This window comes from Klebsiella sp. EMBS2024, assembly GCF_036233805.1.
Taxonomy (GTDB): Bacteria; Pseudomonadota; Gammaproteobacteria; order Enterobacterales; family Enterobacteriaceae; genus Klebsiella; species Klebsiella pneumoniae.
Genome location: NZ_JAZARW010000001.1, coordinates 4,581,522 through 4,637,879 on the forward strand (window position 1 = coordinate 4,581,522; position 56,358 = coordinate 4,637,879).

At 57.8% G+C, this 56,358-nt stretch carries 57 protein-coding genes (1 of these 57 cut by a window edge); 29 read left to right on the plus strand and 28 right to left on the minus strand.

Annotated features, from left to right (window positions below; translation table 11 throughout):
* Positions 1-130 precede the first annotated feature (130 nt).
* Genes yihX through fabY form a run of 4 tightly spaced genes read left to right on the plus strand, consistent with a single transcriptional unit; the run spans position 131 to position 3,004 of the window.
* The gene (gene yihX, locus VZP09_RS20970) at positions 131-730 is read left to right on the plus strand and encodes a glucose-1-phosphatase (protein ID WP_004151865.1); all 600 of its coding nucleotides are present in this window, start codon (positions 131-133) and stop codon (positions 728-730) included.
* Positions 724-1,584 (plus strand): virulence factor BrkB family protein, encoded by an 861-nt coding sequence (locus VZP09_RS20975; RefSeq protein ID WP_328795390.1) that lies wholly within the window; start codon positions 724-726, stop codon positions 1,582-1,584. The genes yihX and VZP09_RS20975 overlap by 7 nt, the downstream gene beginning before the upstream one ends.
* A complete protein-coding gene (gene dtd / locus VZP09_RS20980) occupies positions 1,581-2,018 on the plus strand; it encodes a D-aminoacyl-tRNA deacylase (RefSeq protein WP_032104081.1) in 438 nt (145 codons plus the stop codon). Before VZP09_RS20975 ends, dtd begins: the two co-directional genes overlap by 4 nt.
* 44 nt (positions 2,019-2,062) lie before the next feature.
* Positions 2,063-3,004, plus strand: a complete 942-nt coding sequence (gene fabY, locus VZP09_RS20985) for a fatty acid biosynthesis protein FabY (protein ID WP_153932582.1) — start codon at positions 2,063-2,065, stop codon at positions 3,002-3,004.
* A gap of 13 nt (positions 3,005-3,017) precedes the next feature.
* Here the strand turns inward: fabY and VZP09_RS20990 are convergent, their stop codons facing one another.
* Entirely contained in the window at positions 3,018-3,935 is a 918-nt protein-coding gene (locus VZP09_RS20990) for an alpha/beta hydrolase (protein WP_328795392.1), read from the minus strand.
* Positions 3,936-4,139: 204 nt separating this feature from the next.
* Here VZP09_RS20990 and VZP09_RS20995 point away from each other — a divergent pair, with 204 nt between their 5' ends.
* Together VZP09_RS20995 and VZP09_RS21000 are read left to right on the plus strand one after the other, a co-directional pair.
* Positions 4,140-4,382, plus strand: coding sequence for a CopG family transcriptional regulator (locus VZP09_RS20995; protein ID WP_171992795.1), 243 nt, complete (start codon positions 4,140-4,142; stop codon positions 4,380-4,382).
* On the plus strand, positions 4,382-4,765 hold the full coding sequence (locus VZP09_RS21000; RefSeq protein ID WP_002882817.1) for a type II toxin-antitoxin system VapC family toxin: 384 nt from the start codon (positions 4,382-4,384) through the stop codon (positions 4,763-4,765). The genes VZP09_RS20995 and VZP09_RS21000 overlap by 1 nt, the downstream gene beginning before the upstream one ends.
* A 173-nt stretch (positions 4,766-4,938) precedes the next feature.
* Here VZP09_RS21000 and fdhE read toward each other — a convergent pair whose 3' ends face one another.
* From fdhE to fdnG, 4 genes are read right to left on the minus strand one after another with little or no spacing between them, the layout of a single operon-like run.
* Positions 4,939-5,868, minus strand: coding sequence for a formate dehydrogenase accessory protein FdhE (gene fdhE, locus VZP09_RS21005; RefSeq protein ID WP_004150358.1), 930 nt, complete (start codon positions 5,866-5,868; stop codon positions 4,939-4,941).
* Positions 5,865-6,500 (minus strand): formate dehydrogenase cytochrome b556 subunit, encoded by a 636-nt coding sequence (fdoI, locus tag VZP09_RS21010; protein WP_002882818.1) that lies wholly within the window; start codon positions 6,498-6,500, stop codon positions 5,865-5,867. Before fdoI ends, fdhE begins: the two co-directional genes overlap by 4 nt.
* Complete coding sequence (fdxH, locus tag VZP09_RS21015; protein WP_002882822.1) at positions 6,497-7,399, minus strand: formate dehydrogenase subunit beta; 903 nt, start codon at positions 7,397-7,399, stop codon at positions 6,497-6,499. The genes fdoI and fdxH overlap by 4 nt, the downstream gene beginning before the upstream one ends.
* 12 nt (positions 7,400-7,411) lie before the next feature.
* Positions 7,412-10,462 carry a formate dehydrogenase-N subunit alpha gene (gene fdnG, locus VZP09_RS21020; protein WP_085921749.1) on the minus strand — a complete coding sequence of 1,017 codons (3,051 nt, stop codon included), beginning with the start codon at positions 10,460-10,462 and terminating at the stop codon, positions 7,412-7,414.
* Between the two features lie 156 nt (positions 10,463-10,618).
* On the opposite strand from fdnG, the gene fdhD reads away from it, so the two are divergent.
* The 9 genes from fdhD (at position 10,619) to VZP09_RS21065 (ending at position 17,059) form a co-directional block, all read left to right on the plus strand.
* A complete protein-coding gene (gene fdhD / locus VZP09_RS21025) occupies positions 10,619-11,455 on the plus strand; it encodes a formate dehydrogenase accessory sulfurtransferase FdhD (RefSeq protein ID WP_002882828.1) in 837 nt (278 codons plus the stop codon).
* A gap of 128 nt (positions 11,456-11,583) precedes the next feature.
* Positions 11,584-11,796 carry a YdgH/BhsA/McbA-like domain containing protein gene (locus VZP09_RS21030; protein ID WP_002882830.1) on the plus strand — a complete coding sequence of 71 codons (213 nt, stop codon included), beginning with the start codon at positions 11,584-11,586 and terminating at the stop codon, positions 11,794-11,796.
* Positions 11,797-12,198: 402 nt separating this feature from the next.
* A complete protein-coding gene (locus tag VZP09_RS21035; protein ID WP_002882831.1) occupies positions 12,199-13,179 on the plus strand; it encodes a 6-phosphofructokinase in 981 nt (326 codons plus the stop codon).
* A gap of 11 nt (positions 13,180-13,190) precedes the next feature.
* A complete protein-coding gene (locus VZP09_RS21040; RefSeq protein WP_004151864.1) occupies positions 13,191-13,505 on the plus strand; it encodes a PTS sugar transporter subunit IIB in 315 nt (104 codons plus the stop codon).
* On the plus strand, positions 13,498-14,865 hold the full coding sequence (locus VZP09_RS21045; protein WP_328795393.1) for a PTS sugar transporter subunit IIC: 1,368 nt from the start codon (positions 13,498-13,500) through the stop codon (positions 14,863-14,865). The genes VZP09_RS21040 and VZP09_RS21045 overlap by 8 nt, the downstream gene beginning before the upstream one ends.
* Positions 14,852-15,694, plus strand: coding sequence for a class II fructose-bisphosphate aldolase (locus tag VZP09_RS21050; RefSeq protein ID WP_032415943.1), 843 nt, complete (start codon positions 14,852-14,854; stop codon positions 15,692-15,694). The genes VZP09_RS21045 and VZP09_RS21050 overlap by 14 nt, the downstream gene beginning before the upstream one ends.
* A gap of 58 nt (positions 15,695-15,752) precedes the next feature.
* Complete coding sequence (locus tag VZP09_RS21055) at positions 15,753-16,022, plus strand: hypothetical protein (protein WP_002882858.1); 270 nt, start codon at positions 15,753-15,755, stop codon at positions 16,020-16,022.
* 9 nt (positions 16,023-16,031) lie between these two features.
* A complete protein-coding gene (locus VZP09_RS21060) occupies positions 16,032-16,469 on the plus strand; it encodes a PTS sugar transporter subunit IIA (RefSeq protein WP_002882861.1) in 438 nt (145 codons plus the stop codon).
* On the plus strand, positions 16,466-17,059 hold the full coding sequence (locus VZP09_RS21065) for an AAA family ATPase (RefSeq protein WP_019725423.1): 594 nt from the start codon (positions 16,466-16,468) through the stop codon (positions 17,057-17,059). Before VZP09_RS21060 ends, VZP09_RS21065 begins: the two co-directional genes overlap by 4 nt.
* On the opposite strand, the gene VZP09_RS21070 is transcribed toward VZP09_RS21065, so the two are convergent.
* A complete protein-coding gene (locus VZP09_RS21070) occupies positions 17,056-17,379 on the minus strand; it encodes an AzlD domain-containing protein (RefSeq protein WP_064164632.1) in 324 nt (107 codons plus the stop codon). The genes VZP09_RS21065 and VZP09_RS21070 overlap by 4 nt on opposite strands.
* Positions 17,379-18,038 carry an AzlC family ABC transporter permease gene (locus tag VZP09_RS21075; protein ID WP_004195589.1) on the minus strand — a complete coding sequence of 220 codons (660 nt, stop codon included), beginning with the start codon at positions 18,036-18,038 and terminating at the stop codon, positions 17,379-17,381. Before VZP09_RS21075 ends, VZP09_RS21070 begins: the two co-directional genes overlap by 1 nt.
* 99 nt (positions 18,039-18,137) lie before the next feature.
* Here VZP09_RS21075 and VZP09_RS21080 point away from each other — a divergent pair, with 99 nt between their 5' ends.
* The 4 genes from VZP09_RS21080 to VZP09_RS21095 all read left to right on the plus strand — a co-directional run bounded on the left by VZP09_RS21080 (position 18,138) and on the right by VZP09_RS21095 (position 23,315).
* On the plus strand, positions 18,138-18,686 hold the full coding sequence (locus VZP09_RS21080; RefSeq protein WP_002882865.1) for a helix-turn-helix domain-containing protein: 549 nt from the start codon (positions 18,138-18,140) through the stop codon (positions 18,684-18,686).
* An 87-nt stretch (positions 18,687-18,773) separates the two neighbouring features.
* A complete protein-coding gene (locus VZP09_RS21085) occupies positions 18,774-19,769 on the plus strand; it encodes a substrate-binding domain-containing protein (protein WP_002882866.1) in 996 nt (331 codons plus the stop codon).
* 115 nt (positions 19,770-19,884) lie between these two features.
* Entirely contained in the window at positions 19,885-22,008 is a 2,124-nt protein-coding gene (locus VZP09_RS21090; RefSeq protein ID WP_114265502.1) for an alpha-galactosidase, read from the plus strand.
* Positions 22,009-22,049: 41 nt separating this feature from the next.
* Positions 22,050-23,315: an MFS transporter gene (locus VZP09_RS21095; RefSeq protein ID WP_015959203.1), complete on the plus strand. Its 1,266-nt coding sequence runs from the start codon at positions 22,050-22,052 to the stop codon at positions 23,313-23,315.
* Positions 23,316-23,352: 37 nt separating this feature from the next.
* Here VZP09_RS21095 and rhaM read toward each other — a convergent pair whose 3' ends face one another.
* The 9 genes from rhaM to rhaB all read right to left on the minus strand — a co-directional run bounded on the left by rhaM (position 23,353) and on the right by rhaB (position 33,333).
* Complete coding sequence (gene rhaM, locus VZP09_RS21100; RefSeq protein WP_004181618.1) at positions 23,353-23,667, minus strand: L-rhamnose mutarotase; 315 nt, start codon at positions 23,665-23,667, stop codon at positions 23,353-23,355.
* Entirely contained in the window at positions 23,664-24,812 is a 1,149-nt protein-coding gene (fucO, locus tag VZP09_RS21105) for a lactaldehyde reductase (RefSeq protein WP_032433726.1), read from the minus strand. Before fucO ends, rhaM begins: the two co-directional genes overlap by 4 nt.
* 88 nt (positions 24,813-24,900) lie before the next feature.
* A complete protein-coding gene (locus VZP09_RS21110) occupies positions 24,901-25,905 on the minus strand; it encodes an ABC transporter permease (protein WP_002882873.1) in 1,005 nt (334 codons plus the stop codon).
* Positions 25,902-26,909 carry an ABC transporter permease gene (locus VZP09_RS21115; protein WP_004220853.1) on the minus strand — a complete coding sequence of 336 codons (1,008 nt, stop codon included), beginning with the start codon at positions 26,907-26,909 and terminating at the stop codon, positions 25,902-25,904. Before VZP09_RS21115 ends, VZP09_RS21110 begins: the two co-directional genes overlap by 4 nt.
* Positions 26,906-28,417 (minus strand): sugar ABC transporter ATP-binding protein, encoded by a 1,512-nt coding sequence (locus tag VZP09_RS21120; RefSeq protein ID WP_021440966.1) that lies wholly within the window; start codon positions 28,415-28,417, stop codon positions 26,906-26,908. Before VZP09_RS21120 ends, VZP09_RS21115 begins: the two co-directional genes overlap by 4 nt.
* A 145-nt stretch (positions 28,418-28,562) precedes the next feature.
* Positions 28,563-29,549, minus strand: a complete 987-nt coding sequence (gene rhaS / locus VZP09_RS21125; protein ID WP_328795394.1) for a rhamnose ABC transporter substrate-binding protein — start codon at positions 29,547-29,549, stop codon at positions 28,563-28,565.
* Between the two features lie 81 nt (positions 29,550-29,630).
* Positions 29,631-30,461: a rhamnulose-1-phosphate aldolase gene (gene rhaD / locus VZP09_RS21130; protein ID WP_002882882.1), complete on the minus strand. Its 831-nt coding sequence runs from the start codon at positions 30,459-30,461 to the stop codon at positions 29,631-29,633.
* A 149-nt stretch (positions 30,462-30,610) separates the two neighbouring features.
* Positions 30,611-31,870: an L-rhamnose isomerase gene (rhaA, locus tag VZP09_RS21135; RefSeq protein WP_004150375.1), complete on the minus strand. Its 1,260-nt coding sequence runs from the start codon at positions 31,868-31,870 to the stop codon at positions 30,611-30,613.
* Positions 31,867-33,333 (minus strand): rhamnulokinase, encoded by a 1,467-nt coding sequence (rhaB, locus tag VZP09_RS21140; protein WP_021440968.1) that lies wholly within the window; start codon positions 33,331-33,333, stop codon positions 31,867-31,869. Before rhaB ends, rhaA begins: the two co-directional genes overlap by 4 nt.
* A gap of 310 nt (positions 33,334-33,643) precedes the next feature.
* On the opposite strand from rhaB, the gene rhaS (VZP09_RS21145) reads away from it, so the two are divergent.
* The gene (rhaS, locus tag VZP09_RS21145) at positions 33,644-34,480 is read left to right on the plus strand and encodes an HTH-type transcriptional activator RhaS (RefSeq protein WP_004146257.1); all 837 of its coding nucleotides are present in this window, start codon (positions 33,644-33,646) and stop codon (positions 34,478-34,480) included.
* Positions 34,481-34,553: 73 nt separating this feature from the next.
* On the plus strand, positions 34,554-35,399 hold the full coding sequence (gene rhaR, locus VZP09_RS21150) for an HTH-type transcriptional activator RhaR (protein ID WP_328795395.1): 846 nt from the start codon (positions 34,554-34,556) through the stop codon (positions 35,397-35,399).
* 32 nt (positions 35,400-35,431) lie between these two features.
* Here rhaR and rhaT read toward each other — a convergent pair whose 3' ends face one another.
* Complete coding sequence (gene rhaT, locus VZP09_RS21155) at positions 35,432-36,466, minus strand: L-rhamnose/proton symporter RhaT (RefSeq protein WP_002882892.1); 1,035 nt, start codon at positions 36,464-36,466, stop codon at positions 35,432-35,434.
* 289 nt (positions 36,467-36,755) lie between these two features.
* Between rhaT and sodA the strand changes: the two genes are divergently transcribed.
* Both sodA and yiiM read left to right on the plus strand, forming a co-directional pair.
* Positions 36,756-37,376 carry a superoxide dismutase [Mn] gene (sodA, locus tag VZP09_RS21160; protein ID WP_002882894.1) on the plus strand — a complete coding sequence of 207 codons (621 nt, stop codon included), beginning with the start codon at positions 36,756-36,758 and terminating at the stop codon, positions 37,374-37,376.
* Between the two features lie 72 nt (positions 37,377-37,448).
* Entirely contained in the window at positions 37,449-38,123 is a 675-nt protein-coding gene (gene yiiM, locus VZP09_RS21165; RefSeq protein WP_002882896.1) for a 6-hydroxyaminopurine reductase, read from the plus strand.
* A gap of 67 nt (positions 38,124-38,190) precedes the next feature.
* On the opposite strand, the gene cpxA is transcribed toward yiiM, so the two are convergent.
* Together cpxA and cpxR are read right to left on the minus strand one after the other, a co-directional pair.
* On the minus strand, positions 38,191-39,564 hold the full coding sequence (cpxA, locus tag VZP09_RS21170; protein ID WP_002882898.1) for an envelope stress sensor histidine kinase CpxA: 1,374 nt from the start codon (positions 39,562-39,564) through the stop codon (positions 38,191-38,193).
* On the minus strand, positions 39,561-40,259 hold the full coding sequence (gene cpxR, locus VZP09_RS21175; RefSeq protein WP_002882901.1) for an envelope stress response regulator transcription factor CpxR: 699 nt from the start codon (positions 40,257-40,259) through the stop codon (positions 39,561-39,563). Before cpxR ends, cpxA begins: the two co-directional genes overlap by 4 nt.
* A 149-nt stretch (positions 40,260-40,408) precedes the next feature.
* Between cpxR and cpxP the strand changes: the two genes are divergently transcribed.
* The 3 genes from cpxP (at position 40,409) to pfkA (ending at position 43,132) form a co-directional block, all read left to right on the plus strand.
* Positions 40,409-40,912 carry a cell-envelope stress modulator CpxP gene (gene cpxP, locus VZP09_RS21180; protein WP_004178004.1) on the plus strand — a complete coding sequence of 168 codons (504 nt, stop codon included), beginning with the start codon at positions 40,409-40,411 and terminating at the stop codon, positions 40,910-40,912.
* 158 nt (positions 40,913-41,070) lie between these two features.
* Positions 41,071-41,973 carry a CDF family cation-efflux transporter FieF gene (fieF, locus tag VZP09_RS21185; RefSeq protein ID WP_328795396.1) on the plus strand — a complete coding sequence of 301 codons (903 nt, stop codon included), beginning with the start codon at positions 41,071-41,073 and terminating at the stop codon, positions 41,971-41,973.
* A 196-nt stretch (positions 41,974-42,169) separates the two neighbouring features.
* Entirely contained in the window at positions 42,170-43,132 is a 963-nt protein-coding gene (gene pfkA, locus VZP09_RS21190) for a 6-phosphofructokinase (protein ID WP_002882911.1), read from the plus strand.
* Between the two features lie 61 nt (positions 43,133-43,193).
* Here pfkA and rraA read toward each other — a convergent pair whose 3' ends face one another.
* The 7 genes from rraA to priA form a co-directional block, all read right to left on the minus strand.
* Complete coding sequence (gene rraA, locus VZP09_RS21195) at positions 43,194-43,679, minus strand: ribonuclease E activity regulator RraA (RefSeq protein WP_002882913.1); 486 nt, start codon at positions 43,677-43,679, stop codon at positions 43,194-43,196.
* Between the two features lie 92 nt (positions 43,680-43,771).
* Positions 43,772-44,692 carry a 1,4-dihydroxy-2-naphthoate polyprenyltransferase gene (gene menA / locus VZP09_RS21200; protein WP_002882914.1) on the minus strand — a complete coding sequence of 307 codons (921 nt, stop codon included), beginning with the start codon at positions 44,690-44,692 and terminating at the stop codon, positions 43,772-43,774.
* Between the two features lie 69 nt (positions 44,693-44,761).
* Positions 44,762-46,096, minus strand: a complete 1,335-nt coding sequence (gene hslU / locus VZP09_RS21205; protein ID WP_002882917.1) for an HslU--HslV peptidase ATPase subunit — start codon at positions 46,094-46,096, stop codon at positions 44,762-44,764.
* A gap of 9 nt (positions 46,097-46,105) precedes the next feature.
* Complete coding sequence (gene hslV, locus VZP09_RS21210) at positions 46,106-46,636, minus strand: ATP-dependent protease subunit HslV (RefSeq protein WP_002882918.1); 531 nt, start codon at positions 46,634-46,636, stop codon at positions 46,106-46,108.
* A gap of 91 nt (positions 46,637-46,727) precedes the next feature.
* On the minus strand, positions 46,728-47,696 hold the full coding sequence (ftsN, locus tag VZP09_RS21215; protein WP_328795397.1) for a cell division protein FtsN: 969 nt from the start codon (positions 47,694-47,696) through the stop codon (positions 46,728-46,730).
* A gap of 93 nt (positions 47,697-47,789) precedes the next feature.
* On the minus strand, positions 47,790-48,818 hold the full coding sequence (gene cytR, locus VZP09_RS21220; RefSeq protein WP_002882921.1) for a DNA-binding transcriptional regulator CytR: 1,029 nt from the start codon (positions 48,816-48,818) through the stop codon (positions 47,790-47,792).
* A 150-nt stretch (positions 48,819-48,968) separates the two neighbouring features.
* Positions 48,969-51,164: a primosomal protein N' gene (gene priA / locus VZP09_RS21225; protein ID WP_080845384.1), complete on the minus strand. Its 2,196-nt coding sequence runs from the start codon at positions 51,162-51,164 to the stop codon at positions 48,969-48,971.
* Positions 51,165-51,416: 252 nt separating this feature from the next.
* Between priA and rpmE the strand changes: the two genes are divergently transcribed.
* Positions 51,417-51,629: a 50S ribosomal protein L31 gene (gene rpmE / locus VZP09_RS21230; RefSeq protein ID WP_002882922.1), complete on the plus strand. Its 213-nt coding sequence runs from the start codon at positions 51,417-51,419 to the stop codon at positions 51,627-51,629.
* A 101-nt stretch (positions 51,630-51,730) separates the two neighbouring features.
* Here the strand turns inward: rpmE and metJ are convergent, their stop codons facing one another.
* The gene (gene metJ / locus VZP09_RS21235; RefSeq protein ID WP_002882924.1) at positions 51,731-52,048 is read right to left on the minus strand and encodes a met regulon transcriptional regulator MetJ; all 318 of its coding nucleotides are present in this window, start codon (positions 52,046-52,048) and stop codon (positions 51,731-51,733) included.
* Between the two features lie 267 nt (positions 52,049-52,315).
* Between metJ and metB the strand changes: the two genes are divergently transcribed.
* Positions 52,316-53,476, plus strand: coding sequence for a cystathionine gamma-synthase (gene metB / locus VZP09_RS21240; protein WP_004150388.1), 1,161 nt, complete (start codon positions 52,316-52,318; stop codon positions 53,474-53,476).
* A gap of 2 nt (positions 53,477-53,478) precedes the next feature.
* Positions 53,479-55,911: a bifunctional aspartate kinase/homoserine dehydrogenase II gene (locus VZP09_RS21245; protein ID WP_002882944.1), complete on the plus strand. Its 2,433-nt coding sequence runs from the start codon at positions 53,479-53,481 to the stop codon at positions 55,909-55,911.
* On the opposite strand, the gene VZP09_RS21250 is transcribed toward VZP09_RS21245, so the two are convergent.
* Positions 55,886-56,358, minus strand: partial view of an IS1/IS1595 family N-terminal zinc-binding domain-containing protein gene (locus VZP09_RS21250; protein ID WP_021440975.1) — the 3' portion only. 664 nt of this gene lie beyond the right edge of the window; only the last 473 of its 1,137 coding nucleotides appear in the window; the start codon falls outside the window, past its right edge — the gene reads right to left on this strand; the stop codon is at positions 55,886-55,888. The genes VZP09_RS21245 and VZP09_RS21250 overlap by 26 nt on opposite strands.

Genomic DNA, 56,358 nt, shown 5'->3' on the forward strand with positions numbered 1-56,358 from the left:
TCTTCTTGTTGTTCGCTAAACCCCGCCTCACCGGCGGGGTTTCTTTTTTTCATTCCTGCATCACACGCCAATAGTCAAATCCAGCCTTTCCCGCTAAAGTTAATTTTCCACGGCGCGGAAGGAGACAAAAATGCTCTATATCTTTGATTTAGGTAATGTGATTGTCGACATTGACTTCAACCGGGTATTGGGAGCCTGGAGCGATTTAACCCGCATCCCGCTGGCGACGCTGAAGCAGCATTTCACCATGGGTGAGGCTTTCCATCAGCATGAGCGCGGCGAGCTCAGCGATGAAGACTTTGCCGCCGCCATGTGCCATGAAATGAATATGCCCCTCAGCTATGAACAGTTTGCTCACGGCTGGCAGGCGGTGTTTGTCGCGCTGCGCCCGGAGGTGATTACCATCATGCATAAACTTCGTGCCCAGGGGCATCGAGTGGTGGTGCTCTCCAATACCAATCGTCTGCACACCACGTTCTGGCCCGATGAATACCCGGAAGTGCGCGCGGCCGCCGATCGCATTTATCTGTCGCAGGAGATGGGATTGCGTAAGCCTGAAGCGCAAATTTATCTGCGAGTACTGGAAGAAGAGGGGTTTTCCGCCGCAGATACGGTCTTTTTTGATGATAACGTCGATAATATAGCAGGGGCCAACCGGTTGGGGATCACCAGTATCCTGGTGACTGGTAAGGAGACCATCCCTGACTATTTCGCGAAACAGCTATGCTAAAAACCGTTCATCAAAAATTACTCCACCATACCCGGCCGCTGCTGGCGTGGCTAAAGCTGCTGTGGCGGCGCATTGATGAAGACCATATGACCACCCTGGCGGGGAACCTCGCCTATGTGTCATTACTGTCCCTGGTGCCGCTGATTGCCGTCGTGTTCGCGCTGTTTGCGGCCTTTCCTATGTTCTCCGAAGTCAGCGTGCAGATCCGTCATTTTATCTTCGCCAATTTTATTCCGGCGACCGGGGATGTAATCCAGGGATATATCGAGCAGTTCGTGGCCAACTCCAGCCGCATGACCGCCGTAGGCGCCTTTGGCCTGATCGTCACCTCGCTGCTGCTGATGTACTCGATCGACAGCGCGCTAAACACCATCTGGCGCAGCACGCGCAGCCGCCCCAAAGTTTATTCCTTTGCCGTTTACTGGATGATCCTGACCCTCGGCCCGCTGCTGGCGGGCGCCAGCCTGGCGATCAGTTCCTATCTGCTGTCGCTGCGCTGGGCAAGCGACCTGGACGGCGTAATTGATAATCTGCTCCGCCTATTTCCGCTGATCCTCTCCTGGGCAGCGTTCTGGCTGCTCTATAGTATTGTACCGACTACCCAGGTACGTGACCGCGACGCGGTGATCGGGGCGCTGGTGGCGGCGCTGCTGTTTGAGGCAGGTAAAAAGGCGTTTGCCCTCTATATCACCACCTTTCCGTCCTATCAGCTAATTTATGGCGTGATTTCGGTGGTGCCGATTTTGTTCGTCTGGGTGTACTGGACCTGGTGTATCGTCTTGCTTGGCGCTGAAATTACTGTCACTCTCGGTGAATACCGCAAACTTAAAACAGAAGAAACAGAACAACCATGATTGCATTAATTCAACGCGTATCCCGTGCAAGCGTTACCGTGGCGGACGAGGTGACGGGCGAAATTGGCCCGGGGCTTCTGGTGCTGCTGGGCGTCGAGAAAGACGATGATGAACAAAAGGCGAATCGCCTTTGTGAACGCGTGCTGGGCTACCGCATCTTCAGTGATGCGGAAGGGAAAATGAACCTGAATGTCCAGCAGGCGGGCGGCAGCGTGCTGGTGGTTTCGCAATTTACGCTGGCGGCCGATACCGAGCGGGGGATGCGACCGAGCTTCTCGAAAGGCGCTGCCCCTGACCGCGCTGAGGCGCTGTATGAGTATTTCGTCGCCCGCTGTCGCCAGCAGGAAACGCACACCCAGACCGGAAGATTCGCTGCGGATATGCAGGTTTCTTTGGTCAATGATGGTCCCGTGACCTTTTGGTTGCAGGTATGACCCAGCTTCCGGGCAGGCTGCGGGTAACAAAAGAGAGTACGACTATGTATCACCTTCGTGTACCGCAAACAGCAGAAGAGTTAGAGAGCTACTACCAGTTCCGCTGGGAGATGCTGCGTAAGCCGCTGCATCAGCCTAAGGGAGCGGAACGTGACGCCTGGGATGCGATGGCGCATCATCAGATGGTAGTGGATGAAGAGGGCAACCTGGTTGCCGTCGGCCGGCTATATATCAATGCGGAGAATGAAGCCTCCATCCGCTTTATGGCTGTGCATCCCTCGGTGCAGGATAAAGGGCTGGGTACGCTGATGGCGATGACCCTGGAGTCCGTCGCGCGTCAGGAAGGGGTTAAGCGGGTTACCTGCAGCGCGCGCGAAGATGCGGTGGAATTTTTCGCCAAGCTCGGATTTGTCAATCAGGGGGAGATCACCACCCCGACCACCACGCCGATCCGTCATTTTCTGATGATCAAACCGGTTGCGTCGCTGGACGATATTTTGCACCGCGGCGACTGGTGCGCACAGCTCCAGCAGGCGTGGTATCAGCATATTCCACTGAGTGAAAAAATGGGCGTACGTATTCAGCAGTACACCGGGCAGAAATTTATTACCACCATGCCGGAGGCGGGGAACCAGAATCCGCACCATACGCTGTTCGCCGGCAGCCTGTTTTCGCTCGCTACCTTAACCGGATGGGGGCTTATCTGGCTGATGCTGCGCGAGCGGCACCTGGGAGGCACCATTATTCTGGCGGATGCGCATATCCGCTACAGCCAGCCTATTAGCGGCCGCCCCAGCGCCATCGCCGACCTCGGTTCTCTGAGCGGCGATCTCGACCGACTGGCGCGCGGGCGTAAAGCCCGCGTGCAAATGCAGGTGGAGCTTTTTGGCGACGATAAACAGGGCGCCGTTTTCGAGGGGATCTACATCGTGCTGCCGGCGAAGCCCTTTGGCTCGTACGAAGAGGGCGGCAACGAGGAAGAGTAAGCGCCTGCGGCAGTTATCGTCCTGGCGATGCCACACGCCAGGCGATATCCCGCATGGCATCACGCGCGGCGTTGCTGACGCCTCCCAGCTGAAAGAAGCCGTGGATCACCCCCAGATAGCGCTGACAGGAACTCTCCACCCCTTGCTCCGTCAGCCTTCGGTACAGCACTTCGCCCTCATCACGTAAAGGATCGAACTCCGCCGTCAGGATGTGGACCGGTGGCAGACCGTGAAAATCTTCGCGCCACAGCGGACTGGCATCCGGATGGGTAGCGGGTGTGGCCGCTAAATACATTTTGTAGCCGCTAAGCAGCGTGTCCCGGGTAATGATGTAATCCTCGCCGTTGCTGGCGTAGCTTGCCATGCTGGCGGTAGCGTCGAGCATCGGGTAAATCAGGATAAGCTGTGCAGGCTGCCATGTTCCCGCCGCTTTCAGGCGCAGAGCCGTGACCAGGGCGAGATGCCCGCCGGCGCTGTCGCCAGCCAGGGTGATACGTGATGCGTCAACGCCAAGCTGTTTTGCGTTCTGGTGAATAATCGTGGCACCTCGTTCTGCATCATCGTGCGCCGCCGGAAAGGTANNCTCCGGGGCCAGACGATACTGCACGGCGATCACCCGGCAACCGCTGAACATGGCTAACTGACGGAGTTGGTTATCGTGGGTGGTAAAGCCGCCGCTGACAAAACAGCCGCCGTGGTAGTAGATAAGCGTGGGTAGCAGGCCGTCGGCAGTGGGCGGTGAAACGACGCGGAAGTGCATACCCTCCAGGGTGATATCCTCCACCCGCACTCGCGTTTCCGTCTCCCCGGCGAGTACCGCACTGGCGATATAGCCGGCCCTCCAATCATCAATATGCTGATCGCGTGATGACGGACGACCTGCCGCAATAAATGCCTCAACCAGCGAAGCAATCCCTTTTTCCAGCGCCATATGAAGTTCCTTATACTGTTTTAATATCCAGTGTTATAGCCTGGATTATGGCGAAAAGACAGGCCTGTTGAGGTCGCCTGTGCATTATGGAAAGCGGCTCGCAAAAAAGAGTTTACCTGACAAAATCCTGTTTGTTTCCGATTCCAAAAGCTCTAGATTGCTCATAACTTCATCACTGGTGATATACTTGAGGTATATATGAGCATGATGGCTGAAAGGAATATGGGCAGAATTCTTCTCGATTTATCAGACGATGTCATTCAACGTCTCGATGACCTCAAAGTGCAGCGTAACATTCCGCGAGCGGAACTGTTACGTGAAGCGGTTGAACAATATCTGGAGAAACAAGATCGAGCTAAAGATACCATCTCCAGTGCGCTGGGTCTGTGGCAAGACTGCGAAGAAGACGGCATGGAATATCAACGTCAGCTACGCAAGGAGTGGTAATGACCTCCGGATCTGCGCTTTTTGATACCAATATTCTTATTGATTTATTTAGCGGGCGTCGCGAAGCCAAACAGGCGCTGGAGGCCTGGCCACCGCAGAATGCGATCAGTCTGATTACCTGGATGGAGGTGATGGTTGGCGCTAAAAAATATCACCAGGAGCAGCGCACGCGAATGGCGCTGAGCACCTTTAATATCATTAACATCTCACAGGATATTGCAGAGCGAAGCGTTGCGCTGCGGCAGGAGTATAAGCTTAAGCTGCCGGATGCCATCATTCTGGCGACGGCGCAACTCCATCGTCTGGAACTAATTACGCGGAATACGAAGGATTTTGCCGGTATTCCTGGCGTAGTCACGCCGTACGAAATCCACCCTGAATAATTCGAGTGGCAGGAGGACGACAAGTGAGCGATAAACTCGTCTGAAACGAATATCTCCAGCCAAAGGTTGGCCTCTGATAACGGTCAGTGACGCGTGTGAATAATCCCTGAGCACGTTCGTGTCACAAGAAGGAAAACGGGCGACAAGAGCCGCCCGAAATCATACTGCAGAACTTACTCCCCTTCGCCGGGGAACATGAACGGGTTAATTGAGCTTCTGGCGAAGCCCTCCTGTTCCATGCGGGCGTCGAGCACCAGGGAGGCCAAATCGTCGGCGACGGCTTCGACTTTCGGATCCTTCTCCTGATACATAATCTTCAGGTAGGTTCCGCAGTCGCCGCAGCTTTCGGCTTTCACCGCCGCCTGCTCGTTGTCCAGCGACCAGTAGTGCAGGTCGCGGCTCTGCTCGCAGTTGCTGCACTTGACGCGTACTACGTGCCACTCAGTTTCGCACAGGTTGCAGTGCAGATAGCGCAGCCCCTGAGTGGTGCCGATTTGCACGATGCTGGAGACCGGCATCGAGCCGCACACCGGGCAGAACTGGCGCTGTTCGCCGTATTCGGCGCGCGCTTTTCCTGGGATCAGACTGGCCATCTGCGCCCAGTAGAGCGACAGCGCAGCCCAGATGAACGGCGCTTTGTCGCTACTGACGGAGGCGAAATCGGAAACAAACAGCGCGCTGGCCATCTGCTCCAGCTCCTGCTCAGAGGCTTTTTCCAGATTCTCAATGACCGCCAGCGCCGGGCCGCTCATCTCCGGCTTCAGCTCGGCAATCAGCGAGTGCAACAGCTTGTGCCAGTGCTTGTCGCGCGGCAGGACGTGGATATCCAGCGGCGGCTTGCCCTGTTCGCTGGCCGCTTTAATGCGGGCGGTGAGATCCATCTGCAGCGGATGGTCGTACAGCACTACTTCCTGGGCATGGGCAATCAGCGCGGCAAAGCGCAGGTAATCGCCTAGCGGGTTATTAGCGGCCAGCTCGCGCAAGCGTTCAGCGCGGCGGTTATACAGATTTTTCAGCCTGGGGAACAGTAACGGCGGAATTGCTTCCGCCGTGCGTTTCTCGCTCGAACCCAGCTCGTCTTGCGGGATTATGCGAATACTCATTCAGATGACTTTTCCTGTTTCTGGCGGACCTCTCGGTACCAGCGCGGGTGATGTTTCTTCGCCCACGTTTTGGTAACCCAGCCTTCCACCATCGCGGTAATGGTGCCTTTCACCCAGAGGGCGGCGTAGATATGCACCATGATAACCACAATTAACGCCACTGCGGCAAATGAATGCAGCATCAGCGCAAATCGGATCACCGGGATTGAGAAAGCCGGCGCAAAATACGGACGCCAGATGATCACACCGCTCACCAGCAGCAGTACCAGGAAGATAATCGCCGCCCAGAATACGCATTTCTGGCCGAAGTTATAGCGCCCGGTATCGCCCACCTCCTCGTTGACGACGATCTTACGAATATTCTTCGCCCAAAAGATATCATCCCGATTGATTAGGTTGTGATGCCAGTAACGGAAAAACATGATGATAAACGACGCGAACATCACTACCCCGACGAACGGGTGGAGAATTCGCGCCAGCTGCGGCGTGCCGAGGATATGCATCAGCCAGTTAAAGGACGGGAAGAAAAAGCCTAACCCGCTCACCGCCGCCAGGACGAAGCAGAAGGCGGTGACCCAGTGGTTGATGCGTTCCGGCGCCGTGTAGCGCACGATGGTGTCACGTCTTTTCATTTGCGCACCTCGTCTTTCTCTTCATGCAGATTGTCCTCTTCCTCTTCCGCGCGGTTCGGACCGACGCCGACGTAGTGGAAGATACTGGCTGCGAAGGTCGCGGCGAAGCCGACGGCCGCCAGCGGTTTCCAGATGCCTTTCCAGAACTTGACGGTCTGGCTGATCTCCGGGTTTTCCGGCAGGCCGTGGTACAGATTCGGCTTGTCGGCATGGTGCAGCACGTACATGACGTGGGTGCCACCGACGCCGGCCGGATCGTACAGGCCCGCATTGTCATAACCGCGGGTTTTCAGCTCAGCCACGCGTTCGCCGGCCAGCGTTTTCATATCCTCTTTGGAGCCAAAGTGGATTGCGCCGGTCGGGCAGGTTTTCACACAGGCTGGTTCCTGGCCGACGGTCACGCGGTCTACGCACAGGGTACATTTGTAGACGCGGTTGTCTTCCGGGTTCAGACGCGGTACATCGAACGGACAGCCGGCGATACAGTAGCCGCAGCCGATGCACTGCTCGGACTGGAAGTCGACAATACCGTTGGCGTACTGAATGATCGCGCCTTCTGACGGGCAGGCCTTCAGGCAGCCCGGGTCCGCGCAGTGCATGCAGCCATCCTTGCGGATGAGCCATTCCAGCTTGTCGTTTTGTTCCACCTCCGAGAAGCGCATGACCGTCCATGACTTGGCGGTCAGGTCCGCCGGGTTGTCATACACCCCGACATTGTGACCGACTTCATCACGAATATCGTTCCATTCGGAGCAGGCCACCTGACAGGCTTTGCAGCCGATACAGGTGGTGACGTCGATAAGCTTCGCCACCTCCTGCTGGTGGTCCCGCGCCTGAGGCGCGGGGGTGAAACCGTTAGTCGCGGAACGACGAATAATATCTTGCGATTGGTAAGCCATAAGTCGTCTCCGTTACACCTTTTCCACGTTCACAAGGAAAGCTTTGAACTCCGGCGTCTGCGTATTCGCATCACCGACGAACGGCGTCAGGGTATTGGCAATAAAGCCTTTTTTCGCCACGCCCTCATAGCCCCAGTGAATAGGAATGCCGATGGTATCGATATCCTTACCGTCAACTTTCAGCGTGCGAATACGTTTGGTCACCACCGCCTTGGCTTTGATATAGCCGCGGTTGGAGGAAACTTTCACGGTATCGCCGTGGCCGATGCCGAGCTTATTCGCCAGTTTTTCCCCGATCTCCACGAACTGTTCCGGCTGGGCGATGGCGTTAAGTAGCGCATGCTTGGTCCAGTAGTGGAAGTGCTCGGTCAGACGGTAAGTGGTGCCGACGTACGGGAACTTCTCGGCCTTACCCATCTGCTCGAGATCGCCTTTGAAGACGCGAGCGGCCGGGTTAGAGACCACGTTCGGGTGCAGCGGGTTGGTTCCGAGCGGCGTTTCAAACGGCTCGTAGTGTTCCGGGAACGGTCCTTCCGCCATCTTGTCGATAGCGAACAGACGGCCCATCCCTTCCGGCTGCATGATAAACGGACCGACGTCGCTGCCAGGCGCGGCGGCGCTGTAGTCCGGAATATCCACGCCGCCCCATTTGGCGCCGTCCCATTTCAGCAACTGACGCTTCGGATCCCACGGTTTACCCTGCGGGTCCGCGGAGGCGCGGTTATACAGGATGCGGCGGTTGAGCGGCCAGGCCCAGGCCCAGCCCAGGGTATTGCCGAGACCGGATGGATCGGCGTTATCGCGGCGCGCCATCTGGTTACCTTCCGGCGTCCAGCTCCCGGCGAAGATCCAGCAGCCGCTGGAGGTGGTGCCATCATCTCGCAGCTGCGCAAAGGAGCTCAGCTGTTGGCCTTTCTTGACGATCACCGCGCCGGTTGCCGGGTCGGTGATATCCGCCAGCGCTTTACCGTTGCTTTCCATCGCCACTTCTTCCGATGCCGGCTCGTGTGGCGTGGAGTAGTTCCACGTCATGTTGAGCACCGGCTCCGGCGCCGGGCCACCCTCTTCGGCATACATCTTACGCAGGCGAGTGAAGATACCGGCGAGAATTTCACCATCGGTGACGGCGATCCCCGGGGCGTCCGCGCCTTTCCAGTGCCACTGCAGCCAGCGGCCGGAGTTGACGATAGACCCATTCTCTTCGGCGAAGCAGGTGGAGGGCAGACGGAACACTTCGGTCTGGATTTTCGCCGGATCGACATCGTTCGACTCACCATGGTTTTGCCAGAAGGTGGACGTTTCGGTATTGAGCGGGTCGATAGTCACGAGGAACTTCAGCTTCGACAGGGAAGCGACGACCTTGTTTTTGTTCGGGAACGAGGCGACCGGGTTAAAGCCCTGGCAAATATAGCCATTCACTTTGCCCTGATTCATCATCTCGAAGTACTGCAGAACGTCGTAGCTCTTATCCCACTTCGGCAGCCAGTCATAGCCCCAGCTGTTTTCCGCGGTGGCTTTGTCGCCGAAGAAGGCTTTCATCATGGAGACGAAGAACTTCGGATAGTTGCCCCAGTAGTTGACCTGGTCTTTCAGCAGCGGCTTCGGCGTGTTAGCCGTCAGGTAGGTCTGCAGGTCGGCCTGTTTTTCGTTCGGCAGCGACATGTAGCCTGGCAGGCTGGTGGAGAGCAGGCCGAGGTCGGTCAGACCCTGGATATTGGAGTGGCCGCGCAGGGCGTTGACGCCGCCGCCCGCCATCCCCATGTTGCCGAGCAGCAGCTGGATCATCGCCATGGTGCGGATATTCTGCGCACCGATGGAGTGCTGGGTCCAGCCGAGAGCGTACAGGAACGATGCGGTCTTATCCGGCGCGCTGGTTTCAGCAATGTATTCACAGACTTTGAGGAAGTCGGCCTTCGGCGTACCGCAGATGTTTTCGACCACATCCGGGGTATAACGGGAAACATGCTGCTTCAGCAGGTTCCAGACGCAGCGCGGATGTTGCAGCGTAGTATCGCGTTTGGCGAAGCCGTTTTCGTCCAGCTCATAGTTCCAGCTGGTTTTGTCGTACTGACGTTTTTCTGCGTTATAGCCGCTGAACAGCCCGTCGTCGAAGCTATAGTCCTCACGCACGATCAGGCTGGCGTTGGTGTAGGCTTCGGTGTATTCGCGGTTGAATTTTTCGTTATTCAGCAGATACAGGATCACGCCCGACAGGAAGGTAATGTCGGTACCGGAACGAATCGGGGTATAGAAATCAGCCACCGACGCCGTACGCGTAAAGCGCGGATCGATAACGATGAGCTTGGCGCCGTTATGAATTTTGGCTTCCATCGCCCAGCGGAACCCCACCGGATGCGCTTCTGCGGCGTTACCGCCCATCACTACGACCAGGTTGGCGTTTTTAATATCAACCCAGTGGTTGGTCATCGCACCGCGACCAAATGTTGGAGCAAGACTTGCTACCGTTGGTCCGTGTCAGACACGCGCCTGGTTATCCACCGCCAGCATCCCGAGGGCGCGGGTGAATTTTTGCGTTAAATAGCCGGTTTCGTTACTGGAGGCGGAGGCGCACAGCATCCCGGTAGTCAACCAGCGGTTGACGGTGGTGCCGGCGTCGTTTTGCGCGATAAAGTTGGCGTCGCGGTCCTCTTTCATCAGCTTGGCGATGCGATCGAACGCTTCGTCCCAACTGATTTGCTGCCATTTATCGGAGCCTGGCGCGCGATATTCCGGGAATTTCAGGCGGCTTTCAGAATGGATAAAGTCCACCAGACCAGCCCCTTTCGGACAGAGCGCACCACGGTTGACCGGATGATCCGGATCGCCTTCGATATGGAAAATGGATGCTTTGGCGTTTTTCGCGCCGTCGCCGAGGCTATACATCAACAGCCCACAGCCGACAGAACAGTATGTGCAGGTGTTACGGGTTTCGCGCGTGCGCAGCAATTTGTACTGCCGTGTCTCCGCGAGCGCAGTTGCCGGGGCAAAGCCCAGCGCTGCTGCCGTGGTTCCCGCCATACCGCCAGCGCAGATCTTAAAGAACTGCCTTCTGCTGACCTGCATGGTTCGCTCCTTGTTTCGACATTGTCACATGTAGTTATTTGCTTTGCGGTGAAGGCCGCAAAGGTTCAGAATTAGGGCAAATTTCCCTCATTCCTGAAGGGATAAAAACAGAATACCACATTGTGTGTATGCCTGTTCCAATACGGTTAAAGCAAAGTGAACAAGAAGCCTCTCGAACAAATCAAAAATGTGACGAATGTCACAGGATATCGCCAGGTCTCCCTCTGGAAACGCGAGGATCTGCAACACCCTCAGCCAGATGAGTTAGCGGAAGAGGTGCCCGTCGCGCTGGTCTACAACGGTATCTCTCACGTGGTGATGATGGCCTCCCCGAAAGATCTGGAGCAATTCGCCGTCGGCTTCTCCTTATCCGAAGGGATTATCGAGCACCGGCGGGAGATTTTCGGCATGGACGTGGTAGCGGTGTGCAACGGCCTTGAGGTGCAGATTGAGCTCTCCAGCCGGCGTTTTATGGGCCTCAAAGCCCGGCGTCGCGCGCTGGCCGGGCGCACCGGCTGCGGCGTATGCGGCGTCGAGCAGCTCAATGATATTGGTAAGCCGGTCCAGCCGCTGCCGTTCACTCAGTCGTTCGATTTAGCCAATCTCGATCAGGCCCTGGCGCATCTTAACGACTTTCAACCGGTTGGCCGGCTCACCGGCTGTACTCACGCGGCCGCGTGGGTCCGGTTGACGGGCGAACTGGCGGGGGGGTTTGAAGACGTTGGCCGGCATGTCGCCCTGGATAAATTGCTGGGCCGGCGGGCGGAAGTCGGCGAGGGGTGGCAGCATGGCGCCGCGCTGGTCTCCAGCCGCGCCAGTTATGAAATGGTGCAGAAGGCGGCGATGTGCGGCGTCGAGATCCTGTTCGCGGTCTCGGCGGCCACCACCTTAGCAGTGGAAGTTGCCGAGCGCTGCAATCTGACGCTGGTGGGCTTTTGCAAGCCGGGCAGGGCGACAGTTTACACCCATCCGCAGCGTTTAATTGCGGGTTAAATATTGGTCAATAAATTTGAACAATGACAGCAAATCCTTCCGCTTTTTGTTTAGCGATGTGCGGGCTACTATTTAACACATCAAGGCACAGCGCCTTATCTAAACAACTAAATGAAAGGGTTTATATCATGAAAAGCATCAAAACTTTTGTCGCAGTAATCGCTATGGCCGCCTCTTTCGCTTCCTTCGCTGCTGAAACCGTGACCGCAACCGCCTCCACAATGGACGGCGCGGAAGCGAAAATCGCCGCACAGGCGCAGGCTGCCGGCGCTTCGTCTTACAAAATCACCGAAGCGTTTACCGGCAACCGCGTGCATATGACTGCCGAACTGAACAAATAAGCGTATAGCAACTGTCGAAAGAGCGCCTCAGGGCGCTTTTTTTGTTTTCGTTTTCCGCTTCCCGTCTCTGCGAAATTTGCCAATATTTTCCTCTGCTACGAAAAAAATGTGGCACTAATCACGTTTCCGTTCTTTTCTTAAATCCTCCTTTTTATGGCAAAGGAAAGGTCAGCACGCCTGAATATCTCGATTTTTTAACGCCATGAAATTTAAAGATATTAAAAACAGAAAGCGATGGAGATCACTCTCTTTAAATGGGATATGTATCACAAAAATAGGCGTTTCGCCGTACCTGTCAACTATTCACTGCGGTAATTTAATACGCATTATGTGATCTTCATTGCAAATAGAAGGCTTGTACTCAGGGAAAAATGTTGTCAGGCAAATGAGCGAGGATGCGTCATGAAAATTGGTATCGTTATTAGCGGCGGGGATGTTTCTGGAATGAATAATTTTATATTCCAGATAGCCAGGCAGGCTAATGCCGATATCACGCTGTTTAATGGCGGTATTCCAGGGCTACTGGAGAAAAGTCATCAGGATATGGCGTGGCGCGATCTGGTTGATTATTCAATTACCGCGGTGCCGATCATTACCTCGGGGCGAACCAGTCGCAAACTGCAGCGCAGTGAATATGAAAGCATTGCTAAAAAACTTAAATCTCTGCGTATTGATGTGCTCATTATGGCCGGGGGGGATGGCAGCCTGCAGTTTCTGAATACCCTTAGTGAATTTGAGATTAATTGCTTTGGTGTGGGAATGACTATCGATAATGATGTGTATGGCAGTGATTATACGATTGGTTTTTCCACGGCCTGTGAGCAAATTATTAAAGAAGTCTCTCGTTTAAGAAATACCGGAAGAGCGCTGCCCGGTCGGGTTTTTATGGTTGAGATATTAGGAGGCTATTGTGGAGAACTAACGTTGCAGTCCGCCATTAAATGTAATGCGGATATTGCCCTGATCCCGGAGGCACAGATGCCGTTGGCCGTGCTCGCGGAACGGATTACCCGGAAGCTGAGTACGCAGAATAGCGTCGTTATCCTCTGCTCAGAAGGCTATACCAAAGAGTACTCTCCCGGCTTTCAGGGGGCGATTGATACCATGATTAAACAGCTGGAACCACAAATAGGTGTCCGTATCCGTAAAACGATCGTCGGCTATGGTTTACGCAGCGGTGATCCAACCTGCGAAGAGATTTATCAGGGCACTATTATGGCCAGTGAAGTGGTTCGCTGTATTCAGTCAGGTATGAAAAATAAAGCCATAATAATTAATTCCAGTAACAAACCTATTCCGATTGATTTAGTCAGTATGAAAAAACGTCTGGTCGATACTGAAGGACATCATTATAAACTTGCCAAGCAACTCAATATTATTTGAGGAGACCCTCCATGCTGAAAATTTTATGCGTATGTGGCTGCGGCCTCGGTTCAAGCTTTGCCATTGAAATGACGGCGAAGGCAGTTTTAAAGAAGCTGGAAATTCCCGCTCATATTGAACACACCACCGTTTCCGAAGCTGGGGCCTTTAAATCAGATATGATTCTGACGCAAAAAACCTTTGCCGACATCTTAACTGCCGATGCCAGCGAAGAAGAAATTAAACGTGTCGTGGTGTTGAATAAACTTACTGATAAAGAGGAGATTGAAACTAAGATCGTCGCATTCTTAAAAGAACGTCATCTGAAGGTGGCTGATTATGAATAGCTTCGTGGCGTTTATCGTTAAGGATTTACTCGGCCAGGCATCCANTCTTATTGCTTTTATTGCCATGCTTGGCCTGATCCTGCAAAAGAAATCGCCAGGCAAAACCGCGGAAGGGACATTTAAAACGCTGCTCGGTTTCTTAATTATGATGGCCGGGATAAACATCATTGTCGCCACGCTGACCTTCCTGAATGATATTTTCACCCAGGGATTTGGCATGAAAGGCTATATTACCGATGTGGCCGCCATCGCCGGGTTAGCGAATCGGGAATTAGGTTCGGAGGTGGCGCTGACGCTGCTGGTGATCTTTGCCGTCAATATTATTATCGCCCGGCTGACGCCGCTGAAATATATTTTTCTGACCGGCCAGGCGCTGCTGTGGATAGCGACGATCGGCGCCGTGATTGGCTATAAGTCCGGGCTCACCGGCGTACCGCTGATTTTAACCGGGGGCATCTTCGGCGGCGTGANGGCGGTGTTAATGCCGGCCCTGGCGCAGCCGGTGGTCAGGCGCATTACCGGGTCTGACGATGTGGCCCTGGGGCACTTCTGTACTATTGGCTATCTGGTGCAGGCTGCGGTCGCTAAAGTTGTCGGAAAAGGCTCTCGCTCCACGGAAGATCTCGAACTGCCTGATAACTTTAAGTTTCTGCAGGATACCTATCTGGCCATGGCGGTGGTGATGGTGCCAATGTATCTCATCCCGGCTATCGCGGCGGGGCCGCAGTACATCGCGCAGTTCTCCGGCGGCATTAATTACCTGATGTATGCCTTCATGCAGTCCATCCAGTTTGTCGCCGGGGTCTTTGTCCTCTATAGCGGCGTGCGTTTATTACTCAATGAGCTGGTGCCGGCTTTTCGCGGTATCGCGATGCGTATTGTCCCGGATGCAAAGCCCGCTCTCGATTGCCCTGTGCTATTTCCCTATGCGCCGAATGCGGTGATTGTTGGATTTCTGGCAACGACTGTCGGCTCGATTATCGGCATGCTGGTTTTCCCGATGTTCGGCCTGGCGATGATTCTCCCCGGGCTGTTAACCAACTTTTTCGCCGGCGGTACGGCAGGGGTATTTGGCAATGCGCTGGGCGGACGTCGCGGGGCGATGATCGGCGGGGTGATTCACGGCCTGTTTATCACATTTCTGCCGGCCATTCTGGTACCCATGCTGGAGAGCTACGGCTTTACGGGCGTCACCTTCAGCGATTCAGACGTCATCAGCTCCGGTCTGGTATTAGGCCACGCCTTCCAGAATAACTGGCTCTTTGTCGCCTTGTTTATTGTGTTTGTCGCCGCACTGGCATGGTTTGTAAACGGTAAATCCGCTAAGCCGAAAGGGGAAAGTGTTCATGAGTCTGTATAATTTTAATGAGATATTAAAAATCGCTCAGGAAAGAGATTTTAAAGCGATTGGCTCGTTTAACTTGCACTGTATTGAGATGTTACCGGCTTTTTTCAAAGCCGCGCAAAACAGCCGCAGCCCATTAATGATCCAAATATCAACCGGTACCGCAGAGTATCTGGGGTATCGGTTACTGGTCGATGCCGTGCGTTCATTAGCAGACAGTGAAAATATCCCGACCTGCCTGCATCTCGATCACTGCTCCGATATTAAAGCCATCGAGACGGCAATGAATGCGGGCTTTTCTTCGGTGATGTACGACGGGTCTCACTTAAGCCTCGAGGAAAATATCGGTAAGACGCGGATTGTGGTGGAAATGGCCCGGCCGCGGAATATTACGGTAGAAGGTGAGCTGGGGGCGATCGGCGGGTCAGAGGATGGAAAAGCGGTGGCTGCCGAAGATATCTGTTTTACTACCGTCGAAGACGCGACGCGTTTTGTGAAGGAGACACAGGTCGATATGCTGGCCGTCTCCGTGGGCACTGTGCATGGCCTGTACACAGGTAAAGCGCAGATACAGCATGCGCGGCTGAAGGCGATAAGCGAAGCGACGGGCGTGCCGCTGGTGCTGCATGGCGGCACAGGTGTCAGCGATGAGGATATGCGGCTGGCCGTCACCGAAGGGATTAATAAAGTGAACGTCGGAACGGAAATGAACGTGCAGTGGGTCGATCGCTGTAAATCAACGTTTGAGAAAGGAAAAGTAAATGACAGCGTACGGAAATTTTTAATTCCCGCCAACCAGGCAGTGACTGCCGTATTAATGGAAAAAATGGCGCTATTTAAATAGCGTTTTTACCGACACATATCTTTTGTTGCCCTGTCTTCCGCCAGGGAGGGAGCTTGCTATGTTTGAATCATTGAAAACGCTGTGGAAAAAAGAGCAAAACCCGCTGCAGGATTATGATCAACAGTCCCGTCAGCTGGCGGAAGAGATCGCCAGACTGGAAGGCGAATTACAGCGCCAGCCCGATAATAGCGACGTGCAAAAAACATTGATGTTGACTTACAACCGGGCATTATCGGTATATGCCAAAAGTAAGAGCCACCGGCAGGATATCGATGCGCTGTTTCTGCAGATTGATAATTTACGCAATATTATTCGCCGCAATATCTAGGAACAGAGAATGACCATAAAAGAACTGCTTATTGAGGCCGATGCCATTCAGGTTGGCGTTGTGGAGTCCGACTGGCAGCGGGTAATAAAGCTGGCTGCCCGCCCGCTGGAGGCAAAAGGCTTTATTTCGACGGAATATAGCCAGGCGGTGATCGACAATACTTTAAATCATGGCGCTTATTACGTTTTTGATGAAGGGATTGCCATCCCCCATGCCCGCCCCGAATGCGGCGTCAGACGCAACTGCTTTAGCCTGGTGGTGCTGGAAAAGCCTATTCCCTTTGCGGACAGTGAAAAAGCGGACATTGTTATTATGTTTGGCGCCCGGGACAGCAATGCGCATATCGAGGAGGGCATCCGTTCCATCGTCGCGCTGCTGGATAATAATGACACCATGGCCAAACTGCGGACGGCCCGCAGCCGGGAGGAGGTTGTCGCATTACTATGAACAGACATCTGACCCCAGGCTGCAAAACGGCCATTTTAATCAACGGCATTCCGGCGTCGGGGAAGAGCACCATTACCCGTTTGCTGGCGGAGACCTTTAGCCTGCCGGTATTGACGATCGACGGCATCAAAGAGCCGTTTATGGCGCGCCTGGCCCCTGTCGACCGGCCGATGAATCGCCAGCTGGGCTGCGCGGCGTATGAGGTGATCTGGTCGATTGTCGGCGCATCGCCTGCCAGCATGGTCTGGTTGATCGACGCCTGGTTCGGCTTTCAGCCGCGGGAGACCTTGCAGAGACTGCTACAGCAGGCGGGCGTGGCGCAGGTGATTGAGGTCTGGAACCATATCTCTCCGGAGCTGGCCGTCGCGCGCTATGCCTCGCGGCTGGCGACGCGGCCGCCGGGCCACCCCGGAGAAGAGTATTTGCCGGAGCTGGCCCAGCTGGCCGGGCGGGCGCAGCCCATGTCGTTAGGACCTGTACTGACGATAGACCAGCGGCACCCGCTGCAAATCGAACCGGTTATTCAGTGGCTTGAAGGCACGATCGCCGGACAGCACAGCGGTTTTACAGATTACGCTTACTCGTCCTAGGGCATACCCGCCAGGCGCAGCAGCGCGGTCACCACGGCGGCGGCGATAATCACGCCGATCAGCGGGACCTTGCGCCAGGCGAGGAACACAGCGAAAGCAACGCCCAGAACGCGCGCCATACCGGCGAAATGTGCGCCCTCATAGAAAGTGGTGGCCAGGGCGACGGAAAAAAGCAGCACCGTCGCCGCATCGGAAAGCAGCGCCTGCGAGCGATCGGAAAATGCCAGCCGATTGCCGAGCTTCGCGCCGCCGAGACGCATCAGATAGGTTCCCAGCGACAGGATGGCGATACCGGCGATAAACAGCGTCATATTGCCCATTATTTTTTCCTCGACAGTAAACCGAACAGCGAAAGCAGCACCGGCAGCCCGGTGGGCACAAACGGTACGGCGGCAAGCGCCAGCGCGGCGCCGCTGGCGGCGCGGATCAGCGTAGTGCGGTTTTTAAAGGCCGGGATCACCAGCGCCAGCAGGATCGCCGGGAAGACCGCATCAAGCCCGATGGTTTCCGGCGCCGGCAGCAGTTTGCCGACGGCCGCGCCGGTTAGCGTACCGAGGGGCCAGATCAGCGCGACGCCAGCGCCGCACAGCCAGTAGGCCGCTTTGCGCTGCGCGGGGGTGGGCTGCGACAAGCCAAAGACCACGCTCTCGTCGTTCATAATGTGGCATCCGATAAAGCTTAAGGCGCGCCGACCAACCAGTTCGCGTACGGTCACCCCGAACGGGATATGACGCGCATTGACTAACAGGCCGGCGGCGGCGGCGGCCAGCGGACTACCGCCGCTGGCGACAATGCCGATAAACATGAATTCAGAAGCGCCTGCCAGCACGGACACCGAAAGCAAGAGCGGCACCCATAAAGGGAAGCCGTAAGCCACCGCCAGCGACCCATAGGACATGCCCACCACCCCGACGGCAAGGCAGACCAAAACAATCGCTTTTATCGTGTCTCCGCTGAGACTGGAGAGAGTTTGTTTCATAACACTTAGCCATATCGAACGAATTTCCATTATAATGAACACATAATGATCGTTTTTCAAGGCGAACGAATTGTTCGATATAAAAAACAAGGGGCGGGTATGACACAGCCAATCAGCGTTATCGCCAAAAGTCTGGTGCGGGAGCGGGCGCGGACCGGGCTTTCGCTGGCGGAAGTCGCGCGTCGGGCGGGTATCGCAAAATCCACGCTATCTCAACTGGAGTCCGGCAACGGCAACCCGAGTCTGGAAACGCTGTGGTCGCTCTGCGTAGCGCTGGATATTCCATTTGCCAGGCTGCTTGAGCCGCAGGTGAACAAAACGCAGGTGATCCGCCGCGGCGAGGGGACCAAAGTGGTGGCAGAGCAGGCGAACTATCAGGCCATTTTGCTGGCCGCCTGTCCGCCCGGCGCGCGTCGGGACATCTATTTGCTGCTCACCCAGCCCGGCGCCGACCGCATTTCGCATCCGCATCCGCCAGGCTCGGTGGAACATATTATCGTCACCCAGGGGCGGGCGCGGGTAGGGCTGACGTCGGCGCCGGAAGAGCTCGGCGAGGGCGACTATATCTGCTACCCGGCGGATCAGGAGCATGTTTTTCAGGCGCTGGAGCCGGATACGCAGGCCCTGCTGATCGCTGAGCAAAACTGACATCGCGTCGGCGGGGGACGCGCGCTCGCTGGACGTCATAGCCATATTGCGGGAAACTAGCTTTCCTATGCGAAAACAGGGATTTTTATGTCGCTGAAAGCCATTGCCAAACAACTTGGGATCTCCGTCACGACCGTCAGCCGGGCGTTGAACGGCTACGATGATGTGTCGCAGGAGACCCGCGCCCGGGTTGAGGCTGAAGCGCAGCGCCGGGGCTATCGCCCCAACACTTTCGCCCGCCGTCTGAAAATGGGCACCATTGATGCCGTTGGTCTCGTCTTTCCTGTCCGCCCCGCGCCGCTCAACAATAACGTTTTTCTCGAGATGGTCGGGGAGATCAGCCATGAGCTGGCGCGCCATGACATTGATTTGTTGCTGATCGCCGATGATGAGCAGGCGGATAAACATGGCTATATGCGCATGGTGCAGGGCCGTCGCGTCGATGCATTAATCGTGGCCCATACTCTGGATGACGATCCGCGGCTGGCGCAGCTGCAGGCCTCCGGCTTTCCGTTTCTGGCGCTCGGCCGTAGCCGCCTGGCGCAGCCCTACGCCTGGTTTGATTTCGATAACTATGCCGGCACCTGCCGCGCCACCCGCCATCTGATTCAACAGGGCCACCAGCGTATCGCTCTGCTGGGCGAGAACAACAATCAGGCGTTTATTTTGCAACGGCGTAACGGCTACCTCGATGCCCTGCGCGAGGCGGGGTTATCCGATGCATGGCTGCGTAGCGTGCCGGCGACGCGCCGCGGCGGCTATCAGGCCACGCTGGAGCTGCTGCGTCTGCCTGAGCCGCCTACCGCGATTATCACCGACTGCAACACCCATGGCGATGGCGCCGCGATGGCGCTCGCCCATCTGGGGCGTTTAACCGGCGACAACCGCGTCGCCCTGGTGGTGTACGACGGGTTGCCGCAGGACAGCATCATTGAGACCGATGTCGCCGCGGTGATCCAGTCCACGCGCCAGGGCGTGGGACGGCAGATTGCCGATATGGTGCGCCGCTTAATCGCCGGGGAGGATCTCGCCACGCTGCAGGTGCTATGGCAGCCGGAATTTATCCCGGGTGAAACCGCCTGATCTTACCCCTTTTTAACCCGTAATTCTGAAGCCGATCACGGATCCGAAACGTTTTGGTTGGCATCCGAAACGTTTCGGATCAACAGTAAGACATTCCTTGTAATGGAGATGTCTGATGTCTGATTCGCTGATTCACCTGCAAAGCGCCGGTGCCGATGTTGTGATTAAAACCCGCCCTTTCGCCGAAATTGTCTACTGGGGACCGCATTTAAGCCACTTTTCGCCGCAGGATGCCGACAGCCTGACGCGCCCGGTCGCCAACGGCAGACTGGATGTTGATTCGCCAGTGACCTTAATGGCGGAGCTGGGCCATGGTCTGTTTGGCGCGCCGGGCATTGAAGGCCATCGTCAGGGGCTGGATGCCTCTCCGCTGTTCACCACCAGCGAAGTGCGGCACGAGGGCCAGACGCTGACCCTGGTCAGCGAAGATCCGCAGGCCGGCCTGCGCCTGCAGAGCGAGATCGCGTTGGATGCCAGCGGCGTGCTGAGCGTGCGCCATGGCGTGACCAATCTGCGCGCCAGCCCATGGCAGGTGGATCGCCTGGCGGTCACATTGCCGGTCGCCGAACGCGCTCGCGAGGTGATGGCTTTCCATGGCCGCTGGATCCGCGAGTTTCAGCCTCATCGCCTGACGCTGGAGCACGACAGCTTTGTGCTGGAGAACCGCCGCGGGCGCACCTCTCACGAACATTTCCCGGCCCTGATCACCGGCAGCCGCGCCTTTAGCGAGATGCAGGGTGAAGTCTGGGGCGTGCATCTGGCCTGGAGCGGTAACCATCGCCTGCGGGCGGAGGTGAAAACCGATGGCCGTCGCTATCTGCAGGCCGAGGCGCTCTATCTGCCGGGCGAAATGGCGCTGGCGGAAGGGGAAACCTTGTGGACGCCGTACCTGTATGCCAGCTACTCGGCGAATGGGCTGAACGGCATGAGCCAGCAGTTCCATCGTTATCTGCGCGAACGGATTATTCGTTTCCCGGGCAACAAACCGCGCCCGGTGCATCTCAACACCTGGGAGGGGATCTATTTCGACCACGACCCGGACTACATCATGCGTATGGCCGACGAAGCGGCGGCCCTGGGCGTCGAGCGCTTTATTATCGATGACGGCTGGTTTAAAGGGCGCAACGACGACTGGGCGGCGCTTGGCGACTGGTATCTCGATGAGAAAAAATACCCCTACGGCCTGACGCCGATTATCGATCACGTGAAGTCTCTAAGTATGGAATTCGGTATCTGGGTGGAGCCGGAAATGATTAACCCGGATTCCGATCTGTACCGGGCGCACCCGGACTGGGTGCTGGCGCTGCCGGGCTATACCCCGCTGACCGGCCGCCATCAGTTTGTCCTGAACCTCAACATTCCCGAAGCGTTTGATTATCTGCTGGAGCGGATGAGCTGGCTGCTGGGCGAGCATGCGGTGGACTACGTGAAGTGGGATATGAACCGCGAGTTGGTGCAGCCTGGGCATCAGGGACGCGCCGCTGCGGACGCGCAAACGCGCCAGTTCTACCGCCTGCTGGATACGCTGGTGGCCCGTTTCCCGCACATTGAATTTGAATCCTGCTCCTCCGGCGGCGGACGGATCGATTATGAAGTCCTCAAACGCAGCCATCGCTTCTGGGCGTCTGACAACAATGACGCCCTTGAGCGCAACACCATCCAGCGCGGCATGAGCTACTTCTTTCCACCCGAGGTAATGGGCGCGCATATTGGCAATCGCCACTGTCATGCCACCTTCCGCCAGCATAGTATCGCCTTCCGCGGCCTGACGGCGCTGTTCGGTCATATGGGCCTTGAGCTGGATCCGGTGAGCGCTGATGAAGAAGAGCGCGCCGGATACCGAAAATATGCGGCCCTGCATAAACAGTGGCGCGACGTGATCCATCACGGCGTGCAGTGGCGAATAGATATGCCGGACGCCACCACCCTTGCCCATGGCGTCGTCAGCCCGGATAAAGCGCAGGCGATCTTCCTCGTTAGCCAGCTGGCGATGCCGGACTATACCCTGATGGCGCCGCTGCGCCTGGCGGGCCTGGAGGCGAGCGCCCGCTATCAGGTGACGCTCCTCGATCATCCGAACATTCAGATCACCGGTGAGGGCGGCCACACCATGCGGAAGCTGCCGGCATGGATGACGACGCCGCAGACGGTGAGCGGTGAGTGGCTGCAGCAGGCGGGGCTGGCGCTACCCATCCTCGACCCGGAAAGCGCCATTCTGATTGGTCTGCAACGCGTGTGATGGTATCGGGCCGCGCTGCGGCCCTTCTTGAGGAAAATATAATGAACCCGACCGTCTGTACCCACAAAAACAACCCCAACTTCTGGATTTTCGGGCTGTTCTTCTTTCTCTACTTCTTCATCATGGCCACCTGCTTTCCGTTTCTGCCGATCTGGCTGTCGGACGTCATCGGCCTGAATAAAACCGAAACCGGCCTCGTTTTCTCCAGCCTGTCGCTGTTCGCCATCTGTTTCCAGCCGATCCTCGGAGTGATCTCTGACAAGCTGGGGCTGAAAAAACACCTGATGTGGATCGTGACCGTTCTGCTGGTGCTGATTGCTCCCTTCTTCCTTTATGTTTTCGCTCCGCTGCTGAAAACCAATATCTGGCTCGGGGCGCTGAGCGGCGGCGCCTATATCGGCTTTGTATTCTCCGCAGGCGCCGGCGCGATGGAGGCCTATATCGAACGGGTAAGCCGCAACAGCGGGTTTGAATACGGCAAGGCGCGCACCTTTGGCTGCCTGGGATGGGCGCTGTGCGCGACTACCGCCGGAATGCTGTTCAGCATTAATCCCGAATGGGTGTTCTGGATGGGGTCGGCCGCCGCGCTGCTGCTGGTGGTGCTGGTGGCCATCGCCAAACCGCAGGCCAGTCAGTCCGCGCAGGTAATGGACTCGCTCGGCGCCAATCGCCCGGCGATCGATTTAAAAACGGCGGTGCGCATGTTCCGCCAGCGTAAGATGTGGATGTTTATTCTGTATGTTATCGGCGTGGCCTGCGTGTATGACGTTTTCGATCAGCAGTTCGCCACTTTCTTCAAATCGTTCTTCGTGACCCCGGAAGCGGGCACCCGCGCCTTTGGTTTCGCCACCACCGCGGGAGAAATATGTAACGCCATCATTATGTTCAGCTCGCCGTGGATTATTAACCGTATCGGAGCGAAGAATACCCTGCTGATCGCCGGGATGGTGATGGCGGCAAGAATGATTGGCTCTTCCTTCGCCACCACCGCCGCGGAAGTCGTAGCGTTGAAAATGCTCCATGCGCTGGAGGTGCCGTTCCTGCTGGTGGGCGCCTTTAAATACATCACCGGCGTGTTTGACGTCCGGCTGTCGGCGACCATTTATCTGGTGGGCTTCCAGTTCGCCAAGCAGGTGGCGGCGATCTTTCTCTCCGCTTTCGCCGGCAATATGTACGATCGGATCGGCTTTCAGGATACCTACATGATCCTCGGCGGTATTGCCCTGACCGTCACCTTAATATCCGCGTTTACGTTAGCGGGTAAGACGAAAACCGAGCCGCTGCGCGATAATGCAATGACCGTTTAATCGACCGGCCTCCCGTCTGGAGGGAGGCCAGTTATTTTTACGCCAGATAAAACACTTCTTTGAGCTCCGCGCTCAGCGGGCTGTTGTCCGGGTTGCTGGGCATCACCTCGCGCATGTATTTCCACCAACGCTGGCATACTTCCGTGCTGGCGACCGCTTCCCAGCGGGCTTCCGATTCAATCTCCACCGTCGCGAACAGGAGATGGCGTTCTTTATCGAGATAGATGGCGTAGTGGTGCGCGCCGTGCGCTTTCAGCACAGCTTCCAGCTCTGGCCAGATGGGGTTATGGCGGCGCTGGTACTCCTCGTGCGCGTCGGGGTTCACCTGCATGACGAAGGCTTTACGGATCATAAGGCCTCCAGATAGAGCTCGCGAACCTCATCGCGGCTGGCGGGGCGCGGGTTACACGGCGCGCATGGGTCGGCCAGCGCTTTATCCAGCCAGCCTTCGATATCGGCTTTTCTGACGCCAAGCTGGCTAAAACCCTGGGGGATCCCTACGCGTTTGCTCAGCGTGCGGATGGCATTGATGGCCTCCATGCTGGCAGCTTCATCGCTCATGCCGCGAGTATCGACGCCCATCGCCTGCGCCACGCGGGCAAAGCGCGCCACCGCGTTCGGGCGGTTAAAGTTTTCGATGATCGGCAGCAGGATGGCGTTGCATACCCCGTGCGGCAGATTATGGGTGGCGCCAGGCTGATGGGCCAGGGCATGTACCAGCCCGAGACCGGCGCTGTTGAACGCCATGCCCGCCAGATACTGGCCAAAGGCCATCTGCTCGCGGGCCTGCAGATCGTGCCCATCGTCTACCGCTTTCGGCAGCCACAGGTTAATCAGACGAATGGCCTCGAGGGCGTTGGCGTCGGTCAGCGGATGGGCGCCAACCGAGACAAAGGCCTCGATGGCGTGGGTCAGGGCATCCATGCCGGTGGCGGCGGTAACGGCTGGCGGAATGTCGAGCATCACGCTGGCGTCGTCGACGGCGATATCCGGGATCAGGTTCGGGTCGATAATCACCTCTTTCACCTGCCGCTCGCTATCGATAATTACCGCGTTGCTGGTCATCTCCGCCGCCGTGCCGGCGGTGGTGTTGATGGCCACCAGCGGCACGCCAGCGTTTTTCACTTTGCCGACGCCGGAGTAGGCGGTGGAGGGGCCTGGGTTGGCGGTGAGGATTTTTATCGCTTTGGCGGTATCAATCGGGCTACCGCCGCCGAAGGCGATCAGGTAATCGCAGCGGGCCGCCTGGTAAGCCGCATAGCCTTGCTGCACCAGCGCTTCGGTGGGGTTGGGGAATACCTCGTCAAATAGCTGATAAGCCATCTGCTGTTCATCCAGCGCGGCGAACAGGCTGTCCAGCAGGCCCAGCTTCACCAGCTGACCGTCGGTGACGATCAGCGCCTTGCCCCACTGTTTGCCCGCTACCAGCTTGACCATATCACCGATCGCGCCTGCGCCGTGGAGGCTGATTTTAGGTAGTGCCAACATAAAACTCATGATAATTCTCCTTAATGTTGATTTTGGGAAATCCGTTTCCCCTACCCCGACCTTCTCCCGCAGGGAGGGGGCCAGGGTGAGGGGGAAATTAACATCGTCTTCGCTGCATCATCCGCCGGGTAATAATCGGCAGGGAGATCACCACGATCAGCATGGCGCCGATAATCACCGACATCACGATGCCGGGGACGTTCAGCAGGCTCAGGCCGAAGGTCACCAGCCCCATCAGAAAGGCGGCGATGATCACCCCGGGCATGCTGCCGGAGCCGCCGAGAATATTGACGCCGCCGAGCACCGCCATGGTGACAACCGCCAGCTCCCAGCCCATCGCCAGGGTGGGGCGGGTACTGCCGAGCCGTGAGGTCAGCAGGACCGCCGCCAGCCCGGCCATCAGCCCAACCAGCGCGAACAGCACCAGGTTATGACGCTTAACGTTGATCCCAGAGAACCAGGCGCCGGTCGGGTTATTGCCGATGGCGTAGGTCCGGCGACCAAAGTTGGTTTTATGCAGCAGGAAGGTGAAGGCGGCCGCGAGGAGGATAAACAGCGCAAACTCAAAAGAGAGCGCCCCCCACACGTACCCCTGGCCGAACCAGGCAAAGCTCTCCGGATAGTGGTTGAGTGCCTGATCGCCCAACAGGATATAGGTGATGCCGCGATACAGGCTCATGGTGCCGATGGTGATCACAATGGACGACAGGTTAAAGCGGGTCACCAGCAAGCCGTTGAACAGGCCGCACAGCAGACCTACGCCCAGGCCGATGACCACCAGCAGCGGAGTGTCCATCCCCGCTGCCGCGCAGAAGCCCATCACCGTTGAGCTGAGCGCCATCGTCGAGGCTACCGACAGATCGATTTCCCGGGCGATAATCAGCATCGCCATCGGCAGGACGACGATCGCCTTCTCGGTAAAGGTAAAGGTGGCGTCCGACAGGTTCCAGATATTGAGGAAGTACGGGGAAGCCACGGCGTTGCCGATAAATACCGCCAGGGTGACCGCCAGTAAAAACCCTTCCCAGCACAGCAGGCGGCGCAGCGGCGACGGCGCGGCCGGGGCGTTTTTCATCTCTTCAGATACCATCATTTTGCTCATGATTTCACCGCCTGTTTCTGTCGGGCTAACGCCGCGTTGCGCAGGATTAACCGCCCGTGACCGCGATTGCCGCGCTCGTTGAGCAGCACCGCCATGACGATCACCGCCCCGGAAATCGCCATTTGCCAGAAGGGCGAGATGCCGATCACCGGCAGGGCGTTATTGATGACCCCAAGGAACAGCGCGCCGCACAGGCAGCCCAGCACCCGTCCGCTTCCGCCCATGGTGCTGATACCGCCGATCACGCAGGCGGCGACCACCTGGAGTTCAAAACCGTTGGCGACGTCGACATAGGCGACGGCGAAGCGCGAGATCCACAGATAGCCGCAGAAGCCGGCCAGCGCGCCGGAGAGACAGAAGCTGACGAACTGCATTTTTCCGGCGTTAATGCCGGTGTAGTATGCCGCCGTCGCGTTGCCGCCCGCGGTGTATAAGGCCCGGCCGGTGCGGCTGTAGCGCAGGAAATAACCCACCAGCAGCAGCGCGGCGATGGCGCACCAGCTCAGTAGCGGCAGCCCCAGGAGGGGGCTGCGCGGCAGACTGAGAAAATCAGCGCTCATCTGATGTGAGTTAACCCAGCCGCCGTCAGTCAGCAGGAAGATAATGCCGCGATAAATGCTCATGGTGCCCAGGGTCACCACAATGGCGGGAATGCCGAGGCGCCAGACCAGCAGGCCGTTAATTACTCCCATCAGCAGGCCCAGCAGAGTCGCCAGCGCCAGCAGCGCTACCACCGGAATACCCGGATAGTGGGCGTTAAGCAGGGCGACGATCATCCCGGTCAGCGCCAGGTTGGCGGCCATCGACAGATCAATGCCTTTGGTGAGCAACACCATCATCTGGCCGAGGGCGAGGATGATAAGGATGGCGGTATCGTTAAACATCTCCACCAGATTGCCCGGTGAAACGAACGACGGCGCCCGGCTGCCGATGGCACCGATCATCAAAATGATGACCACCGCCAGCAGCGCTTCGCGATGTTTCAGCCATGCGTGTCCCATCATGCTGCCTCCTGGCCGATGCCGCTGGCGGCGCTAACGATGGTTTCCGCTGTCGCTTCCCCGGCCCGGTACTCGGCGACCATCAGCCCTTCGTGCATTACGATAATCCGGTCGGCCATGCCCATCACTTCCGGCAGCTCTGACGACACCATAATCACCGCCAGCCCCTGGCTGACCAGCTCGGACATAAACTGATGCACGGCGGCCTTTGAGCCGATATCGATGCCTTTGGTCGGCTCATCGAGAATGATCACCTCGGGCTGGGTCGCCAGCCATTTGCCAATCACCACTTTCTGCTGGTTGCCGCCGGAGAGGGTCTCCACCGGCTGCCGCCAGCTGAAGGCTTTAACCTGCAGGCGCGAGGCGTACTCGTCGGCCAGCCGCCATTCCCGGGCGTCGTTCAGGATGCCGTTAGGGTTGAGCTTGCTGAGCTGCGGTAAACTGATGTTCTGGGCGATAGGCAGGGCGATGATCGCTCCCTGTTTCTGCCGCTCTTCCGGCACGCAGACGATGCCCGCGCGGATGGCGTCGGCGGGCTGGTGAAAGCGCATGGTTCTGCCGTTCAGGCGGATCTCGCCGGAGGAGGGGCGCGAGACACCGGAGAGCGCCTGCATCAGCTCGGTGCGTCCGGCGCCCACCAGGCCGTAAAAGCCGAGAATTTCTCCCTTGCGCAGGCGGAAGCTGATATGGGCAAACTCGGTAGGATGACAGAGATCGGTCACCTCCAGCACCGTTTCTCCGGGTGTGCAGTCGACTTTCGGGTAGGTTTGGCTGATCGCCCGGCCCACCATCATCGACACCATCCGCTCTTCGGTGATGTCGCTTATCGCCCCGGAGCTGACGTACACCCCATCGCGCAGGATGGTGTAATAATCGGCCAGCTCGAAGATTTCATCGAACTTATGCGAGATAAACAGGATCGCTTTGCCGTCCTGCTTCAGACGCTCAACGATGTGATAAAACTCCAGGATTTCATGCTGGGAAAGCGCGGCGGTCGGCTCATCGAGGATCACCACCTGGGCGTCGAAAGCCAGCGCCCGGGCAATCGCCACCATGTGACGCTGGGCGATGCTGAGGGTTTTCAGCGTGGCTCGCGGGTCGATCTGGACTTCCAGCCGGGTGAGGATCTCGTTGGCTCTGCGGTGCATCGCCGGCCAGTCGAGCGTTTTCAGCAGTCCCTTATACAGATACTGGCCGACGAAAATGTTTTCGCTGACCGAGAGTTCGTCAAACAGCACGGTTTCCTGGTGAATGGCGGTGATCCCTACCTTATGCGCCGACTCCGGCGTTGGCAGATGAATGGGGATCGCTTTATAGAGGATCTCGCCCTCTTCGGGCTGATAAATACCGGTCATCACTTTGACCAGCGTGGATTTCCCCGCGCCGTTTTCGCCAATTAAGGCGGTCACTTTGCCGGGCCAGAGATCAAGCTGCACGTTCTCAAGGGCGCGCACACCGGGAAAAATCTTGGTGATCCCCTTCAGCGACAGCAGTGGCGTTGATGCTGACATGATAGTTCTCCACAAAAATCACCCCTCACCCTAACCCTCCCCCACAGGGGCGAGGGAACGGTCCGGCGTCCGCTGGCCGCATCGCGTAGAGGGCCAGCCGTTCCCCCTCTCCCTCCGGGAGAGGGCCGGGGTGAGGGAACAAGGATTAGAAAATTTTCGAGAACTTATCGATGTTGCTCGCATCGTAGACAAACGGCTTGGCCATCGCGCCATTCCCCTCGGCGTCCAGCTTCACTTTGCCCAGCTTGCCCATACTGGCTTCGGTTTTGGTCGCCGTGCCTTTGACTAAATCGTCGGCCAGATAGGTGGCGGCGTAGCCCAGGTCAATCGGGTTCCAGATGGCGAAGCTTTTGCTGGCGCCGGACTTGATCGCGCCGGCCATTTCCGACGGCAGCCCCAGCCCGGTGACATACACTTTGCCGATTTTGCCCTGGTCCTTCACCGCCTGCGCGGCGGCAACAATCCCCACCGACGACGGCGAGACAATGACTTTCAGGTCCGGATATGATTTCAGCAGACCCACCGCTTCGCGGTAGCTTTTATCCGACAGATCGTCACCGTAGGCGACGGTGACCAGCTGCACCGACGGATACTGCGGTAGCACCTTTTTCATCTCCTCAATCCAGATGTTCTGGTTCGTGGAGGTTGGGGTGGCGCTTAACACGGCCACCTCGCCTTTCTCAACGTTCAGCGCCTGCAGCGCATCGGCGGCAAGCTTGACGTTGGTTTGGCCAATTAAGGCGTTATTTGAGGGGTTAAGATGGATCTGACGGCCTGCCGGCGCCACGCCGGAGTCCCATGAGACCACCTTGATGCCGCGCTGCATCGCTTTTTTCAGCACCGGCACCACCGCGTCCGGATCGTTGGCGGAAATGGCGATCGCATCCACCCCTTGGGCGATCAACCCGTTCAGCACGTCGATCTGCGCCTCGGCGGTGGTAGTGGTCGGGCCGGTGTAGATCACTTTGACATCACCTAACTCCTTGGCTGCCTGTTGGGCGCCAACGTTGGCGGCTTCGAAGAAGCCATTTCCCAGCGATTTCGCCACAAGGGCGATTTTAACTTCGGCTAAGGCGGAACCGGACAACGCCAGGGCGGCAACGGTGAGGATCAAGCTTGTCTTTGTTTTCATTGCTTTTACTCCACATGAGTTAGTTTTGTAGGGTTTGCAGGTGATATTTCGCGCCGTCTCGGTGAGCGGGGCGCGATGTTGTTATGGATAAAGATCTAAAGCGGACTGCAGCGGCTGCACGTTGAAGCGTTTGCCAAGGGCGATAAGCTCGTCGCGGGTGATGGTCTGCTTCATCCCGCCCATCGACAAGACTTTCACCAGCACTTCGGCGGACTTCTCGGCGGTATCGATCAGGCCGAAGGTCTCATCCAGCGTGGGGCCGCTGCCGAAGACGCCGTGGAACGGCCACAGCACAAGCGAGTGTTTTTGCATGGTTTCGGCGGTCGCCTGGCCGATTTCATCGGTGCCCGGCACCATCCACGGCAGAATGCCGACGCCATCCGGGAAGACCACCAGACATTCGGTGCTACCTTCCCACAGCTTACGGGTGAAAAGATCGCTGTGGTTCTCCAGAACATAGGTCAGGGCGATCAGGTTGGTGGCATGGCAGTGCATGATCACCCGGTCTTTGCCGCCGGTCAGTTTGATGCGCTCGCTGTGCGACAGGAAGTGTGCCGGCAGCTCGGAGGTCGGGACGGCATCCTCCGTCAGGCCCCACAGGATATGGTATCCCGCGCCGTCGCTGTCGACCTTCACCACGCCGAGGTTAGCGGCCGGGTCGAGCTGGACGTTACGGAAGAATTTGCCGGAGCCGGTGACGATAAACGGCTGGTTGGCCAGGGTTGGCATCGGCTGGCTGAGGGCGATATAGCGCGGTTTGGCGTGGAAATCCGCCGCGTAAGGTTCGATATCCGCTTCATCCAGACGCAGCGTCAGGTTGCCGCCGTTGCGTTCGTCCCAGCCTTTCAGCCAGGCGTCGGAGGTGGCTTTGATCATGCCCTGGACGAACCAGGCGTCGATAATGGTCTGCATAGTCTTGTCTTTCCTGTTGATTCGGTGCGGGGTTGACCCCCTCACCCTAAATATGTGCGTGCCCCCGGATTGCGCCGTAAACGGCTTATCCGGGCTACCGGTTCGTAGCCCGGGTAAGGCGTCAGCCGCGACCCGGGGAAGCCCGTGCATTACCCGCGCTGGCTCAGAACCGCATTCTCATAAGCCCGTACGCTGTCCAGCCACTGGCTGCCCGCCGGCGTGTCGTGACGCTGACAGTACATCTCCCAGATGGCCTGCCACGGCAGCGATTTTTGCTCTTCGAGCAGCGCCAGGCGGGCGGTGTAATCGCCGTCGTTCTCCAGCTGGCGCAGCTGGGCGGTCGGTTCCAGCAGGGCGCGCAGCAGCGCTTTTTTCATATTGCGGGTGCCAATCACCCAGGCCGCGATGCGGTTGATGGAGGCATCGAAGAAGTCGAGGCCGATGTGCACGCGGTCAAACAGGTTATGGCGAATGATTTCGCTGGCGATGGCCTGGGTTTCATCATCCAGCAGCACCACGTGGTCGCTGTCCCAGCGCACCGGGCGGCTGACGTGCAGCAGCAGGCGCGGGATGTAGAGCATGGCGGCGGAGATCTTGTCGGAGATCACTTCCGTCGGATGGAAGTGGCCGGCATCGAGGCACAGCGCCGTCTGACGGCTGGTGGCGTAACCCATATAGAACTCGTTGGAGCCGACGGTGTAGCTTTCGGCGCCGATGCCGAACAGCTTGCTCTCCACGGCGTCGATATGGTGCGCCGGGTCGAGCTTCTCGCTGATCACCTCATCAAGGGCGTTCAGCAGCCGCTGGCGCGGGGCGAAGCGGTCAACGGTTATATCCTTCATGCCGTCCGGCACCCAGATATTCATCACCGACGGCGTGCCCAGCTGTTCGCCAAAATAAGCGGATACGCGGCGGCTGGCTTTGCAGTGGTCGATCCAGAACTGGCGGATCTCATCGTTGGCGTGCGACAGGGTAAAGCCGTCGGCGCTCAGCGGATGCGAGAAGCAGGAGGGGTTGAAATCCAGCCCCAGTTTGTTGGCTTTCGCCCACGTAACCCAGTTTTTAAAGTGCTCCGGCTTAATCTCATTGCGCGCTACCGGCGCGTCGGATTCCAGGTAAATAGCGTGCAGATTGAGACGCTTTGGCCCCGGGATCAGGCTCAGCGCCTGCTCAAGGTCGGCGCGGAGTTCTTCTGCATTGCGCGCTTTGCCCGGGTAGTTGCCGGTCGCCTGGATACCGCCGGTCAGGCTTCCCGCCGGGTTTTCGAAACCGGCGACGTCGTCACCCTGCCAGCAGTGCATGGAGACGGGCAGACGGTCCAGCTGGCGCAGGGCCTCCTCGACATCCACGCCGACGGCGGCGTAGCGCTGCTTAGCAATTTCCCAGGCTTGTTCAAGTTGAGTGGTCATGCGCAAAGCTCCTTGGTCTGTTGTGGCTGAAACTGCGCCACGAAACGGGCAGTTTCACTATCAGGATTGGGGGTAAAAGTGGTGAGCGCCGCGTTGCCGCGCACTACCTGACGAAACTCATCGACATTGGCCAGCTCGTCGAGGGTCATTAACTGGATGCCGATATTGCCGAGGGTGGAGGCCTCTATCGGGCCGGCCACGACGGCGATCCCGCAGGCGTCAGCGCACAACTGGTTGAGCAGCGTGTTCTGACAGCCGCCGCCGACGATATGCAGCTGGCTGAAGGGGTGGCCGCGCAGCGCCGCCAGCTCGTTAAGCACCCGGGCGTAGAGCAGCGCCAGGCTGTCGAAAATGCAGCGCGCCAGTTCGGCATCGCTTTCAGGAACCGGCTGCCCGGCGTCGCGACAGGCGGCCTGGATCTCGGCGCTCATACTGGCCGGGTTGATAAAGCGGTCATCGTTGCAGTCAATTATGAAGCGGCACGCCGGTAGCGCGGCGGTGCGGGCGATCAGCCCCTGCAGGTCGCTGACGTTTTGCTCTTTTAGCACCCGCTGCAGCAGCCACAGGCCCATGATATTTTTCAGCACCCGATAGCGGCCTTCGGCTCCGCCTTCGTTGGTGATATTGGCCTGCAGCGCCGCGTCGCAGGTGTACGGCGTCAGGCTTTCAAACCCCATCAGCGACCAGGTGCCGGAGGAGAGATAGGCGGCATGGCGGTCGGCCAGCGGGGAGGCGATCACCGCGCTGGCGGTGTCGTGGCTGGCGACAGCGACTACCGGAATTCGGTTACCCTGCGGGCAGATCCAGTGGCCTATCACATTGCCGGGGTGGGTCGGCTTTCCGAACCACGCCAACGGCGCGCCGGTCCAGTTCAGCAGCGTCTCATCCCAGCTATCGCTGTTAATATTGACCAGCTGGGTGGTGGTGGCGTTGGTATATTCCCAGTTCAGATTGCCGGTCAGGCGGAAGCTGAAATAGTCGGGGATCAGCAGGGCATGGGCAGCCTGACTGACCAACTCCGGCTGCTGCTCCACCAGCGCGCGCAGCTGATAAAGCGTGTTAAACGGCAAAAACTGAATGCCGCTGCGGCGATAGATTTCCGCCCGGCCCAGCTGCGCTTCAGCGTGACGCAGCAGGCCCTGGGTGCGGTCGTCACGATAGGAGATCGGCAGCCCGACGCGCTGGCCCTGCTTATCCAGCAGGACATAATCTACCCCCCAGGTATCGATGCCGATACTGTCTATCAGAATGCCCTGCTCACACACTTTCTCCAGCCCGCGGCGGATCTCGCCTTCCAGGCTATCTACATCCCAGCAGTCGAAGCCGTCTACTTTCTGCAGACTATTGGTGAAGCGATGAATTTCGCGCAGCGTCAGGGCGCGCGGCCCGGGCTGATAGCTGGCGAGCATCACCCGCCCGCTGGAGGCGCCTAAATCGACAGCGACACAATGACGAATACTCATGAAACGATCCTTCTTAAAATCATTGTCCGCAGTCTAAAAAAGGCCGTTTACTGACACCTTCTCGCTACGGACAGCCAAAACTGGCCGCTGGCAAGAAAGCAAAGGTGACCGTGAGGGACATCACAGTTTGCGGTTTTAGGGGATGGCGAGGGGGATGTGATGGCCTCCGCAGTTCCGCATCTTTCCGGCTGATTCTTGAAAAAGCGGCAGGATTTACGAATTTCGCGGTCAAAAATTGAAGGCCGGATAGCCAACCCTTCATTACTATCAGCCGGTGACTGATAATTTTTCTCATTACGAGGGTGGCATCATGACCATATTGCACAGTACGGATTTCTTTAAGGCCGGGATCTCGACGGTGGCTATTGAACCCCGCCTCCCTCAGTCGGCCTTTCCGGAACATCACCATGATTTCCATGAAATAGTTATCGTGGAGCAGGGATCGGGTATTCACGTCTTCAATGGCCAGCCCTACACCATTGGCGGCGGTTCGGTCTGTTTTATCCGCGATCACGACCGCCATCTTTACGAGCACACGGATAATCTGTGTCTGACCAATGTGCTCTATCGCGCGCCGGATGCGTTTCGCTTTCTCGCCGGGGTCAGTCAACTACTGCCCCAGGAACAGGAAGGAAACTACCCCTCGCACTGGCGGGTGAATCAAACCGTCCTGCAACAGGTGCGGCATATCGTGGCGCAGATCGAGGCCGTGGGGAGCGATACGGATACTCATGCCGTCGCCAGCCGTGAGATCCTGTTTATGCAGCTGCTGGTGCTGTTACGTAAAAGCAGCCTTGCGGAAGAGGCCACCAACAACGATGCGCGGCTGAATCAGCTGTTGGCCTGGCTCGAAGACCATTTTGCGCAGGAGATCTGCTGGGAGGAGGTGGCGGCGCAGTTTTCGCTGTCGCTGCGTACGCTGCACCGCCAGCTGAAGCAGCAGACCGGTCTGACGCCACAGCGCTATCTTAATCGGGTGCGCCTGATGAAAGCCCGCCACCTGCTGCGCCACAGCGATGAAAGCGTGACTGATATCGCTTTTCGCTGCGGCTTCGGCGACAGTAACCACTTTTCGACGCTTTTTCGCCGGGAGTTCGACTGGTCGCCGCGCGATATCCGCCAGGGGCGCGACGCCATTCTTCAGTAACGCGAGAAGAGTCAACGTATTGCAGACTAAAAACGCGAATAATGCGCCGTTATCCGCGTTTGGAGTGTGAGCCGTGGCCGGTATGATTTTACGTAAAGAGGAGTTTTTCCCTTCCGCCACACAGGCAGTGGCGGTGGCAGACCGCTACCCGCAAAATGTCTTTGCCGAACATACCCATGAGTTCTGCGAGCTGGTGCTGGTGTGGCGAGGCAACGGGCTGCACGTCCTTAACGATCGCCCCTGGCGCATTACCCGCGGCGATCTGTTCTACATTCGCGCCGAAGATAAACACTCCTATGCTTCCGTTAACGATCTGGTTCTGCAGAACATCATCTATTGCCCGGAGCGGCTGCAGCTCAATTTTGACTGGGCCGGGGCGATCCCTGGCCTCTTCGGCACGCCGTGGAAGCCCCACTGGCGCATGGGCAGCACCGGTATGGCGCAGGCGCGCCAGGTGATTAGCCAGCTTGAGCATGAGTGCGCCCGGCGCGACGCGCAGGGAAATGCGATGGCCGAACTGCTTTTTGCCCAGCTGGCGCTGACGTTGCAGCGCCATCGCTACGCGACGGATGATCCCGCGGCGACGCAGCGCGAAGCGCTGCTGGACAAACTGCTGGCCGCGCTGGCGGCCAGCCTTAGCCGCCCCTTTGTTCTGGAGCGTTTCTGCGAGCAGGAGGGCGGCAGCGAGCGGGCGCTTCGCCAGCAGTTTCGCCAGCAAACCGGGATGACCATCAATCACTATTTACGCCAGCTGCGGATCTGCCATGCGCAGTATCTGCTGCAGCATACCGAGCGCTTAATCGGCGATATCGCCATGCAGTGCGGCTTTGAGGACAGTAACTACTTTTCGGTGGTTTTTAGCCGGGAAATCGGCATGTCGCCGGGGCAGTGGCGGCAGCGCAGTCGCGCCGCCGCCTGAAGAGCGTCGTTGTCAGGCAGATGATCCGGTGATTAACTGGCCATTCCCAGACCGACGATATTGGCGGCGATGATAATCACCACGCAGCCGAGGCTCAGGACGCTCACCGGACGACGGCCGGCGTTGTTCCACTCCTTCAGCACCAGACCCACCACACCGCCGCACAGCACGTAGAAACTCATGTGCAGCATCCAGCTCATATAATCATACTGCGCCGGAATGCTGGCGTGGCCCCAGGCATAGAAGAAGAACTGGAGATACCACATCAGACCGCCGAGGGCAGAGAGCAGAAGGTTGCTGATGATAAGCGGTTTGGCCAGCGAGAAATCGGCTTTGACTGACAGGTTCTTCACTTTCGCCAGACGAATAAAGCAGAAGCCAAGGTTAACCAGCGCCCCGCCGCCCATAATCACCACGTAGCTTGGCAGCGCTGCGTACAGCGGGTCGACGCCGAGCGCCGCGGCGGCATCATGCATCGGTTTGGCGGCGTTCATCGCGAACGACATCCCTGCGGAGAAGATACCGCACATTACCGCCAGCAGAAGCCCTTTCTTCAGATTGAACTCTTCGGCTTTGATGCCCATTTTGCGCTCTTTCAGCTGGCCTGCGCGGGTGACGATGCCGACGCCAATCACCGCCACCAGCACGCCGAGCAGCGTCATTTGACCGCCCTGGGTGTGCATCAGCACTGCAAACTGACCGTTAATAATCGGCGTCATCAGCGTGCCGACAATCAGCGTGATGCCAATGGCGATGCCAATCCCCATCGACATGCCAAGATAGCGCATGGTCAGGCCATAGTTGATATTACCAATGCCCCACATGGCGCCGAACAGAAAGACCGGCAGCAGCGTGGAGGCGCTAAAAGAGCGGTAGTAGGCCCAGAAGTCGGGTAACAGCGTGGCGCTGATGGCCCAGGGCAGAATCAGCCAGGAGACGATCCCCCCGACCGACCACATGGTTTCCCACGACCAGTGTTTTACTTTCTTGAACGGGGCATAGAAACAGGCGGCACTGGCGGCCCCTATCAAATGCCAAAAAATACCCATCGTAATCGCGTGGTTCATTGATTTTATCCTCATCTTTTTTTATCGGAGACGGCGGCTTCCGATGGGATGAGTGTAAAAATTGGCCGCTTTGGCCGCCTTCAGGACGTTGCCACAGGATGGCGAACCCTGGCAACCATGGGCTTAATTAGTTGTTCTACATCACAAAACGACGGGTATTTCTTCTGGTTATATCCATATGAAAAATACGGCATTGATAAGCATTTTCAATACCATTTAATTAACTATAATGGACAAACTGCTTACGCGGCGTTAACACTTGAGCCGCTCGACAATAATGGAGATGATTATGAGCTATACCCTGCCATCCCTGCCTTACGCTTACGATGCTCTGGAACCGCACTTCGACAAGCAGACGATGGAGATCCATCACACTAAACACCACCAGACCTACGTGAACAATGCCAACGCCGCGCTGGAAAGCCTGCCGGAGTTCGCTAACCTGTCCGCTGAAGAGCTGATTACCAAGCTGGATCAGCTGCCGGCTGACAAAAAAACCGTACTGCGTAACAACGCCGGCGGCCACGCGAACCACAGCCTGTTCTGGAAAGGCCTGAAAACCGGTACCACCCTGCAGGGCGACCTGAAAGCGGCTATCGAGCGCGATTTCGGTTCCGTGGAGAACTTCAAAGCGGAATTCGAAAAAGCCGCTGCTACCCGTTTCGGCTCCGGCTGGGCGTGGCTGGTCCTGAAAGGTGACAAACTGGCCGTTGTCTCCACCGCCAACCAGGATTCCCCGCTGATGGGCGAAGCCATTTCCGGCGCTTCCGGCTTCCCGATTATCGGCCTGGACGTCTGGGAACACGCTTACTACCTGAAATTCCAGAACCGCCGCCCGGACTACATCAAAGCCTTCTGGGACGTAGTGAACTGGGACGAAGCTGCAGCGCGTTTTGCCGCCAAAAAATAAGGTTGCATTGCGCTAAAAGAGAAGCGAGTCTGATGACTCGCTTTTTTTATATCTGTAGCAAGGAGAGCAGCCATGCATTATCCGGTGAATGTCTTTGTCGGCAAAATCAGGGACTACGCGGGCAGTCGCCCCAGCGCGATCGACAAAATCCAGGTCGACGGAGAATTGCAGCTCGGCGATCTCGGTCTCGATGGGGACCAGCAGGCGGAGAAGAAAATCCACGGCGGGCCGGACCGCGCGCTGTGTCATTATCCGCGCGAACACTATGCCGACTGGATCCGTGACTTCCCCCAGCAGGCCGAGCGGTTCTGCGCGCCGGCGTTCGGCGAAAACCTCTCCACCACCGGGCTTACCGAGCAAAACGTTTATATCGGCGATATCTTTCGCTGGGGCGAGGCGCTGATCCAGGTCACCCAGCCGCGATCGCCGTGCTTCAAGCTCAACTTTCATTTTGCGATCAATGATATGGCGCAGCTGATGCAAAACAGCGGAAAAACCGGCTGGCTGTACCGGGTGATTGCCGGAGGGCAAGTTTCCAGCGATGCGCCGCTCGAGCTGGTTTCCCGGCTGAGTGATGTCAGCGTTCATGAGGCCGGGGCGATTGCCTGGCAGATGCCGTTTGATGATGATCAGTACCACCGCTTATTGTCGGCAGCGGGCCTGTCTGTTAGCTGGAGCCGAACGATGCAGAAACGGCGTTTAAGCGGCAAGATAGAGGATAGTTCGCGGAGATTATGGGGGAAATAATCCCCCATATTAATTATTCCCGGGGATGCTCCCGGCGCAGCGCCGCACAGCGCAGGCCGGGTCGGCGTCAGGTTCGTTTATACAGCGGCAGCCAGATTGTTAAACGCAGACCACCCAGTGGGCTGTCGTCGGCCTTCACCCAGCCGCGGTGCTGCTGAATAGCGGTTTCGACAATCGCCAGCCCCAGGCCGGTGCCGCCGGACTCGCGGTCGCGCGCCTCGTCGGTCCGGTAGAATGGCCGGAAAATCTGTTCGCGATCCTCCGGGCTGACTCCAGGGCCGTCGTCATCGACGTTAACCGTAATCCCGTCTTTATCCACCGAGAAGCTGACGGAAATTTTCGTATGCGAGTAGCGCAGGGCGTTGCGCACGATATTCTCCAGCGCGCTTTCCAGCGCATTAGGGTTACCGTACAGCGGCCATGGGCCCGGCGGATACTCAACGGTGAAAGATTTCCCCATCTGCTCAGCTTCAAAGGCCGCATTGTCCAACACTTCGTTCCATAGCTGATTGGCTTTCACCGTCTCGCTGACCAGGGCGTTTTTCGCCTGATTGCGCGACATCACCAGCAGGTCGTTGATCATGCTGTCCAGCCGGTGCGCTTCAGTTTCGATACGCTCCAGCTCCTTACTCTCTCCGCTGCGGCGACGCAGCAGGGCGGTACCTAATTGCAGGCGCGTAAGCGGCGTGCGCAGCTCGTGCGAGATATCGGACAGCAGCCGCTGCTGGCTGGTCATCATCCGCTCCAGGGCCGTCACCATCTGGTTAAAACTGGCGCCAGCGGCTAAAAACTCCTGCGGCCCGGCTTCCAGCTCCGGATGCTGGCGCAGGTTGCCCTGGGCGACTTCATCGGCGGCATTTTTCAGCTTACGCGCCGGTTTCGCCAGGCTCCACGCCAGCCACAGCAGCAGCGGGGCGCTGACCAGCATCGTGACGATCAGCAGCAGCAGCGGCCGGTCAAACAGCAGGTTGATAAAGTCGGATTGTGAGGTGCTGGCGGGACGAATCAGATAGAGCTGATAGTTATCCTCCCCGTCCCGGACGGAAAACGGGCCCACCATTTCCAGGCGGCCATAGCGTTTTTTCTGCGGATGATCGGCGTTATCGGCCTGGCCGATAAAGTTACGAATGATCTGCATTTCGTTGCGTTCTGCGCCGATCACGCGGCCTTCGCTGGTCACCAGCAGCAGGCGTTGTCCCGGAGGCGCCCATTTATCGATGGCGCGAAACAAACGACGCCACCACATCAGGTCGTTTGGCGGATCGTTGGCCAGCTCGGCCTCGACGTGCTGCTCGATCATGATGCCCTGACGCTGCTCGCTTTCCAGCAGCTCGGTCATCTGCCGGGAATCCAGTTTGGGCAACATCAGCACCAGCATCAACACCAGCGCCAGCGTGAGCCAGAAGATGGCGAAGATGCGTGCAGTCAAACTTCCAATCATGAAGCGGAAACCATCAGATACCCGCGGCCACGCAGCGTTTTAAACCACGGATGGCCATCTTTGCGCTCCGGCAGCTTACGCCGCAGGTTGGAAATATGCATATCGATGGCGCGGTCGAACGGCGTCAGGCGCTTGCCTAACACTTCCTGGCTTAAATGCTCACGGGAGACTACCTGACCGAGATGCTGCGCTAACAGATAGAGCAGGGTGAACTCGGTGCCGGTGAGCTCCAGCGTCTGGCCATCGAAATTGGCTTCCTGGCGGCCCGGATTGAGGCTTAAGGCATCCACTTCCAGGGTTGGTGAGCCGGCTTCGGTCGTCTGCTGCTGCTCGCTCCAGTGGGAACGGCGCAGAATCGCGCGTATACGGGCCACCAGCTCGCGATCGTTGAATGGCTTAGGCAAATAGTCATCCGCGCCCAGCTCGAGGCCGAGAACGCGATCCAGCTCGCTTCCGCGCGCTGTTAGCATGATAACCGGAGTCTGGTGTGTCTGACGCAGCTCTTTCAGCGTATCAATACCGTTTTTCTTCGGCATCATCACGTCGAGCAGCAATAAATCAACGCTGTCGTCCAGAAGGGCCAGCGCCTGTTCCCCATCATGGGCCACCAGCACGTTAAAACCTTCCATATCGAGCAGCTCTTTTAACAGGGAGGTGAGCTCCCGGTCATCATCAACTAACAGGATTTTATTCATTGTTTAAATACCTCCGAGGCAGAAATTACGTCATCAAGGCCCGCTAATCCATGACTTTACGTTGTTTTACACCCCCTGACGCATGTTTGCAGCCTGAATCGTAGACTGTCTCTCGTTGAATCGCGACACAAACGTTTTGGGAGTATGTGATGCGCAATGTTATCGCTGCCGTCATGGCCTCAACGCTGGCGCTAAGTGCATATAGCCAGGCCGCTGAAGTCGTTACCAGCGTTAACTGGCTCCCCGGAGACGAAGGGGGACAGCGCGGTAGCCAAAGCCATATGTTTGACGGCATAAGTTTAACCGAGCAGCAACGTCAGCAGTTACGGGATCTTATGCAACGGGCACGCCACGACAGGCTCCCCGTTAATGTTAGCGAAATGGAGACAATGCATCGCCTTGTCACCGCAGAAAATTTTGATGAAAACGCTGTGCGCGCTCAGGCAGAAAAGATGGCGCAGGAACAGGTTGCCCGCCAGGTCGAGATGGCTAAGGTTCGCAACCAGATGTACCACCTGCTTACGCCAGAGCAGCAAGCGGTTTTAAATGCTAAGCACCAGCAGCGTATGGATCAGTTGCGTGAGGTTGCAAGGATGCAGAAAGGCTCAGCGATGATGCTTTCGAGTAGTAGCAACACCCTGCAACCCCAGTAACAAACCCTGTTTTCCTTGCCATAGACACCATCCCTGTCTTCCCCCACATGATGTGGGGGTTTTTTTTGCCCTTTTTACGGTAAATCAACTCCTTCGCCTATCCCGTGAGCGTCACAAGTTCGGGTTATACTAAGCGCATTGCAGGAGAAGGAGCCTATATGAATCAATCTTATGGCCGGTTGGTGAGCCGCGCCGCTATCGCCGCGACGGCTATGGCCTCCGCGTTACTTTTGATCAAAATTTTTGCGTGGTGGTATACCGGTTCTGTCAGTATTCTGGCTGCGCTGGTGGATTCGCTGGTGGACATTGCCGCCTCGCTGACCAACCTGCTGGTGGTTCGCTATTCGCTACAGCCTGCTGATGAAGAACATACCTTTGGTCATGGCAAAGCGGAGTCGCTGGCGGCGCTGGCGCAAAGCATGTTTATCTCCGGCTCGGCGCTGTTCCTGTTTCTCACCGGCATTCAGCACCTGGTGCGTCCGGAGCCGCTGCAGGCCGCCGGCGTCGGGGTCGTCGTCACATTGATCGCCCTCGTTAGTACGCTGGCGCTGGTGACTTTCCAGCGCTGGGTGGTGCGAAAAACCCAGAGCCAGGCGGTGCGGGCGGATATGCTTCATTATCAGTCTGATGTTATGATGAACGGCGCCATTCTGGTGGCGCTGGGCCTCTCCTGGTACGGCTGGCATCGCGCCGACGCGTTGTTTGCCCTGGGGATTGGCATCTATATTTTATATAGCGCGCTGCGGATGGGCTATGAGGCGGTTCAGTCACTACTCGACCGCGCCTTGCCTGACGAGGAGCGTCAGGACATTATCACCATCGTGACCGCATGGCCCGGCATCCGCGGGGCGCACGATCTACGAACGCGGCAGTCAGGGCCGACCCGCTTTATTCAGATTCATTTGGAAATGGAAGATAACCTCCCGCTGGTGCAAGCCCACGTGATTGCAGACCAGGTGGAGCAGGNGATTCTGCGCCGTTTCCCGGGGTCCGATGTCATTATCCATCAGGATCCCAGCTCTGTGGTGCCAGCGGCGCAGCAGGGCTTTTTTGAGCGTTAGGTTATAGTCTGTAAACTCGATGTAAAAATGTGGGGCAGATCGGCATTTTTTGTATAAATTACCGCCGTTTGGTCTGACCTGAATCAATTCAGCTTGAGGCGTTTGATATACTATTGTCATTAGCGTCGTGCACTCCTGGTGAGGGAGCGCTTCAGGCAACAGAATTATTTTTTGCTTCCTAAGTTCAGAGGTAGTCATGATTAAGAAAATCGGTGTGTTGACAAGTGGCGGTGATGCGCCGGGCATGAACGCAGCAATTCGTGGCGTTGTGCGCGCGGCATTAACGGAAGGTCTGGAAGTTTTTGGAATCTATGACGGTTACCTCGGATTGTATGAAGACCGTATGGTTCAGCTCGACCGTTACAGCGTTTCCGACATGATCAACCGCGGCGGTACCTTCCTGGGCTCCGCTCGCTTCCCGGAATTCCGCGAAGAACACATCCGCGCTGTGGCTATCGAAAACATGAAGAAGCGCGGCCTGGACGCGCTGGTGGTTATCGGCGGTGACGGTTCCTATATGGGGGCGATGCGCCTGACCGAGATGGGCTTCCCATGCATCGGCCTGCCGGGCACCATCGACAACGATATCAAAGGCACTGACTACACCATCGGCTTCTTTACTGCCCTGAGCACCGTGGTGGAAGCGATTGACCGTTTGCGCGACACCTCCTCTTCGCACCAGCGTATCTCCGTGGTGGAAGTGATGGGCCGTTACTGTGGCGACCTGACCCTGGCGGCGGCGATTGCCGGCGGCTGTGAGTTCATCATGGTGCCTGAAGTGGAATATACCCGTGACGATCTGGTGGCAGAAATCAAAGCCGGTATCGCGAAAGGGAAAAAACACGCTATCGTGGCCATCACCGAGCACATGTGCGACGTTGACGAGCTGGCAAGCTACATCGAGAAAGAGACTGGCCGTGAAACTCGCGCCACCGTCCTCGGCCACATTCAGCGCGGCGGTTCCCCGGTTCCTTACGACCGCATCCTGGCTTCCCGCATGGGCGCCTATGCGATTGAGCTGCTGCTGCAGGGCCATGGCGGCCGTTGCGTCGGCATCCAGAACGAGAAGCTGGTGCACCACGACATCATCGATGCCATCGAGAACATGAAGCGTCCGTTCAAGAACGACTGGCTGGATTGCGCGAAGAAACTGTACTAAGTTACGCGCCGGATAAACAAAAGGCCTTCTCATGGAGAAGGCCTTTTTTATGGCGGAAGGTTTATTCGATATCCAGCGGGTCTTCCGACAGGATCATCCCGGTGTTATCGGCATACAGATGGTCGCCGGAGAAGAAAGTCACCCCGCCGAAATTGACGCGCACGTCGCTTTCGCCGATGCCTTCGCCAGCCGCGCCGACCGGAATAGCCGCCAGCGCCTGAATACCAATGTCCAGTTCCTCAAGGTCGTCAACCTGGCGCACCGCGCCATAGACCACCAACCCTTCCCATTCATTCTGGACGGCCAGACGCGCCAGGTCTGCGTCAATTAACGCGCGTCGTACTGAGCCGCCGCCGTCGATCAGGAGAATATGACCACGGCCATTCTGCTCGAGCAGATCGTAGAGCAACCCGTTATCCTCGAAACATTTAACCGTAATGATCTGTCCACCAAACGACGACCGTCCTCCAAAGTTAGAGAACAGCGGTTCCACGACGTTGACATCTTCCTGGTAGATGTCACAAAGCTCGGAAGTATCGTATTTCATAGGCTTAACGTTCAGTTGCTGCGAGAGTTTTTAGTATATCCCGCGAATCGCATTGTTGGCAAAATCATCAATTGTTAATTGATATTTGTCAGTTAAGCCATCAGCTTACTGGCAATAATTCCGATAACAAACAGCAGGTTGGTTAGTAAAGCCCCTTTGACCGTCTTTTCGAGCATTGGCCGCATCGCCAGCGGATCGGATTCGCGCAGGACGTAGCGCGCCTGTTTCACCAGCAGCGGCGTGGCGAGAATAAACAGCCAGCCCCAGGCTGAATGCAGCGCCAGCAGGTTAAACAGCGCCAGACACAGCAGGGCGCCGAGCAGCAGGCAGGCATGATAGCGGCGGGCATTGACCGGGCCCAGGCGCACGGCGAGGGTGTTCTTCCCGTTCTGCCGGTCGCTGTCGATATCGCGCAGATTATTGATGTTCAGCACGGCGGTCGCCAGCAGACCGCAGGCTGTCGCCGGCAGAAAAATGGCCGCTTCCACATTATGGGCTTGCAGATACCAGCTGCCGAGGACGCTCAGCCAGCCGAAGAAAACGAGTACTGAGATATCACCCAGACCAATATATCCATACGGACGGGTGCCCACCGTGTAGGTGATGGCGGCCACGATAGACAGGCCTCCCAGGGCGAGGAAGCCGATGAAATCGCCGACGCTCTGCCAGGCGGCGCACAGCAGCGCCAGACCAAACAGACAGATCAGCACGACGGTGACGATCAGGGCGCGCTTCATCTGCTGGGGGGTAATCACCCCTTTCTGCATCCCGCGCAGCGGCCCGATGCGATCCGGTTTATCGCTCCCCTTAACCGCGTCGCCGTAGTCATTGGCGAGGTTGGAAAGAATTTGCAGCAAGCCGGCGGTGATCAGCGCCAGCAGGGCAACCCAGGGATCAAAATGGCCCTGCTCCCAGGCAAGGACGGTGCCAACAATAATCGCGGCAAATGCCAGCGGTAACGTTTTAGGACGCAGGCTTTCCAGCCACGCCTGTGAACGGCTGATATCAGTCATAGTTATTTTAGCCAATAAAAATGGGGGCGATAGCCCCCATCAACAGTGATGAAAATGCATTGCACCGGATTATAGGATAAAACGGCTCAGATCTTCATCTGCCACCAGAACATCCAGGTGTTTACTCACATATTCGGCATCAATAGTGACGGTCTGGCCGTTCATCTCGCTGGCATCATAGGAGATATCTTCCACCAGGCGCTCCAGCACGGTGTGCAGGCGACGCGCACCGATGTTCTCGGTGGTTTCGTTTACCTGCCATGCGGCCTGGGCGATGCGCTTGATGCCGTCTTCGGTGAATTCGATGTTCACTCCTTCGGTCGCCATCAGCGCCTTGTACTGCACGGTGATGGAGGCATTCGGCTCGGTCAGGATGCGCTCGAAGTCGTGGGTGGTCAGCGCCTTCAGCTCAACGCGGATCGGCAGACGCCCCTGCAGTTCCGGGATCAGATCGGATGGGCTGGCCACCTGGAATGCGCCGGAGGCGATAAACAGGATGTGGTCGGTCTTGACCATCCCATGTTTGGTGGAGACGGTGCAGCCTTCCACCAGCGGCAGCAGGTCGCGCTGTACGCCTTCGCGGGAGACGTCCGGGCCGGAGGTGTTGCCGCCGCGCTTACAGATTTTGTCGATTTCGTCGATAAAGACGATACCGTGCTGCTCTACAGCGTCGATGGCTTCCTGCTTCAGCTCTTCCGGATTGACCAGTTTGGCCGCTTCTTCTTCAATCAGCAGCTTCATCGCGTCTTTGATTTTCAGCTTACGCGGTTTCTGCTTCTGGCCGCCGAGGTTCTGGAACATAGACTGCAGCTGGCTGGTCATCTCTTCCATGCCCGGAGGGGACATGATTTCAACGCCCATCGGCGCCGCAGCGAGATCGATTTCAATCTCTTTATCGTCCAGCTGGCCTTCACGCAGTTTTTTACGGAACGCCTGGCGCGCTGCAGACGGTTCCTGCGACGGCTCAGTCTGGCCCCAGTTGTTCTTCGCCGGTGGGATCAGCACGTCGAGCACGCGCTCTTCCGCCAGCTCTTCCGCGCGGTAACGGTTCTTATCGATGGACTGCATACGAACCATTTTGATCGCCGCATCGGTCAAATCGCGGATGATGGAGTCCACTTCTTTACCGACATAGCCCACTTCGGTGAACTTCGTCGCTTCAACTTTGATAAACGGCGCGTTGGCCAGTTTTGCCAGACGACGGGCGATTTCGGTTTTACCGACGCCGGTTGGGCCGATCATCAGAATGTTTTTCGGCGTGACTTCATGACGCAGTTCTTCGTTAAGCTGCATCCGACGCCAGCGGTTACGCAGGGCGATAGCAACAGAACGCTTGGCGGCGTCCTGACCGATAATGTGTTTGTCCAGTTCGCTGACAATTTCGCGTGGGGTCATTTCAGACATGGGAGATCCTTACGCTTTAGAAGGTAATTCTTCGATGGTGTGGAAATGGTTGGTATAGATGCAGATATCACCTGCAATATCCAACGCTTTCTCGGCGATGTCGCGCGCGCCCATATCGGTATTTTCCAACAGCGCGCGGGCCGCGGCCTGGGCGTAAGGACCGCCGGAGCCGATAGCAATCAAATCGTTTTCCGGCTGTACCACGTCACCGTTACCGGTGATGATAAGCGACGCGTTTTCGTCCGCGACGGCCAGCAGCGCTTCCAGTTTGCGCAACATCCGGTCAGTTCGCCAGTCTTTGGCCAGCTCAACGGCGGCCTTCACCAGATGGCCCTGGTGCATTTCCAGTTTACGTTCAAACAGTTCGAACAGCGTGAAGGCGTCGGCGGTGCCGCCAGCGAAACCGGCAATCACTTTGTCGTTGTACAGACGACGCACTTTCTTCACATTGCCCTTCATCACGGTGTTGCCCAGCGTGGCCTGGCCATCACCGGCAATAACAACATGGCCGTTACGGCGAACACTTACAATTGTAGTCACGAGCAGACCCCTTGGTTGCAAAAGCGGAACAGGGGCCCCGCGCTGTCCGCGGGGCCGAATGCAATTATAGATGGGGGGGATTTTGAGGGTTTCAACCCCTGGCGGCGAGACGAATGCAGTTCGCGTGTCCAGCCATCTTCAGGCGGGTGATCATCTCGTTGGCGCTTTCTTTGCCTTTCAACGGGCCAATAACCACGCGGTTCCAGCCGTTGTTAGTGGTAATGTGCGAAGCAAACCCTTCGAAAGCCAGCTGAGCGCGGACGGTTTCGGCCTGCTCGGCGCCTTTAAAAGAGCCGCACTGGATCATCCAGCTACGATCGTCTTTCTTCTCGGCGGTGGTTTTCGGCGCTTCTTCCACCCGAGTTACCGGCGCCGCGGCCTGGGTACGCGGCTGCGTGGTATTGGTATGCGCTGGCGTCTGCAGCAGATCCTGGTACGGCTGCTGGTTTGACGCGGTCTGCTTCGGTTGTTGCTGCTGAACCGGCTTCGGCTGCTGAACGCGCGGCGGCTGCTGTTGGACGGTCTGCGCCTGAGTCTGCGCCCACTGTTGCTGCTGCGCCTGCTGCTGTTGCTGCGCTAAACGCTGACGCTGAAGCGTCTGCTGGCGCTGCGCCGGCGTTTGTTCGTTCCACGGCACTTCGGTCAGCTGGGTCGGCTGCTGGCGCATATCGGCCTGCATCTGGGCGAGCAGCTGGCGCTGCTCGTCGGTCAGCTGTTCCGGTTTCATGACTTCGCCACCGGCGGTCGGTTCGGTCGGCGCGCGGACGCCAGGCTGGCGGCTTTCCAGCTCTTTAATATAGCGCCAGCGCTCTTCCGGTTTGGGCGGCAAGCCGTTGCCGGCGGCCTGGCGATTTTGCATCGCTTCCGCTTCTTCTTTCTTATGATGCGTAATGAAATAGAGGCCACCGATAAAGGCCACCAGCACAGCCGCCGCGATCGCCACCATCGCCGGTGAAATCGCCGGAAGGCTGCTTTGCTTATTCCTTGAGCTTCGGGTCGTGCTCTTTTTGNGCCGCGAAGAAGCCGGTTGGCTGCGGCGTACATAATCTCGTTGTGCCACTATCGTTTCGCTGTCTTATATTCGTTCGTCAGCCCGCCATGTTACTTAAGCGGCGGGCCTTTGACCAGAAGAGCAGGCCCGAAAGCCTGATGGTTATCGTCTGATTTTTTGCGTACTGCCGCGAACAATCAGTTCGCAATCGAGCAGACGCGAGCCGCTGTTCACGTTATGCCCCTGCATTTGCTCCAGTAATAGCAGCATTCCTTCACGGCCGATATCAAACCGTGGCTGTGAAACCGTGGTCAACGGCGGATCGCAAAATTCAGACAACGCGATGTTATCGAAGCCGACAATTGACAGGTCGTCCGGCACTTTCAGACCGCGACGTTTTGCCAGCGATAAGGCGCCCAGCGCCATCACATCGCTATGGCAAAAGACCGCCGTGGGCGGCACCGGCTGCGCCAGCAGCTGCTCCAGCGCATTGGCGCCGGCTTCGAAGGTAAAGTTGCCGCGAGCAATATAGTGCGGATCGACGGTGATACCGCTGCGGCGCAGCGCCTGCACATAACCCTGCAGGCGATAATGGCACAACGGCATATCTTCCGGGCCGGCGATACAGCCGATACGCTGATGTCCCAGCTCGTGGAGATAATTTACCGCGTTAAAGGCCGCCGTCAGGTTATCGATATGGACGGTGGGCAGCTCCAGCTCCGGCGCAAACTCATTCGACATGACCATTGGCGGCAAATTGCGCTGCTCTTCCACGCTGGCGTCAAACGGCAGGCGCGAGCTGAGCAGCACCATGCCGTCGATCTGCTTGGTGATGATAAGGTCGATAAAGGTTTTTTCTTTCTGATTCTGGTGGGCGCAATCGCCGATTAACACCAGATAGCCGTGCTCGGCGGCAGTGACTTCAATACCGCGGATCACTTCACTAAAGAAGGGGTCGCAGATATCCGGGACGATCACGAGGATCGTCCGCGATTCGTTGCGCTTCATATTGCGTCCGAGCGACTGCGGTAAATAGCCGACTTCCAGCGCCGCCTGCTCGACCCGGTTACGGGTGGCTTGCGACACCTTATCAGGGTTCATCAACGCTCGGGACACGGTTGCCGTGGAAACGTTTGCCTTGAGGGCGACGTCTTTCATGGTGGCGGCAACCACTTGTTTTTTGGGCTTCACCTGGTTTCTCCTCGCTGAATGGCGCTGGCATTTCCCTTGGGCGCTAACTGCTGCATCATTTTTATCAGATAGTCGCGGCAGTGAGTTACAGAATTTTCATGAAAAACGTGATGCTTGTTAAATTTTTCGATCCGGCTCGCAAGAGAAGGCTTATCCTTCAATCGGATCGACATCCAGCACCCACTTCACTTTTCTCGCCTCCGGAAGCGTATTGATCAGCGCCAGCGTACCGCTAACGATATGTTGCAGACGCACCCGCGAAGGATGCTGCAGCAATATTTGCCAGCGCCAGCGGCCGCCGCGCTTTGGCGCCAGCGCCGGAACCGGACCGAGCACCCATAGCTTTTCGTCGGCCAGCGGGCTGGCCTGCAGCAGATTGCGCAGCTGCTGTAAAAACAGCGGCGCCTGCTGGTTGTTATGGTCTTCCGCACGAATCAGCACATGGCTGGTCCACGGCGGCAGCTGCATCGTCTGCCGCTCTGCCAGCGCCTGTTCGGCAAAGGCGTCGTAGCCTTTATACAGCAGGGTCTGCAGTAGAGGGTGTTCCGGATGGTGGGTTTGAAGAATGACCTCGCCCTGTTTTCCTGCCCGGCCCGCTCGTCCGGAGACCTGGGTATAAAGCTGAGCGAAACGCTCTGCGGAGCGGAAATCAGCGGAAAACAGCGCCCCGTCGACATCCAGCAGGGAGACGAGGGTGACGTCCGGGAAGTGGTGCCCTTTGGCCAGCATTTGGGTGCCAATCAGAATACGCGCCCCGCCGCGATGGACGGCGGCGAGATGCTCCTCCAGCGCTCCTTTGCGGCTGGTGGTATCGCGGTCGATACGCGAGATAGGCACCTCAGGGAACAGCGGCGCCAGGGCCTGCTCCAGCTGCTCGGTGCCGATCCCTACCGGCACCAGATGCGTGGAGCCGCAGGAAGGACACTGGCGCGGGATCGGGCGCTGGCTGTCGCAATGGTGGCAGCGCAGATGGTGCTGCGCCTGGTGCAACGTATAGTAACTGTCGCAGCGCGGGCATTCCGCTATCCAGCCGCAATCGTGGCACAGCAGCGCTGGCGCAAAGCCGCGGCGGTTAAGAAACAGGATCACCTGGTTATCCGCTTGCAGGTGCTGGCGCATACGGCTAATCAGCGCGGGAGACAGGCCCGCCTGCAGCGGTTGCCCTTTGAGATCGAGCACGTGCTGCTGGGCCGGGCGCGCATTGCCCGCGCGTTTGCTTAAGGTTAACTGGCGGTATTTACCCTGGCGGACGTTATGCAGAGTCTCCAGCGCCGGCGTCGCCGAGCCGAGAATTATCGGGATCTGCTCGCTATGGGCGCGCCATACCGCCAGGTCGCGGGCATGGTAGCGCCAGCCTTCCTGCTGCTTGTAGGAGCTGTCATGCTCTTCGTCGATGACGATGACGCCGAGATCTTTAAATGGGGTAAACAGCGAGGAGCGGGTGCCGATCACAATGGCCGCTTCGCCATTTTTCGCCTTCAGCCAGGCCGAGAGACGTTCGCTGTCATTGAGCCCGGAGTGCAGCACTTCCACCGGCGCGTTAAAGCGCTGGCGAAATCGGGCGATGGTTTGCGGCGTCAGGCCGATCTCCGGCACCATCACCAGCGCCTGGCGCCCCTGCGCCAGCACATTCTCCAGCACGCTCAAATAGACTTCCGTTTTCCCGGAGCCGGTAATACCCGCCAGCAGCCAGGCGGAGAAACGATCGGCGGCGCTGTTGATCGCCCCGACGGCGGTGGCCTGCTCGGTATTCAGGCGCAGGCGTTCGCCGGCAACCGAATACGCGCTGCGCCAGTCGGTGAGGGCGGGCGCTTCGCAGGCCAGCTCCGCCAGCCCTTTACCGCGCAGCGCCTGCAGCGCCGCTTCATTGAATTCCAGTTCGCCAACCTGATGACGCCAGATTTTGCCCTGGCGCAGCGCCGCCAGCGCCTGCTGCTGCTTCCGGGAGCGTTTCAGACCGTTAAGGTCGACAACCTGCCCCTGCTCGGTGGCGAACCAGTACCACAGCGGCGTGGCGCTGGCGGGTTTGCCCTGGCGCAGCATAACGGGTAATGCATGGAACAGCACATCGCCGATCGGGTGATGGTAATACTCAGCCGCCCACATCAGCAGTCGCCAGACAGTCGTGGAGAAGACCGGCTCGTCGTCCAGCGCTTCGGCGACCGGTTTTAGCTCATCCAGCGGCAGTTCGCTGCGCTCGCTCACCGCCGCGACAATGCCGATCCGCTCCTGTTTGCCGAACGGCACCCGCACCCGACAGCCCGCTTTGACCGCCATGCCTTCAGGCAGCAGGTAGTCAAAAGTGCGCGGTAGCGGAACGGGTAGGGCAACGTGGGCGACGGACATGTCATCTTCCTGACTTGAAATCTGGCGGGATAGTATACACATTACGATAAGGCGGCGCGGATCAGTTTGCATATGCTGGTCAAATTCTGTATGATTCGCCGCCTTTGATGCGCTTTATATCGCATTGAAGATTGACCATTACCGCGTGCTTCACGCTGTCAGCAGCGTAGAAGGCGACGGGAAATTACTAATATCGCGTGGTGTCTGGCGTTAGGGCTGGAAGAGCGACGCGGCCTTAACTGAGGTTCTCCCATGAAAAAAGGTATTCACCCAAATTACGACGAAATTACTGCTACCTGTTCTTGCGGTAATGTCATGAAAATCCGCTCCACCGTTGGTCACGACCTGAACCTCGACGTGTGCGGCAAATGCCACCCGTTCTTCACCGGCAAACAGCGTGATGTTGCTACCGGTGGCCGTGTTGACCGCTTCAACAAGCGCTTCAGCATCCCGGGCAGCAAGTAAGTTGCCAGAAGAAGCCGCCTCAGGGCGGCTTTTTTGTCTCTTCCGCCTGCCTGGGCGGGAAAGAAAAAAGGGCGGAAGATTATTCCGCCCTTTTTATCGTCTCAGTATTCCCACGTATCCGGGTCGATTCCCAGTTCACGCATAATCGCTTTCGCCGCTTCCGGGATCTCATCGCTGCGCTCTTTACGCAGGTCTTCATCGTTAGGCAACGGTTGTCCGGTAAAGGCATGCAGAAACGCTTCGCACAGCAGCTCGCTGTTGGTCGCGTGACGCAGGTTATTCACCTGACGACGCGTGCGTTCATCGGTGAGGATTTTTAACACCTTCAGAGGAATGGAAACCGTAATTTTCTTTACTTGTTCACTCTTCTTACCGTGCTCAGCGTATGGGCTGATATATTCGCCGCTCCATTCAGCCATGAGATACCTTAATCCTCTGTTTATTAGTGAAGGGCCAGAATATTCCGCCCGGGCTATAATTGCGCGTAGTTTACCGTATGCGCGGGCTTTCTGACATGAGATAAGCCGCCGACGACGTGCGCTAATGCATATAATTTTAACGGCTATTTGCACTTTGCTCAATCTATACGCAAAGAAGTTTAGATGTCCAGATGTATTGACGTCTATTGTGACAATGATTACTCTGGAGCCTGACTTTTCACCGATTCAGCCCAGGAACTTCCCAACATGACGCGTAAACAGGCCACCATCGCAGTGCGTAGCGGTTTAAATGACGACGAGCAGTACGGTTGCGTTGTCCCGCCGATTCACCTCTCCAGTACCTATAACTTCACCGGCTTTAATGAACCGCGCGCCCACGACTACTCCCGTCGTGGCAATCCGACGCGCGATGTGGTGCAGCGCGCCTTAGCGGAGCTGGAGGGCGGCGCCGGCGCGGTGCTGACCAATACCGGAATGTCGGCGATCCTGCTGGTGACGACGGTGTTCCTTAAACCGGGCGATCTGCTGGTGGCGCCGCACGACTGCTACGGCGGCAGCTACCGTCTGTTCGACAGCCTGGCGAAGCGCGGCTGCTATCGCGTCCAGTTTGTCGATCAAAGCGATGAGCAGGCGCTGCGGGCGGCGCTGGCGGAAAAACCGAAGCTGGTGTTGGTGGAAAGCCCAAGTAATCCATTGCTGCGGGTGGTGGATATTGCGAAAATCTGTGGTCTGGCGCGTGAGGCCGGGGCAATTAGCGTGGTGGACAACACCTTCCTGAGTCCGGCGTTGCAAAACCCGCTGGCGCTGGGCGCCGATCTGGTGCTGCATTCCTGTACCAAATACCTCAATGGTCACTCCGATGTGGTGGCCGGGGTGGTGATTGCCAAAGATCCGGCAACTGTCACCGAACTGGCATGGTGGGCGAATAATATTGGCGTCACCGGCAGCGCCTTCGACAGCTATCTGCTGTTGCGCGGGCTGCGGACGCTGTCTCCACGGATGGAAGTGGCGCAGCGAAATGCCCTGGCGATCGTTGAGTATCTGAAAACCCAGCCGCTGGTGAAAAAGCTGTATCATCCATCGCTGCCGGAAAACCAGGGGCATGAAATTGCGGCGCGTCAGCAAAAAGGTTTTGGCGCAATGTTAAGCTTCGAGCTTGACGGTGACGAGCAGACGCTGCGCCGTTTTCTGAGCGGGCTGTCGCTGTTTACACTGGCGGAATCGCTGGGGGGCGTTGAAAGCCTGATTTCCCATGCGGCAACGATGACGCATGCCGGCATGGCGCCTGAAGCGCGTGCCGCCGCCGGAATTTCAGAAACGCTCCTGCGTATATCGACCGGTATTGAAGATGGTGAAGATTTAATTGCCGACCTGGAAAATGGCTTCCGGGCAGCAAACGAGGAATAAAGATGAGTGTGATTGCGCAGGCAGGGGCGAAGGGTCGTCAGCTGCACAAATTTGGTGGGAGTAGTTTAGCGGATGCGAAATGTTACCTGCGCGTCGCGGGGATCATGAAGGAGTATTCGCAGGCGGGGGATATGATGGTCGTCTCCGCCGCTGGCAGCACCACCAACCAGCTGATCAGCTGGCTTAAGCTTAGCCAGAGCGATCGCCTTGCTGCGCATCAGGTTCAGCAGTCGCTTCGCCGCTATCACACCGAGCTGATTGGCGGTCTGCTGGAGCCTGCGGCGGCGGATACGTTGATAGCCGCCTTTATCCACGACCTTGAGCGTCTGGCTGGTCTGCTGGACGGCGGGGTTTCCGAAGCTGTCTATGCGGAAGTAGTCGGCCATGGGGAAGTGTGGTCCGCGCGCCTGATGGCGGCGGTTCTCAATCAGCTGGGTATGGAAGCCGCCTGGCTGGACGCGCGCGCGTTCCTGCGCGCGGAACGCGCCGCGCAGCCGCAGGTGGATGAAGGATTATCCTATCCGCTGCTGCAGCAGCTGATGGCGCAGCATCCTAACAAACGTCTGGTGGTGACCGGCTTTATCTCCCGTAACCAGGCCGGCGAAACCGTCCTGCTGGGCCGTAACGGGTCTGACTACTCTGCCACCCAGATCGGCGCGCTGGCGGGCGCCTCCCGGGTCACTATCTGGAGCGACGTTGCCGGGGTGTACAGCGCGGATCCGCGCAAGGTGAAAGACGCCTGCCTGCTGCCGCTGCTGCGTCTGGACGAAGCCAGCGAGCTGGCGCGCCTGGCCGCGCCGGTGCTCCATGCCCGCACGCTACAGCCGGTTTCCGCCAGTGATATCGATCTGCAGTTACGCTGCAGCTACACGCCGGAACAGGGTTCCACGCGCATTGAGCGCGTGCTGGCCTCCGGTACCGGCGCACGGATTGTCACCAGCCATGACGACGTCTGCCTGGTGGAGTTCCAGGTGCCGGCCGGTCACGATTTCAAACTGGCGCATAAAGAGCTGGACGCTCTGCTCAAACGCGCCCAGCTGCGCCCGTTAGCCGTTGGCGTCCATGCCGACCGTAAGCTGCTGCAGTTCTGCTATACCTCCGAGGTGGCCGACAGCGCGCTGAAATTGCTCGATGAAGCCGGTCTGCCGGGCGAGCTGCGTCTGCGTCAGAAGCTGGCGCTGGTGGCGATGGTGGGCGCGGGAGTCACCCGTAACCCGCTGCACTGCCACCGTTTCTGGCAGCAGCTCAAAGGGCAGCCGGTGGAGTTCACCTGGCAGTCTGAAGAGGGGATCAGCCTGGTGGCGGTGCTACGCGCCGGGCCGACGGAAAGCCTGATCCAGGGGCTGCATCAGTCCTTGTTTCGCGCCGAAAAGCGTATTGGCCTGATGCTGTTCGGCAAAGGGAACATTGGTTCACGCTGGCTGGAGCTTTTCGCCCGTGAACAAACTACGCTCTCGGCGCGTACCGGTTTCGAGTTTATTCTCGCTGGCGTAGTCGACAGTAAACGCAGCCTGCTGAATTACGACGGGCTGGATGCCAGCCGGGCGCTGGCTTTCTTCAACGATGAAGCGGTGGAGCAGGATGAAGAGTCGCTGTTCCTGTGGATGCGCGCGCACCCGTATGATGATTTAGTGGTGCTGGACGTCACCGCCAGCGAACAGCTGGCCGACCAGTATCTTGATTTCGCCAGCCATGGCTTCCACGTCATTAGCGCCAACAAGCTGGCGGGCGCCAGCAGCAGTGATAAATATCGTCAGATCCACGACGCGTTTGAGAAGACGGGGCGCCACTGGTTGTATAACGCCACCGTGGGCGCCGGCTTGCCGGTGAACCATACGGTGCGCGACCTGATCGACAGCGGCGATACTATTCTCGGCCTGAGCGGTATCTTCTCGGGAACGCTCTCCTGGCTGTTCCTGCAGTTCGATGGCACCGTGCCGTTCACCGACCTGGTGGATCAGGCGTGGCAGCAGGGGCTGACCGAGCCGGATCCGCGCGTCGATCTGTCCGGTAAGGATGTGATGCGTAAGCTGGTGATCCTCGCGCGGGAAGCGGGCTATGACATCGAACCGGATCAGGTGCGTGTGGAATCACTGGTGCCGGCGCACTGTGAAGAGGGGTCGGTCGATCACTTCTTTGAGAATGGCGAAGAGCTGAACGAGCAGATGCTGCAGCGTCTGGAAGCGGCCCGCGAGATGGGGCTGGTGCTCCGCTACGTGGCGCGCTTTGATGCCAACGGCAAAGCACGCGTCGGTGTGGAAGCGGTACGCGAAGAGCACCCGCTGGCGGCGCTGCTGCCGTGCGATAACGTGTTTGCCATCGAAAGCCGCTGGTATCGCGATAACCCGCTGGTGATCCGCGGGCCCGGCGCCGGGCGCGATGTGACCGCCGGGGCGATCCAGTCGGATATTAACCGCCTGGCGCAGCTGCTGTAAGCGTCGCGTTATACTCTTGAACCAGTGAGGCCACTATTTGCGTTACGCGCCCTGCGGAATACAGGGCGCTCTGCGCAAACGCGGGTCTGTTTTTCAGCCATATTGTAAACCGTCGGCTGGCCGCAAGGTCTGGTAGAAAGGCGTTCTCTTCTACAGTGCCGGCAAGCCGGCAGACCATTTTCTGATTCTCTTCCTGCGTCCAACGCTGCCATGAATTTTGCCACCAGCCATGATGGGTTTTCCCCTGTAGCTGCCACGGAGCCGGGCTGGCTGGGTTCCTTATCTCTTCTTCCACATACCATAGATCGCCTTGCCGCTGACGAAAAAGCGGCGCCCAGGCAACGATCGCCGCGCCGCGTAAAAAGCATTCATGCGCAATAACGTGCGTTTTCACCTCTGGAAACCGCTGGCTGAGCAGTTTGAAATGACCGTGCGCGGCGATAACCG

Excerpts from the sequence above, each read along its gene's own strand:
- hslU (WP_002882917.1), bottom strand. The coding sequence starts at position 46,096 with ATGTCTGAAATGACCCCACGCGAAATTGTCAGCGAACTGGACAAACAC.
- VZP09_RS21110 (WP_002882873.1), bottom strand. The coding sequence starts at position 25,905 with ATGAGCAAAATGATGGTATCTGAAGAGATGAAAAACGCCCCGGCCGCG.
- rhaS (WP_004146257.1), top strand. The coding sequence starts at position 33,644 with ATGACCATATTGCACAGTACGGATTTCTTTAAGGCCGGGATCTCGACG.
- VZP09_RS21090 (WP_114265502.1), top strand. The coding sequence starts at position 19,885 with ATGTCTGATTCGCTGATTCACCTGCAAAGCGCCGGTGCCGATGTTGTG.
- VZP09_RS21000 (WP_002882817.1), top strand. The coding sequence starts at position 4,382 with ATGACCTCCGGATCTGCGCTTTTTGATACCAATATTCTTATTGATTTA.
- VZP09_RS21050 (WP_032415943.1), top strand. The coding sequence starts at position 14,852 with ATGAGTCTGTATAATTTTAATGAGATATTAAAAATCGCTCAGGAAAGA.
- rraA (WP_002882913.1), bottom strand. The coding sequence starts at position 43,679 with ATGAAATACGATACTTCCGAGCTTTGTGACATCTACCAGGAAGATGTC.
- menA (WP_002882914.1), bottom strand. The coding sequence starts at position 44,692 with ATGACTGATATCAGCCGTTCACAGGCGTGGCTGGAAAGCCTGCGTCCT.
- VZP09_RS20995 (WP_171992795.1), top strand. The coding sequence starts at position 4,140 with ATGATGGCTGAAAGGAATATGGGCAGAATTCTTCTCGATTTATCAGAC.
- VZP09_RS21095 (WP_015959203.1), top strand. The coding sequence starts at position 22,050 with ATGAACCCGACCGTCTGTACCCACAAAAACAACCCCAACTTCTGGATT.
- rhaD (WP_002882882.1), bottom strand. The coding sequence starts at position 30,461 with ATGCAGACCATTATCGACGCCTGGTTCGTCCAGGGCATGATCAAAGCC.
- VZP09_RS21080 (WP_002882865.1), top strand. The coding sequence starts at position 18,138 with ATGACACAGCCAATCAGCGTTATCGCCAAAAGTCTGGTGCGGGAGCGG.
- dtd (WP_032104081.1), top strand. The coding sequence starts at position 1,581 with ATGATTGCATTAATTCAACGCGTATCCCGTGCAAGCGTTACCGTGGCG.
- yihX (WP_004151865.1), top strand. The coding sequence starts at position 131 with ATGCTCTATATCTTTGATTTAGGTAATGTGATTGTCGACATTGACTTC.
- rpmE (WP_002882922.1), top strand. The coding sequence starts at position 51,417 with ATGAAAAAAGGTATTCACCCAAATTACGACGAAATTACTGCTACCTGT.
- VZP09_RS21120 (WP_021440966.1), bottom strand. The coding sequence starts at position 28,417 with ATGTCAGCATCAACGCCACTGCTGTCGCTGAAGGGGATCACCAAGATT.
- fdoI (WP_002882818.1), bottom strand. The coding sequence starts at position 6,500 with ATGAAAAGACGTGACACCATCGTGCGCTACACGGCGCCGGAACGCATC.
- rhaM (WP_004181618.1), bottom strand. The coding sequence starts at position 23,667 with ATGATCCGTAAAGCCTTCGTCATGCAGGTGAACCCCGACGCGCACGAG.
- cpxR (WP_002882901.1), bottom strand. The coding sequence starts at position 40,259 with ATGAATAAAATCCTGTTAGTTGATGATGACCGGGAGCTCACCTCCCTG.
- rhaS (WP_328795394.1), bottom strand. The coding sequence starts at position 29,549 with ATGAAAACAAAGACAAGCTTGATCCTCACCGTTGCCGCCCTGGCGTTG.
- metJ (WP_002882924.1), bottom strand. The coding sequence starts at position 52,048 with ATGGCTGAATGGAGCGGCGAATATATCAGCCCATACGCTGAGCACGGT.
- fdxH (WP_002882822.1), bottom strand. The coding sequence starts at position 7,399 with ATGGCTTACCAATCGCAAGATATTATTCGTCGTTCCGCGACTAACGGT.
- VZP09_RS21035 (WP_002882831.1), top strand. The coding sequence starts at position 12,199 with ATGAAAATTGGTATCGTTATTAGCGGCGGGGATGTTTCTGGAATGAAT.
- VZP09_RS21115 (WP_004220853.1), bottom strand. The coding sequence starts at position 26,909 with ATGATGGGACACGCATGGCTGAAACATCGCGAAGCGCTGCTGGCGGTG.
- fabY (WP_153932582.1), top strand. The coding sequence starts at position 2,063 with ATGTATCACCTTCGTGTACCGCAAACAGCAGAAGAGTTAGAGAGCTAC.
- VZP09_RS21040 (WP_004151864.1), top strand. The coding sequence starts at position 13,191 with ATGCTGAAAATTTTATGCGTATGTGGCTGCGGCCTCGGTTCAAGCTTT.
- metB (WP_004150388.1), top strand. The coding sequence starts at position 52,316 with ATGACGCGTAAACAGGCCACCATCGCAGTGCGTAGCGGTTTAAATGAC.
- pfkA (WP_002882911.1), top strand. The coding sequence starts at position 42,170 with ATGATTAAGAAAATCGGTGTGTTGACAAGTGGCGGTGATGCGCCGGGC.
- sodA (WP_002882894.1), top strand. The coding sequence starts at position 36,756 with ATGAGCTATACCCTGCCATCCCTGCCTTACGCTTACGATGCTCTGGAA.
- VZP09_RS21030 (WP_002882830.1), top strand. The coding sequence starts at position 11,584 with ATGAAAAGCATCAAAACTTTTGTCGCAGTAATCGCTATGGCCGCCTCT.
- VZP09_RS21245 (WP_002882944.1), top strand. The coding sequence starts at position 53,479 with ATGAGTGTGATTGCGCAGGCAGGGGCGAAGGGTCGTCAGCTGCACAAA.
- VZP09_RS21070 (WP_064164632.1), bottom strand. The coding sequence starts at position 17,379 with ATGGGCAATATGACGCTGTTTATCGCCGGTATCGCCATCCTGTCGCTG.
- rhaA (WP_004150375.1), bottom strand. The coding sequence starts at position 31,870 with ATGACCACTCAACTTGAACAAGCCTGGGAAATTGCTAAGCAGCGCTAC.
- VZP09_RS21065 (WP_019725423.1), top strand. The coding sequence starts at position 16,466 with ATGAACAGACATCTGACCCCAGGCTGCAAAACGGCCATTTTAATCAAC.
- fucO (WP_032433726.1), bottom strand. The coding sequence starts at position 24,812 with ATGAGTTTTATGTTGGCACTACCTAAAATCAGCCTCCACGGCGCAGGC.
- cpxP (WP_004178004.1), top strand. The coding sequence starts at position 40,409 with ATGCGCAATGTTATCGCTGCCGTCATGGCCTCAACGCTGGCGCTAAGT.
- rhaB (WP_021440968.1), bottom strand. The coding sequence starts at position 33,333 with ATGAGTATTCGTCATTGTGTCGCTGTCGATTTAGGCGCCTCCAGCGGG.
- cpxA (WP_002882898.1), bottom strand. The coding sequence starts at position 39,564 with ATGATTGGAAGTTTGACTGCACGCATCTTCGCCATCTTCTGGCTCACG.
- VZP09_RS21075 (WP_004195589.1), bottom strand. The coding sequence starts at position 18,038 with ATGAAACAAACTCTCTCCAGTCTCAGCGGAGACACGATAAAAGCGATT.
- rhaT (WP_002882892.1), bottom strand. The coding sequence starts at position 36,466 with ATGAACCACGCGATTACGATGGGTATTTTTTGGCATTTGATAGGGGCC.
- fdhE (WP_004150358.1), bottom strand. The coding sequence starts at position 5,868 with ATGAGTATTCGCATAATCCCGCAAGACGAGCTGGGTTCGAGCGAGAAA.
- VZP09_RS20975 (WP_328795390.1), top strand. The coding sequence starts at position 724 with ATGCTAAAAACCGTTCATCAAAAATTACTCCACCATACCCGGCCGCTG.
- VZP09_RS21055 (WP_002882858.1), top strand. The coding sequence starts at position 15,753 with ATGTTTGAATCATTGAAAACGCTGTGGAAAAAAGAGCAAAACCCGCTG.
- VZP09_RS21085 (WP_002882866.1), top strand. The coding sequence starts at position 18,774 with ATGTCGCTGAAAGCCATTGCCAAACAACTTGGGATCTCCGTCACGACC.
- yiiM (WP_002882896.1), top strand. The coding sequence starts at position 37,449 with ATGCATTATCCGGTGAATGTCTTTGTCGGCAAAATCAGGGACTACGCG.
- priA (WP_080845384.1), bottom strand. The coding sequence starts at position 51,164 with ATGTCCGTCGCCCACGTTGCCCTACCCGTTCCGCTACCGCGCACTTTT.
- VZP09_RS21060 (WP_002882861.1), top strand. The coding sequence starts at position 16,032 with ATGACCATAAAAGAACTGCTTATTGAGGCCGATGCCATTCAGGTTGGC.